Source organism: Microcoleus sp. AT9b-C3, assembly GCF_036705485.1.
GTDB lineage: Bacteria > Cyanobacteriota > Cyanobacteriia > Cyanobacteriales > Microcoleaceae > Microcoleus.
Genome location: NZ_JAUBUR010000018.1, coordinates 79,540 through 137,210 on the forward strand (window position 1 = coordinate 79,540; position 57,671 = coordinate 137,210).

Annotated in this window: 52 protein-coding genes and 1 pseudogene (2 of these 53 only partly in view); 23 read left to right on the forward strand and 30 right to left on the reverse strand. The window is 46.0% G+C overall.

The window, feature by feature from the left end; all coding sequences use genetic code 11:
- The 3 genes in view from QUB77_RS17370 to QUB77_RS17380 are tightly spaced (at most 13 nt apart) and all read right to left on the reverse strand, a layout consistent with a single transcriptional unit that may run on beyond the window.
- Positions 1 to 120: the start of a helicase-related protein gene (locus QUB77_RS17370; protein WP_333175224.1), read on the reverse strand. 3,552 nt of this gene lie to the left of the window's left edge; the window shows 120 of its 3,672 coding nt (coding positions 1-120); it begins with the start codon at positions 118 to 120; its stop codon lies off the left edge, out of view.
- Positions 110 to 3,148: a hypothetical protein gene (locus tag QUB77_RS17375; RefSeq protein WP_333175221.1), complete on the reverse strand. Its 3,039-nt coding sequence runs from the start codon at positions 3,146 to 3,148 to the stop codon at positions 110 to 112. Before QUB77_RS17375 ends, QUB77_RS17370 begins: the two co-directional genes overlap by 11 nt.
- 13 nt (positions 3,149 to 3,161) lie before the next feature.
- The gene (locus tag QUB77_RS17380; RefSeq protein WP_333175219.1) at positions 3,162 to 3,431 is read right to left on the reverse strand and encodes a YciI family protein; all 270 of its coding nucleotides are present in this window, start codon (positions 3,429 to 3,431) and stop codon (positions 3,162 to 3,164) included.
- 165 nt (positions 3,432 to 3,596) lie between these two features.
- Here QUB77_RS17380 and QUB77_RS17385 point away from each other — a divergent pair, with 165 nt between their 5' ends.
- Entirely contained in the window at positions 3,597 to 4,169 is a 573-nt protein-coding gene (locus QUB77_RS17385) for a Uma2 family endonuclease (protein WP_333175217.1), read from the forward strand.
- 258 nt (positions 4,170 to 4,427) lie between these two features.
- Here the strand turns inward: QUB77_RS17385 and pheT are convergent, their stop codons facing one another.
- Complete coding sequence (pheT, locus tag QUB77_RS17390) at positions 4,428 to 6,872, reverse strand: phenylalanine--tRNA ligase subunit beta (protein ID WP_333175215.1); 2,445 nt, start codon at positions 6,870 to 6,872, stop codon at positions 4,428 to 4,430.
- A 533-nt stretch (positions 6,873 to 7,405) separates the two neighbouring features.
- On the opposite strand from pheT, the gene QUB77_RS17395 reads away from it, so the two are divergent.
- From QUB77_RS17395 to QUB77_RS17410, 4 genes are all read left to right on the forward strand, one after another.
- Positions 7,406 to 9,037 carry a serine/threonine-protein kinase gene (locus QUB77_RS17395; protein ID WP_333175212.1) on the forward strand — a complete coding sequence of 544 codons (1,632 nt, stop codon included), beginning with the start codon at positions 7,406 to 7,408 and terminating at the stop codon, positions 9,035 to 9,037.
- Positions 9,038 to 9,229: 192 nt separating this feature from the next.
- Positions 9,230 to 12,319, forward strand: coding sequence for an MASE1 domain-containing protein (locus QUB77_RS17400; protein WP_333175210.1), 3,090 nt, complete (start codon positions 9,230 to 9,232; stop codon positions 12,317 to 12,319).
- Between the two features lie 27 nt (positions 12,320 to 12,346).
- The gene (locus QUB77_RS17405) at positions 12,347 to 14,155 is read left to right on the forward strand and encodes a PAS domain-containing sensor histidine kinase (protein WP_333175208.1); all 1,809 of its coding nucleotides are present in this window, start codon (positions 12,347 to 12,349) and stop codon (positions 14,153 to 14,155) included.
- Between the two features lie 313 nt (positions 14,156 to 14,468).
- Complete coding sequence (locus QUB77_RS17410; protein ID WP_333175205.1) at positions 14,469 to 14,966, forward strand: hypothetical protein; 498 nt, start codon at positions 14,469 to 14,471, stop codon at positions 14,964 to 14,966.
- A 154-nt stretch (positions 14,967 to 15,120) separates the two neighbouring features.
- Here the strand turns inward: QUB77_RS17410 and QUB77_RS17415 are convergent, their stop codons facing one another.
- Positions 15,121 to 15,609 (reverse strand): WbuC family cupin fold metalloprotein, encoded by a 489-nt coding sequence (locus tag QUB77_RS17415; protein WP_333175203.1) that lies wholly within the window; start codon positions 15,607 to 15,609, stop codon positions 15,121 to 15,123.
- A 76-nt stretch (positions 15,610 to 15,685) separates the two neighbouring features.
- Here QUB77_RS17415 and QUB77_RS17420 point away from each other — a divergent pair, with 76 nt between their 5' ends.
- The gene (locus tag QUB77_RS17420) at positions 15,686 to 16,909 is read left to right on the forward strand and encodes a tetratricopeptide repeat protein (protein ID WP_333175201.1); all 1,224 of its coding nucleotides are present in this window, start codon (positions 15,686 to 15,688) and stop codon (positions 16,907 to 16,909) included.
- 138 nt (positions 16,910 to 17,047) lie between these two features.
- On the opposite strand, the gene QUB77_RS17425 is transcribed toward QUB77_RS17420, so the two are convergent.
- A complete protein-coding gene (locus QUB77_RS17425; RefSeq protein WP_333095127.1) occupies positions 17,048 to 17,920 on the reverse strand; it encodes an S-methyl-5'-thioadenosine phosphorylase in 873 nt (290 codons plus the stop codon).
- A gap of 209 nt (positions 17,921 to 18,129) precedes the next feature.
- On the opposite strand from QUB77_RS17425, the gene QUB77_RS17430 reads away from it, so the two are divergent.
- Positions 18,130 to 18,336, forward strand: coding sequence for a hypothetical protein (locus QUB77_RS17430; RefSeq protein WP_333175198.1), 207 nt, complete (start codon positions 18,130 to 18,132; stop codon positions 18,334 to 18,336).
- A gap of 148 nt (positions 18,337 to 18,484) precedes the next feature.
- Here the strand turns inward: QUB77_RS17430 and QUB77_RS17435 are convergent, their stop codons facing one another.
- From QUB77_RS17435 to QUB77_RS17455, 5 genes are all read right to left on the reverse strand, one after another.
- Positions 18,485 to 19,324, reverse strand: coding sequence for a Tab2/Atab2 family RNA-binding protein (locus QUB77_RS17435; RefSeq protein ID WP_333175194.1), 840 nt, complete (start codon positions 19,322 to 19,324; stop codon positions 18,485 to 18,487).
- A 392-nt stretch (positions 19,325 to 19,716) separates the two neighbouring features.
- Positions 19,717 to 20,937 (reverse strand): adenylate/guanylate cyclase domain-containing protein, encoded by a 1,221-nt coding sequence (locus tag QUB77_RS17440; RefSeq protein WP_333323302.1) that lies wholly within the window; start codon positions 20,935 to 20,937, stop codon positions 19,717 to 19,719.
- A gap of 6 nt (positions 20,938 to 20,943) precedes the next feature.
- Positions 20,944 to 21,486: a peroxidase-related enzyme gene (locus QUB77_RS17445; protein ID WP_333064782.1), complete on the reverse strand. Its 543-nt coding sequence runs from the start codon at positions 21,484 to 21,486 to the stop codon at positions 20,944 to 20,946.
- 96 nt (positions 21,487 to 21,582) lie between these two features.
- Positions 21,583 to 21,792 (reverse strand): hypothetical protein, encoded by a 210-nt coding sequence (locus QUB77_RS17450; RefSeq protein WP_333175189.1) that lies wholly within the window; start codon positions 21,790 to 21,792, stop codon positions 21,583 to 21,585.
- A 28-nt stretch (positions 21,793 to 21,820) separates the two neighbouring features.
- Complete coding sequence (locus tag QUB77_RS17455) at positions 21,821 to 22,051, reverse strand: hypothetical protein (protein ID WP_333175187.1); 231 nt, start codon at positions 22,049 to 22,051, stop codon at positions 21,821 to 21,823.
- 16 nt (positions 22,052 to 22,067) lie between these two features.
- On the opposite strand from QUB77_RS17455, the gene QUB77_RS17460 reads away from it, so the two are divergent.
- A complete protein-coding gene (locus QUB77_RS17460) occupies positions 22,068 to 23,345 on the forward strand; it encodes a valine--pyruvate transaminase (RefSeq protein ID WP_333175184.1) in 1,278 nt (425 codons plus the stop codon).
- A 186-nt stretch (positions 23,346 to 23,531) separates the two neighbouring features.
- Entirely contained in the window at positions 23,532 to 24,092 is a 561-nt protein-coding gene (locus QUB77_RS17465; RefSeq protein WP_333175182.1) for a Uma2 family endonuclease, read from the forward strand.
- Positions 24,093 to 24,140: 48 nt separating this feature from the next.
- Here QUB77_RS17465 and QUB77_RS17470 read toward each other — a convergent pair whose 3' ends face one another.
- Entirely contained in the window at positions 24,141 to 26,312 is a 2,172-nt protein-coding gene (locus tag QUB77_RS17470; RefSeq protein WP_333175179.1) for a caspase family protein, read from the reverse strand.
- Positions 26,313 to 26,521: 209 nt separating this feature from the next.
- Positions 26,522 to 27,703 carry a sulfate adenylyltransferase gene (gene sat / locus QUB77_RS17475; protein WP_333175176.1) on the reverse strand — a complete coding sequence of 394 codons (1,182 nt, stop codon included), beginning with the start codon at positions 27,701 to 27,703 and terminating at the stop codon, positions 26,522 to 26,524.
- Positions 27,704 to 27,984: 281 nt separating this feature from the next.
- On the opposite strand from sat, the pseudogene QUB77_RS17480 reads away from it, so the two are divergent.
- Positions 27,985 to 28,584, forward strand: a pseudogene (locus tag QUB77_RS17480) (FkbM family methyltransferase); the annotation flags it as partial.
- 230 nt (positions 28,585 to 28,814) lie between these two features.
- Here QUB77_RS17480 and QUB77_RS17485 read toward each other — a convergent pair.
- From QUB77_RS17485 to QUB77_RS17505, 5 genes are all read right to left on the reverse strand, one after another.
- Positions 28,815 to 29,933: a glycosyltransferase gene (locus QUB77_RS17485; RefSeq protein ID WP_333175173.1), complete on the reverse strand. Its 1,119-nt coding sequence runs from the start codon at positions 29,931 to 29,933 to the stop codon at positions 28,815 to 28,817.
- 71 nt (positions 29,934 to 30,004) lie between these two features.
- Positions 30,005 to 30,529 (reverse strand): DUF6745 domain-containing protein, encoded by a 525-nt coding sequence (locus QUB77_RS17490; protein ID WP_333175170.1) that lies wholly within the window; start codon positions 30,527 to 30,529, stop codon positions 30,005 to 30,007.
- An 18-nt stretch (positions 30,530 to 30,547) separates the two neighbouring features.
- The gene (locus QUB77_RS17495; protein WP_333175168.1) at positions 30,548 to 31,096 is read right to left on the reverse strand and encodes a hypothetical protein; all 549 of its coding nucleotides are present in this window, start codon (positions 31,094 to 31,096) and stop codon (positions 30,548 to 30,550) included.
- A gap of 126 nt (positions 31,097 to 31,222) precedes the next feature.
- On the reverse strand, positions 31,223 to 31,822 hold the full coding sequence (locus QUB77_RS17500; RefSeq protein ID WP_333175166.1) for a hypothetical protein: 600 nt from the start codon (positions 31,820 to 31,822) through the stop codon (positions 31,223 to 31,225).
- A 319-nt stretch (positions 31,823 to 32,141) separates the two neighbouring features.
- Complete coding sequence (locus QUB77_RS17505; RefSeq protein WP_333175163.1) at positions 32,142 to 33,614, reverse strand: site-2 protease family protein; 1,473 nt, start codon at positions 33,612 to 33,614, stop codon at positions 32,142 to 32,144.
- Between the two features lie 33 nt (positions 33,615 to 33,647).
- On the opposite strand from QUB77_RS17505, the gene QUB77_RS17510 reads away from it, so the two are divergent.
- From QUB77_RS17510 to QUB77_RS17525, 4 genes are all read left to right on the forward strand, one after another.
- Positions 33,648 to 34,322, forward strand: coding sequence for an MBL fold metallo-hydrolase (locus tag QUB77_RS17510; protein WP_333175161.1), 675 nt, complete (start codon positions 33,648 to 33,650; stop codon positions 34,320 to 34,322).
- 241 nt (positions 34,323 to 34,563) lie between these two features.
- Positions 34,564 to 35,124 (forward strand): sugar O-acetyltransferase, encoded by a 561-nt coding sequence (locus tag QUB77_RS17515; RefSeq protein ID WP_333175158.1) that lies wholly within the window; start codon positions 34,564 to 34,566, stop codon positions 35,122 to 35,124.
- A 189-nt stretch (positions 35,125 to 35,313) separates the two neighbouring features.
- Positions 35,314 to 35,778 (forward strand): hypothetical protein, encoded by a 465-nt coding sequence (locus QUB77_RS17520; protein WP_333175155.1) that lies wholly within the window; start codon positions 35,314 to 35,316, stop codon positions 35,776 to 35,778.
- A 752-nt stretch (positions 35,779 to 36,530) separates the two neighbouring features.
- Positions 36,531 to 38,891, forward strand: coding sequence for a cache domain-containing protein (locus QUB77_RS17525; protein ID WP_333295999.1), 2,361 nt, complete (start codon positions 36,531 to 36,533; stop codon positions 38,889 to 38,891).
- Between the two features lie 497 nt (positions 38,892 to 39,388).
- Here QUB77_RS17525 and QUB77_RS17530 read toward each other — a convergent pair whose 3' ends face one another.
- Positions 39,389 to 39,988: a cytochrome b/b6 domain-containing protein gene (locus QUB77_RS17530; RefSeq protein WP_333175150.1), complete on the reverse strand. Its 600-nt coding sequence runs from the start codon at positions 39,986 to 39,988 to the stop codon at positions 39,389 to 39,391.
- Between the two features lie 197 nt (positions 39,989 to 40,185).
- Here QUB77_RS17530 and QUB77_RS17535 point away from each other — a divergent pair, with 197 nt between their 5' ends.
- On the forward strand, positions 40,186 to 40,767 hold the full coding sequence (locus tag QUB77_RS17535) for a manganese efflux pump MntP family protein (RefSeq protein WP_333175148.1): 582 nt from the start codon (positions 40,186 to 40,188) through the stop codon (positions 40,765 to 40,767).
- A 120-nt stretch (positions 40,768 to 40,887) separates the two neighbouring features.
- Positions 40,888 to 41,442: a glutathione S-transferase family protein gene (locus QUB77_RS17540; RefSeq protein WP_333175146.1), complete on the forward strand. Its 555-nt coding sequence runs from the start codon at positions 40,888 to 40,890 to the stop codon at positions 41,440 to 41,442.
- 150 nt (positions 41,443 to 41,592) lie between these two features.
- Here QUB77_RS17540 and QUB77_RS17545 read toward each other — a convergent pair whose 3' ends face one another.
- The 3 genes from QUB77_RS17545 to QUB77_RS17555 all read right to left on the reverse strand — a co-directional run bounded on the left by QUB77_RS17545 (position 41,593) and on the right by QUB77_RS17555 (position 44,012).
- Positions 41,593 to 41,730, reverse strand: a complete 138-nt coding sequence (locus QUB77_RS17545) for a photosystem II reaction center protein K (RefSeq protein ID WP_006634808.1) — start codon at positions 41,728 to 41,730, stop codon at positions 41,593 to 41,595.
- 60 nt (positions 41,731 to 41,790) lie between these two features.
- Positions 41,791 to 42,921 carry a tRNA guanosine(34) transglycosylase Tgt gene (gene tgt / locus QUB77_RS17550; protein ID WP_333175143.1) on the reverse strand — a complete coding sequence of 377 codons (1,131 nt, stop codon included), beginning with the start codon at positions 42,919 to 42,921 and terminating at the stop codon, positions 41,791 to 41,793.
- Positions 42,922 to 43,562: 641 nt separating this feature from the next.
- Entirely contained in the window at positions 43,563 to 44,012 is a 450-nt protein-coding gene (locus QUB77_RS17555; RefSeq protein WP_333175140.1) for a hypothetical protein, read from the reverse strand.
- A 259-nt stretch (positions 44,013 to 44,271) separates the two neighbouring features.
- On the opposite strand from QUB77_RS17555, the gene cobS reads away from it, so the two are divergent.
- Both cobS and QUB77_RS17565 read left to right on the forward strand, forming a co-directional pair.
- Positions 44,272 to 45,069 (forward strand): adenosylcobinamide-GDP ribazoletransferase, encoded by a 798-nt coding sequence (gene cobS / locus QUB77_RS17560; protein WP_333175137.1) that lies wholly within the window; start codon positions 44,272 to 44,274, stop codon positions 45,067 to 45,069.
- 169 nt (positions 45,070 to 45,238) lie between these two features.
- The gene (locus QUB77_RS17565) at positions 45,239 to 45,538 is read left to right on the forward strand and encodes a hypothetical protein (protein WP_333175135.1); all 300 of its coding nucleotides are present in this window, start codon (positions 45,239 to 45,241) and stop codon (positions 45,536 to 45,538) included.
- A gap of 142 nt (positions 45,539 to 45,680) precedes the next feature.
- On the opposite strand, the gene QUB77_RS17570 is transcribed toward QUB77_RS17565, so the two are convergent.
- Positions 45,681 to 47,432, reverse strand: coding sequence for a hypothetical protein (locus QUB77_RS17570; protein WP_333175132.1), 1,752 nt, complete (start codon positions 47,430 to 47,432; stop codon positions 45,681 to 45,683).
- Between the two features lie 374 nt (positions 47,433 to 47,806).
- Here QUB77_RS17570 and QUB77_RS17575 point away from each other — a divergent pair, with 374 nt between their 5' ends.
- The 3 genes from QUB77_RS17575 to QUB77_RS17585 all read left to right on the forward strand — a co-directional run bounded on the left by QUB77_RS17575 (position 47,807) and on the right by QUB77_RS17585 (position 48,707).
- On the forward strand, positions 47,807 to 48,037 hold the full coding sequence (locus QUB77_RS17575; RefSeq protein WP_333175129.1) for a hypothetical protein: 231 nt from the start codon (positions 47,807 to 47,809) through the stop codon (positions 48,035 to 48,037).
- A gap of 50 nt (positions 48,038 to 48,087) precedes the next feature.
- The gene (locus QUB77_RS17580; RefSeq protein WP_333175127.1) at positions 48,088 to 48,300 is read left to right on the forward strand and encodes a hypothetical protein; all 213 of its coding nucleotides are present in this window, start codon (positions 48,088 to 48,090) and stop codon (positions 48,298 to 48,300) included.
- A 275-nt stretch (positions 48,301 to 48,575) separates the two neighbouring features.
- The gene (locus QUB77_RS17585; RefSeq protein ID WP_333296002.1) at positions 48,576 to 48,707 is read left to right on the forward strand and encodes a hypothetical protein; all 132 of its coding nucleotides are present in this window, start codon (positions 48,576 to 48,578) and stop codon (positions 48,705 to 48,707) included.
- Between the two features lie 172 nt (positions 48,708 to 48,879).
- On the opposite strand, the gene QUB77_RS17590 is transcribed toward QUB77_RS17585, so the two are convergent.
- The 4 genes from QUB77_RS17590 to QUB77_RS17605 form a co-directional block, all read right to left on the reverse strand.
- Positions 48,880 to 49,281 carry an MgtC/SapB family protein gene (locus tag QUB77_RS17590; RefSeq protein WP_333175125.1) on the reverse strand — a complete coding sequence of 134 codons (402 nt, stop codon included), beginning with the start codon at positions 49,279 to 49,281 and terminating at the stop codon, positions 48,880 to 48,882.
- A gap of 103 nt (positions 49,282 to 49,384) precedes the next feature.
- Positions 49,385 to 50,041 carry a hypothetical protein gene (locus QUB77_RS17595; RefSeq protein ID WP_333175123.1) on the reverse strand — a complete coding sequence of 219 codons (657 nt, stop codon included), beginning with the start codon at positions 50,039 to 50,041 and terminating at the stop codon, positions 49,385 to 49,387.
- 281 nt (positions 50,042 to 50,322) lie between these two features.
- Positions 50,323 to 51,288: a BadF/BadG/BcrA/BcrD ATPase family protein gene (locus QUB77_RS17600; RefSeq protein ID WP_333175120.1), complete on the reverse strand. Its 966-nt coding sequence runs from the start codon at positions 51,286 to 51,288 to the stop codon at positions 50,323 to 50,325.
- A gap of 72 nt (positions 51,289 to 51,360) precedes the next feature.
- Positions 51,361 to 51,720, reverse strand: coding sequence for a zinc ribbon domain-containing protein (locus QUB77_RS17605; RefSeq protein WP_333175118.1), 360 nt, complete (start codon positions 51,718 to 51,720; stop codon positions 51,361 to 51,363).
- 216 nt (positions 51,721 to 51,936) lie between these two features.
- Between QUB77_RS17605 and QUB77_RS17610 the strand changes: the two genes are divergently transcribed.
- Together QUB77_RS17610 and QUB77_RS17615 are read left to right on the forward strand one after the other, a co-directional pair.
- Complete coding sequence (locus QUB77_RS17610; RefSeq protein WP_006634797.1) at positions 51,937 to 52,263, forward strand: phasin family protein; 327 nt, start codon at positions 51,937 to 51,939, stop codon at positions 52,261 to 52,263.
- 299 nt (positions 52,264 to 52,562) lie between these two features.
- Positions 52,563 to 53,150: an FKBP-type peptidyl-prolyl cis-trans isomerase gene (locus QUB77_RS17615; RefSeq protein WP_333175116.1), complete on the forward strand. Its 588-nt coding sequence runs from the start codon at positions 52,563 to 52,565 to the stop codon at positions 53,148 to 53,150.
- Between the two features lie 94 nt (positions 53,151 to 53,244).
- On the opposite strand, the gene QUB77_RS17620 is transcribed toward QUB77_RS17615, so the two are convergent.
- From QUB77_RS17620 to QUB77_RS17630, 3 genes are all read right to left on the reverse strand, one after another.
- Positions 53,245 to 55,857, reverse strand: coding sequence for a replicative DNA helicase (locus QUB77_RS17620; RefSeq protein ID WP_333175114.1), 2,613 nt, complete (start codon positions 55,855 to 55,857; stop codon positions 53,245 to 53,247).
- A gap of 168 nt (positions 55,858 to 56,025) precedes the next feature.
- A complete protein-coding gene (rplI, locus tag QUB77_RS17625; RefSeq protein ID WP_333175112.1) occupies positions 56,026 to 56,484 on the reverse strand; it encodes a 50S ribosomal protein L9 in 459 nt (152 codons plus the stop codon).
- Between the two features lie 246 nt (positions 56,485 to 56,730).
- Positions 56,731 to 57,671: the 3' portion of a PAS domain-containing protein gene (locus tag QUB77_RS17630; protein ID WP_333175110.1), read on the reverse strand. Its footprint extends 4,165 nt past the window's final position; 941 of the gene's 5,106 nt are visible here — the last part of the coding sequence; its start codon lies beyond the right edge, outside the window; the stop codon is at positions 56,731 to 56,733.

Below are 57,671 nucleotides of genomic sequence, written 5' to 3' on the forward strand. Positions count from 1 at the left end.
CTGCAAATCGAGACGGTAGGAATCTCCGAAATTGTGAGCTATATTTTCACGCTGAATATACGCCAGAATCCCGATATTGAATCCCACCTCAAACAGCCGTCCAAAATCTTCACCAATCATGATTAATACCTCCATCATCCACATTCAAGACTTCTCTTACTTTATTCAAAAATGCCAGGGAATTAAAATCCGCACTACCGCCAGCATGACTAAATACAGACAAAGCACCCACCGATTCATCACCAATAATCCGCTCGTAGGGGTCAAGTTTTAAACTAATATTGTGACAAGCTTCATACCGAGAAAAGTGGAATATGGTTAAATAGTGCAATATAGTATTTTTAATTGCACCATCATAAATTAAGCCTTGATGAAGGTCTTGGTCATCCAGAATACCTGCGTATATATGCAACAGCGTGGAGTAGGAAATCACGCCGTTATAAAAGTTCTTTTCCTCCTTAATTTTAATTCCGTTAAACAAGTTGAAAAACATCACAGCTTGCTGACTGGTATTGGCAGACAAGCTTTCCAGCTCCATTATATCTTGAATGTAAAAAGATTTTCCCTTATCGCCGAGGAAACTGCGGACATAGTATTTATCAAAGAAGATGGGATAAATTTTGATATCCCGCCGCTCTCCTTTCAAAGTTCGGAGCAATTTCTTTGACATGAAAGATAGTTCTTCATCTTCCTCAGTCTGAGTAATATGCAGCGTACTCATGTAAGGTGCTTGCGAAATATATGCAAAATTCCGATATCCTTGCTGATAAAGCTGACTCATTGCATCTTCAAGGATTAACGGCTCAGAATAAAGACGGCTGACACTGTAATTCTCGGAAAGAGTTTTCAGCATTTCGACTTGAATTGTACTGTCATCTAGGCGATTGATTCCGACAATTTCTCCGATTAAGCTGGCTTGTCTTTGGAAGCGGTTTTGATTGCTTCTTTTCGCATCACTATCCCGGCTGGAAACGACAATAATTGCTAACTTGTCCAACTCAGGGGCTAGCTGTACATTATCATTGAAGCGAAACTTTTTAGGAAGTATTGAATACAGGGAACTCAAACCGTTACGAATTGTGTAACCATTGGGCGTTTTTCTAATCCGAAAGCCTTGAGAACTTGAGCGTTGTTTTTCACTCAAAATATGAGACAATGTTTTGGAAAGGTTAGCCATGAACTCTTCTGACGGTGAACGATGTTTCTTGTCGCCTTCGTGAAGCCTCACCATCGGAATAAACAAGTTGTCCGCAGTGTTTTCGAGCAATATCTTCAGACAGATATAGGACAGCAGCAACATGGTAAACTTATAGACAAAAGCCGCCGCCGGTTGTAAACCTTTATCACCGCCATCTAGTCGTCTATCGTCATAGGGAAACACAACTAATTTGGTCTGAAAATGTTTTTCGTAGATTGCTCTAGAGCGCTCGGCTTTAGGTGCAGAAAGTACAGGCAAAACATCGACACCTTTGATATTGTATTCCATGCTGAAATTTTGGCGTTCATCAGTAGGAAAATACCGGACATCTTCGATGGCGATATTGACTGGTAGCTGACAAATAGATTTTTCATCGACACTAGGTTCTTTGACGGTAATATAATGAAGCGTTTGCTTGTAATTTCGCTCCATAATCTCATTGAAAAATTTACCATTAGTCAAAATATTGTCAATATCTTCTACCAGACCTATTTTGAGGTTTACGTGTCGCGTTTCTGTGCGGCTTGGTAAAATTGTCTGACGTTCCAGAAAGCCTCTAAGCATTTTTCTCAGATGCCTAATTTTATGTTTTATATTAAACTGATTAAGCCCTTTAAGAAAGTTGCGAAAAAGCTCTTTTTTTTCCTCATCGTTAGAACCTTGCAAAACAGGCAATACTCTTTGTTCAAATATGGCTCTAGGCTGATGATTGAGTTCAGATTCCGGGTCGTAATTTGGTGCTAGCGGGTCATTGCGGGAAGCAAGCACAAAATAGTAGAGCAATGCTATTTTTAACAGTTTGCGGACGAAGGTTTCGGGATGATAATCCTCATCAAATTCTGCTTGATGTTCTTCACTGTCGGGATTGAGCAGGTTCAGATAATACTCAAATACATCTTTTCCACCGCGCGCTTGAACTGAGTTATCAAATTTGATTTTGAGGCCAAAGATAAACTTACGCTCGTTACGAGAATTGTCCGTACTTTCTCCCAAGTAACCTGATACAATGGGAATAATTGGCAGTGCATCTAAAAATTCGGATCGGGCAAATATCTCTCGATAATTAACTTGAACACCAGCATAATTAACTTCGTACTCGCCATCGGATTTAGTTGGGTCGTTGATGTATTCTTCTATCAATCTGATGCGGCGAATCAAGTCTTCTAAATAGATGATGCCTAAAGTATCTGTGCTGCTAGCGCGGATGTGTTCTAGCAGGTATTCCAAGTAGGTTATTTTAGCTTCTTTTTGAATTTTGCCGAGAGTTTCTTTGTCTACGAGTCGGATTAATTTGTGAAAATCCGAGTCAGGATTTTTAACCATCTCATCAAGACGGTGGTTAAGGTCTTCTTTCTCACTGCTAGTCTCGGCATTTTCATTGATATAATTTTGTAAACCCTGCTTGAGTTCTTGTTCAAAAATATCCGTATTTCGGACGGTAACGGTCAATTTGTGCAATTTTAAAGCTGCATGGCTTCCAGTACCTCGGCTTTCCAAAGTTAGCCTTTCTTTTTCTAAAGAAGGGTGGCGGATGCCAAAATCGTATTTAAAGCCTAACTCTTGGCCGCTTCCCCGAAAAGAGGGTGAATCTAAGGGACTAATCAAACTAGCGACAAATCTTTCAATCGAGGTATTTTGAGGAAGTTTAAATTCTAGTTGCTGCCGCAAACACTGTTGAATCTGCCTAATTTGACTACCAAAATTTTCTTCAATTTCCGGCGGAAAATTAACAGTAGCAGAATGTGCTTGACGTTCCAAAGAACCCAAGGGTTGCCGCACTTGCTTGTTGGAAACATCCGCCGCAATGGTGTCAATATCAATTAGCAAGCGGCGGTTGTCACCGGATACGCTAAATGGGTTTTTTCCCTGTAAAACCTCTAAAATCTTGTCCAGCAAATCGCCATAGTCCACTGGAACTAAATCGCTGTCATCCAATCTTAAGATGTTCACCCTGTTAACCCCTTTAAAAAGCTTGAATCCACTCTTTCACATCGTACTCAGTCCAAACCCCATTTACCCAATAAGGATCGGCTTCCACCAATTGTCGCACCTGCGCCTCATCTTCTGCTTCGTAAATTGCAAAGACTTTTGTTAAATCTTTGGTTGGCCCGATCGTACTTAATACTCCCGATTCCTTCTGCTTAGCCAATCCCGCTAAATGAGCGTCCCGAAACGGAGCACGTTTTTCGATGACATCTTCGCAGTAACTTCCCCACATCACATATTTGGTCACAGTTTTGAGCCTTCGATGAATTTGTTTAAAAGTTATTGTACAATAGGATTAACAGGATTTAACGAAAATTTTAAGGATTAAAATTGATTGACCGCAGAGGGCGCAGAGGTCGCTGAGGAAGAGAGGGGAAGAAGAGAGAGGTTTGTTAAAAAAGAGGAGGTAACTATGACTTTATTGGATATTCGGCGGCTGAATGTTTATGAATATCACCGGATGGGGGAAGCTGGTATTATTGAGGGAGATGAACGGGTGGAATTATTGGCCGGACAGATAGTAAATAAGGCTGCGAAAACTCCCCCACATTGTGCAGTGGTGAAACGTACAATGCAACTACTGCAAAAATATTTGGGAAGTTTGGTATTGCTGAGTATACATGATGCTGTTCGACTCGATGATTACTCTGAACCCGAACCTGATATTGCTGTGGTTATACCAGATCCACTTTACTATGAAGACCACCATCCAATTCCTTCAGAAATTTATCTGATTATTGAAGTTGCGGATACTACGCTGAGAACGGATTGCGGGATTAAAGCGAAAATTTATGCTGAGTCGGGAATTACTGATTATTGGGTTTTGGATGTGAATAATCGGCAACTCCACGTTTTTCGAGAACCGAGTCAAGAGGGTTATCAAAGTCGGGTGATTCTTGCGGATGGTGATAGTATTTCTCTTTTGCGGTTTCCTGATTGTTCTTTTTTTGTGCGGGAGATGTTGCGACCATTGGTGTCACTTTAACGCTTTTTTCCTGACTCCGCCAGGGGTTGAAACCCCTGCCTCAAAGCTGAAGTCCTCTTGCAGAGGACTGAAGAGTTCATTAGTTAGCAATTCTGCACTTTAGACGGTTTTATTGCAATAATTTGAGATTCTTCCCTTTGCTCAAAATGGCAAATTTACCTGGTAATCCGTAAGTTTTGTTAGTCCTCTTGAGAGGACTTTAGCTATCAGCCAGGGAATTCATTCCCTGGCGGTTTCCATTGGTGAGTAGCGGCCTCTTTAGCTTCTCAAACTAACGCCGAATTTCTCTACTAAAACATCGCGGACTTTTTGTTGGGCTGGTTCGACATCGGTTTCGCTCAAAGTTCGATCGCCCGCGCGGTAAACTAACCGAAAAGCCAAACTCCGCTGTCCCGCCGGCACGTTGTCGCCCCGATATTCGTCGAACAGTTCCACCGAATCCAGCAAACTACCCGCCGCCTTTTTCATCGCACTCTGCATATCTACAACCGGAACTTCAACCGGTGCGAAAAATGCAATGTCTCTGTCAGAAGCGGGGAAACTCGAATAACCCGCGAATTTGCGAGTTAAGTTGTTCGATCGCCCTAATTCACCCAACAGCACCGCTAAATCTAATTGAAACACGTAAACCTGCTCAGGCAAATCCTTTTCTTGCTGCAATTGTGGGTGCAACTGTCCAAAAACCCCTAAATGTTTGCCGTTTAACGATAACGCAGCCGTGCGGCCAGGATGCAAGCGTGTATTCGAGGAATCGCTTTGATATTCCACCGACAAACCCAACTCCTGAAACGCGCTTTCCAAGATACCTTTTGCTTCAAACCAACTCAAAGGTCGATCGCGCCCGGACTGCTGCCATTTCCACACAGTCGGATCGCCGCCGATAATCCCCGCAACTGCATCGGCTTCCTTCATTGCATCCCCATCTTTCCAGAAAATGCGGCCGACTTCAAAACCGTTTAGCGCCCCATTTCCCTGTTCCAAATTGTACTGGAAAGCATCAATCAAACCCGACAGCATTTCTGTCCGCAAAGCCGAATACTCCACAAACAGCGGATTCGCCAGTACAACCTGATTTTCTCCCTCAGTTTTCACCAAAGAATAGTGCATCAACTCCGTCAAACCGGCCGCCCGAAAAGCCGATCGCACATTCCGAATTGCCGCATATTCAGGTGACAGATAACCAGGTTCCGTTTTGCTAGGCAAAGTATCGCAGAAATTGTCATAACCGTGGAGTCTTGCCACTTCTTCAATTAAATCAATTTCCCTTTCTAAATCGCGGTAGCGGTATGGAGGAACAGTCACATTCCAAACCCGCTCTTTTTCCGTTGGAACAACTTCGCATCCCAAGGCGGTGAGAATATTTTTTACCTCTTCCGGTTCCAGATATTTAGAACCACCGATTTCTCCTCTTTTCAACTGCCCCAAAACCAGATTTACTCGGTCTAAACGCAATTCTAGCGATCGCGAAAAACTCAAATCCTCGCCCGAACTCGCCGTTTTCTGCACCGTCGCAGTGCCTCCAGCCAACTCCAAAATTAGGGCGACAGCGCGGTTGCAGGCCGTCGTCAAAGCCGCCTGATTCACCCCCCGTTCGTAGCGGATTGATGCCTCGCTACGCAGGCCTTGAGCGCGCGCAGAACGGCGAATCGTTGCCTGGTCAAAAATCGCTGCTTCCAAAACTAAATTTTGCGTTCCTTCGTGAACTTCTGTATCTTCGCCGCCCATTACCCCAGCTAAGGCAACAGGCTTGTCGCTAGCAGTAATTAACAGATTTTGAGCTTGCAAATTGCGGTTTTGTCCGTCCAAAGTTTTGAAGGATTCCCCTGTTTTGGCAAAGCGGACGCCGATGCTGATATCTTGAGTACCCGTGAAAGATTGCAGGCGATCGCGATCGAAAGCGTGCAGCGGTTGTCCCCATTCCAGCAAAATGTAATTAGTTACGTCCACCACATTATTAATTGGCCGCACTCCCGCCGCCTGCAACCGCTGCTGCAACCAAGCTGGAGAAGCAGCAATTTTCACACCTTCAATTGCCGTGCCGATGTAAATCGGGCAGCCCTGCGGTTCGGATATTTCTACTGCCAAACCAGGACTTTCTTTGCCCTCAATCGCCACATCATTAGCTTCGGGAATTCTCAAACTTGCCCCAGTCAGCGCCGCCACTTCCCGCGCTACACCCACCATGCTCAAAGCGTCAGCCCGGTTGGCAGTTGCTGTCAAATCTAAAATCACGTCATCTAAACCCAAAAGTGGGCGAATATCGCTGCCCAATTCGGGATTTTCTAACTCAAAAATGTGAATACCGGCTGACTCTTTAGCCAGTCCCAATTCTGCCAGAGAGCAAATCATTCCTTCGGAAGGAACGCCCCGCAATTTAGCAGGTTTAATCTTTAAATCAATAGTCGGCAGAAAAGTTCCGACAACAGCGACAGGCACGTAAATATCCGCCCTCGCGTTGGGTGCGCCGCAAACAATATTCAAAGCTTCTGGTTTGCCCACATCGACTTGACAAACTCTCAATTTATCTGCATTCGGATGCTGTTCGCAGGCGATGATTTTGCCCAAAACTACGCCGTTTGCCCACGGGCGGCGGTCTTCGATATCTTCGACTTCAAACCCTGCCATTGTCAGGGTTTCGGCTAATTCTTCCGGGGATATGCTCACATCCACCAATTCCCGCAGCCAGTTTAGAGAAATACGCATAATTTTGTCAGTAGTTAGTTGTCAGCGATCGGTAGTTATTAGTCATTAGTCGGCGCCGACGGGCTACGACTTTTGAGTCCCAGAATTTATTCGGGAAAGCTTTTCATAGCATACTAATTCAAATTTGTCAAGACTGTTATGGTACACATCCGCAAAAAGGAGGAATATGCCCAAAGGTCGATGTCTACAGGGGGATGAGTAGCATTCTCATTCCGAGAATGAGGTATGCTAGATACATCTAACAACGCAAAAAGCACTTAAGTTTAGAAAGACTTTACACAAAAAAGCACAACTTTAGCAAGTCTTTAAACTATCTTCAAGGATAATCAACCGAAAAAACTCACAGCAGCGAGATAATCAAAATAGGGAAAAGATATCGGCCTAAAAGACTTAGGTGCAATTCCAATTCGCAATCGAAGGCACAGCCTGCCGACAACTGATAGATTAGTATGTCTACCAGAAGCAGGAACAGGCAATTTGTGCAGTCGAGCGACGCTGACAAGATCAGAACAACATAGGCAAACTCAATCAATATGAGCTACTGCGTAAATCCGGGCTGTCCCCATCCTCAAAATCCTGCTGACTCTATTCTTCAGTGTCAGACTTGCGGTGCGCGGTTATTGCTGCGCGCTCGCTACCGAGTCATTGAACCGTTAGGGCAAGGAGGTTTTGGAGCTACATTTCTGGCAAAAGACATCTCATTGCCCGGTCAACCGAGTTGTGTAGTCAAGCAACTGCGACCCAGTAGTTCGTCGCCGCGAGTTTTAGAAATGGCGCGGGAATTATTTAAGCGAGAGGCAAAAACCCTCGGCCAACTGGGCGACCACCCGCAAGTACCGAGGCTGCTAGACTATTTTGAAACGGAACAGCAATTCTACTTAGTTCAAGAGTATGTTAAAGGCTCGACTTTGAAACAAGAAGTCAAGCACTCAGGCCGTTTCAACGAATCGGATGTTAAAAATTTTCTATTAGAAATTCTGCCAGTAGTGCAATATATCCACAGCCAAGGAGTAATTCACCGAGACATCAAACCCGCAAATATTATTCGCCGAATTCAAGACGGCCACTTAGTTCTGATTGACTTCGGAGCGGTAAAAGACCAAGTTAGCCAAACAATATTATTAGACCCCGCCGACCAAAGCGCCAACACGAAATTTTCAGTTGGCACATTTAGTTTTGCCCCCCCGGAACAAATGGCGCTGCGGCCGATATTTGCCAGTGACATCTACGCGGTGGGCATGACTTGCTTGTACTTGCTGACAGGAAAATCGCCCAAGGATTTAGATTTTGATGGAGTAACCGGCGAAATTGTTTGGCAGCCACACGTTCAGGTGAGTCCAAATTTTGCGCGAATTCTCGAAAAAATGCTGAAGCCGATGGTGGGGCACCGCTTCCAATCGGCAGCAGATGTCCTCAGAGCTCTCTCTGGCCAATTTGAAGACCCAAGTCTGATGGATGGCTTGGCAACTCAATTCAACGGCTCTTCTCGTACAGTTGAAGAACCGACAATATTTAATGACGAGGGTTCTTCGTGGTCACCGCCGAGGAGCAAAATCAATGAAGATTTACGATCGAACCACACCCGCATTGGTAGAACTTCCTTCAGCCAATCCGGGAACACGGGGATGCAGCCGAGAGTTTCCCGAACTCTGGCTGAGTCCGGCAGAACTTTGGGAACCGTTGGACCTTCTAGCGGCAATTTAGCAGCCTCAAAGCTATCGAAAGTTGCTCCTAAGTGGGATACCAACAGCTTGCGAGCGGCATATTTTAAAGGCAAGCGCGATTTTGCTGACTGCGAACTGTCTGGCCTGCAACTGCAAAAATTGCAGTTAGCGGGAAGTAATTTTTATCAGGCTAGGTTGGTGAAAGCAAATTTGCAAGCAGCAGATTTGTCGGGGGCAAATTTGGGTCACGCGAGGTTAATTCAGGCGAATTTGCGAGATGCTAATTTGACTGAGGCTTATTGCAGCACTGCCAATTTTGAAGGCGCGGATTTCCGAGGTGCTGACTTGACGGGGGCTTATTTGACTAAGGCGAATTTGCGGGGAGCAAATTTGTGCGGGGCGAATCTTACCAACGCTACAGTTTCTGAGGAACAACTGGCAATGGCAAAGACCAATTGGCTTACTGTTAAGCCGGATGGCAAGCGGATTTTTGGACTTTAAGAAGTCAGTAGTCAGTAGTCAGTAGTCAGTAGTCATTAGTCATTAGTCATTAGTCATTAGTCAGTGGGTAGCTGCTACGAATAAAAAAAGTCAACTGTCAACTGTCAACTGTCAACTTCCCACTCCCCCAGTCAGGTGAGTCGTCAGGAGGAAGCCCGATCGCCCCAAAGCCGCCTAAATTAACAACTAGGAATGGAGGATTCGATCGCACTAAACATGAAACTGCTCAACCCCCGCACTCGAACGCTTCTGTACACCGGCATCCTGGCGCTGGCCTACTTTGTTACCGGAAAACTCGCAGCGTCGATGCTGGGACTGGTGAAAGCCGAACCCTCCCCCGTGTGGCCGCCCGCCGGTATTGCTCTAGCGGCACTGCTACTGCAAGGGCGACGGATGTGGCCGGGAATTGTCCTCGGTTCCGTGCTGTTAAACTCTACCGGCGGTATACCCTCGGCTGTCATTGTCACATCGGCCTTTAGCGTTACCCTGCAAGCGCTCGCTGGAGAGGCTTTGCTGAGGGAGAGCGGATTTTCTACCAAACTCGATCGATTGCGAGATGTTCTGGCTTTAGTAGCGGGCGCTGTCATCGGGTCTACTTTGGTCGGTTCTATCCTCGGCAACTTGGGAACGTGCATTTTTGGTTGGGATCAGTGGAGCAATTTCTCTCGCAACTGGTGGACTACATGGCTCGGAGACGGCATGGGAATTTTGATTGTGACTCCTGTGCTGCTGACTTTAAACCACGCCGTTAATAATTTTAAATTTCCACTAAAACCCCGCATTATTTCAAATTTTATCGCACTTTTTAACAGGCAGAATAATCAATTACCACTTACCACTTACCAATTATTAACTACTAAGTATAGAGACAGAATTTCTGCAAGTGAAAACCGCTATAATCTTCTATTTTTAATTATTAATTATTCAGAAATAGCACTCTGGCTGACTCTCTTGCTGAGCGTTAGCTGGCTGTTTTTTTGCTCAAAAACACAAGCGGCGATCGCTCAGTATCCGCTGGAGTATCTGCCTTTTCCTCTGATAGTTTGGGCTGCCCTGCGGTTTCAACCGGCGGGAGCGATTTTTGCTTATTCGATCGTCTCTTACATCGCGATTTGGGGAGCGGTGCAGGGAGGTGGCCCGTTTTTGGCCAAAAGCGATAATCTCAAACAGGCGGTTTTATTTTTACAAGCTTTTACCGGTACGATCGCCCTTGTGGCTCTGATGTTGGCCGCCGCCGTAGCAGAACGCCAGCAAGCGCTGGTGGAGGTGCGTCGCACGGCGGCCATGCTGCGCGATCGCGAAGCTAGTTTAGCCAACGCTCAGCGCATCGCTCAGTTGGGCAATTGGGATTTAAATTGTGCCGCCCTCACAGCAACTGACAACTGCCAAGAATCCGCCGAACATCGTATATCCCATATCGAATTGCGGTGGTCAAACGAACTTTACCGCCTCTTGGGTTTTGCTCCGGGAACTGTCAAACCGACACCATCCGTTTTTTTGCAAGCCGTACATCCAGAAGACCGAGAATTGGTGGCGCGATCGCAGCGCCAAGCTATGTTTGAGCGTACACCATATTGCATTAACTACCGAATTGTGCTACCAGACGGCTCCGAACGCACTGTCTGCGAACAGTCGGCCATTCAGTCAGGGGCGATCGCCGCCACAGTCCAAGACGTTACCGAACGCCACCGCGCGGAAACTGCTTTGCGGGCGTCCTCCGATCGCGATCGCTTGCTCTCCGAAATCGCCCTGCGAATTCGCAACTCCCTCGACCTCGAAGAAATTCTCAACACTACTGTTGCCGAAGTCCGGCAATTTTTCAAGGCAGACCGCGCTTTCATCGGTATTGTGGACGCGGACGGGGTAAATCTTCCTAACCCGGTATACGGTAAGGTTGTGGCCGAGTCTGTGGATGCCCAATGCCGTTCTCTTTTGGGGTGGGTACTCGCTGACGAGAATCACCTCGAAAACCAGAAAACTTTTTATGCTAACAACCGCGTCCGATCTATCTCCGATACTGCTAGCGTTCAACTGGGCGTTCCAATTGCCCAATTGTACAGCGACTATCAAATTAGAGCGACGTTAAATGTGCCGATCGTCCTGGGGGATGAATTGTTCGGGATCTTGGCCGTCAACCAGTGCTCCGGGCCGCGCCAGTGGCAGGAATTTGAAATAGATTTGTTGGAAAAACTCGCTACCCAAGTGGCGATCGCTCTCCAGCAAGCTCAACTTTTGCAGCAGGTAAAAGCTCTCAATGCCAACTTGGAATCTCAAGTGCAGGAACGCACCCGCCAACTACAGCAAAAAATGCACGAGTTGCAAGAAAGCAACCGCCTCAAAGACCTATTTTTGCACGCAGTTTCTCACAATCTCCGCACTCCTGTTATGGGAATGTTAATACTGCTGAAAAATTTACTCAACAAATCGGCGTCTGATTCTCTACAAGATGTTCCGGTTTCTCGATCGATTTTGCAGCGCATCGTTCAAGCCAGCGAACACCAGTTGACTATGGTTAATTCCCTGCTCGACGCTCACGCTAGCGAGGTTAAAGGTATTGTTCTCAATACTGTACCGCTACATTTGCCGTCTTTAGCTTCAGCCATTGTTGCCGATTTAGAACCGATGCTGACCAAAAACCAAGCAACTTTGACTCAGGAAATCCCGGCGGATTTGCCACAAGTCAATGCCGATCGCCAACACTTGCAGCGGGTGCTAGAAAATCTGTTGACTAATGCTATTAAACACAATCCTCCGGGAGTCAATATAACTTTTAAAGCCGAGGTAATTGAAGTTGAAACAGTGCTAAGTTATGAAGAAAATTTACAGCCTTTAACATCGCCCAATAATCCGCTTGCCCGCTGTATCGCTAACCGGATATCTGCTGCGGGCGATCGTCCTAGGATCGGCGAGACAACCCAGAAAAATCAGGAAACCCTGGCCAAATTCAACCTCGACGGCAGTTGCAAAATGCCCCGCTATCAGGGCCAAATTGGCAATATCGGCAGCAAATTGCCCGGAGTCACCGTAAAAATGGTTCGCTGTACTGTAACAGATAATGGAGTGGGAATCAGTGCCAAACAGCGGGAATCTCTATTTGAACTTTACGTTCACGACCCTAATAGCCGACAATTAACAGGGCTGGGTTTGGGACTGTACCTCTCCAAGCAAATTATCAAAGCTCACGGCGGCGAAATTGGCGTCGAAAGCACTCCCGGCGGTGGTTCGACTTTCTGGTTTTCGCTACCTGTTGTCAACTCGGACGATCGATCTTTGTCAATATAAAATATAAAATCTAAAATCTAAAATGCTATGAACTATTTGGGCAATGCAAAATCCGTTCAGGCGTTAACGGTTTACGAGGTGTGGCGCGATCGCTTCCTCCGAGAGCGGCTGCGCCCTGCAGTCGGAATTGCAATCTTTTTTGCCTTCACAATAACGGTCTATTTTCTAGGCGAAAGATTCTTCGCTCGCCAGGAGTTTAAAAGTGTTTATTTGTACACGAGCGCTGCTGTAGAACTGGGTTTGTTGACCTGTTTTGTGTTGCAAAAAACCTCCTTCGGACAGCGCTATCCCGGTTTGCTATTTTTGGCTTTTTCGTGGTCGCTGACGGTGGTTGTACAGCTTGGGCTAGCTGTCGCACAAGCCGGGGAATTACCAATTTTTACCTGGATTTTAGCGTTTCTGATCCAAGCTACGTTGATGCCCGTCCGCTGGCGCCTCCACCTGATTTCTCAACTCGGCGTTTTGTGTTGCCACGTCGGGATAAATTTGCTTTTAAATCTAAGTTTTGCTAAGTATACTCCTTTTAAGTTGACCGGGTTGTACTTATATTTGTTTTGGATTTGTTTGATTTGCGATTTGTCGGTTTATTGGTACGAATGTCTGCAACGGAAAGAGTTTAGTACCAGGCGCGAGTTGGAATCTGCTTACCAGCAGTTGGAGGCGGCGGAGGCGAAGTACCGCAGCATTTTTGAGAATGCCGACGAGGGAATTTTTCAAAGCACTCCCGATGGGCGTTATATTACTGCAAATCCAGCTTTGGCGCGGATTTACGGCTGCGATTCCCCGGAAGAAGTGACGACCAAGTTTACTGATATTGAGCGACAGTTGTATGTCGATCCGGCTCGCAGAAATGAGTTTTTGCGATCGATCGAGGAAAGCGGCACAGTATCGGATTTTGAATCTAAAATTTACCGCTCAGACGGCAGTATTGTCTGGATTTCTGAGAAGGCGCGGGCGGTACGGGACAGCAGCGGCGCCGTGCTTTATTATGAGGGTTTAATTGAGGATATCACGCAGCGCAAACAGGCACAAGAATCGCTGCGGCTGTTTATCCACGCTCTTTCTCACGACTTGCGAAACCCGGTGGCGGGAATGTTAATGGTGCTGAAAAATTGGCAGACGAAACCTGGGGATTCGATCGCAATTCCCCGTTCAATTTTGGAGCGGATGATTCAAGGTAGCGAGCAGCAATTGCGCTTGATCAATTCGCTGTTGGAAGTTCACGCCGGGGAATTGCGCGGTTTGGTTCTGCACTGCGAATCGGTTGATTTGAGGGCGGTAGTTGAAGCGGCTGCGACAGATTTGGAGCCTTTAATGAATGAGGGGAAAGCTACTTTTAAAAATTTGGTGCCGGATGATTTGCCAGCCGTGAAGGCTGACAAGACTCAGTTATGGCGCGTCTTATCTAATTTAATTGCTAATGCTTTGAAACACAATATGCCGGGACTAAATTTAACAGTTTCGGCTCAAGTAATCAAGGCAGATAAATTAATTATAAATCAAAGCACAGCAAAACAAGACATCGACAAATTACCGCTTACCAATCCACAATCCCCAATTACCAATTTCCAATCCCCAATCCCCAATTCCCCAAGTGGGATGATTTACTGTACCGTTGAAGATGACGGGGTGGGAATATTGCCGGAACAGTGCGAACATCTTTTTGACCTTTACGTTAGGGGCGATCGATCCCGACACTCGGTTGGTTTGGGTTTGGGTCTCTATCTTTGTCGGCAAATTATTGGTGCTCACGGCGGCCAAATTGGGGTAATTAGCACTCCCGGTGCAGGCGCAAGTTTTTGGTTTACTTTGCCGCTAGCTGAGAATTTCAGGTGATTTTTTTGTATTTTTAATTACATTTAATCTAGCAATCTTGCCAGATATTTAGAACGTTATTAATTGCTGAAACCCTTGCGACATATGCTCTTCCTTCTGCCTGCGGCTATACTTTTGTTGTGCCGTCGCAGGCGCTTTTTGAGTGGCTCAAGCCAAATCTGTCGAGCGGACTATTTCGAGCGGACTATTGATATTAATTTAAAAGCGTGGTATACTTTCCAAAAGTTTTTAAAGGAAAAATAAATTTTCGATATTCACATTTTCTTTAGAAACATCATTTAATCTAGAAAATCTCTAAAACTAGATAAAAAATATGCAATTTATGTTTATCGAGCAAAGCTCAGGAAATACAGCTAAAGACAATGCAGCTAAGTACGACTCAGCTAAATATAACGAGCGGTCGTTCTCAACTTTAATGCGGGCGCTCCGTCTTTCCCAAGGTTACTTTTCTTTCGTTTTAGTCAACTGCAACTCGCTAACTTTGCGACAGCAAATAGTCGATCGGCTGCAAGTAAATTGTCCCGTGAAGCCCCGACAAATGTTTTTGCCCAAATCGGCGACAACTCTCTACACGACAATCGCAGAAGAAATAGACGGCGAAAAGCCTGCAGCTTTAATGATCCTCGGTTTGGAATCAGTGGAGCCGATCGATAGATTGCTCGTTTCTACCAATCTATTATGCAGCGAATTCAGCAAAACATTTTCGTTTCCCCTCGTCTTTTGGGTGACTGATGAGCTCCTGAGAAAAATCATTCGCACCGCCCCGGATTTATACAATCGGATGACAACTATTAGATTCATCAGTAATTAGTAATCACTCGATTTTAGATTTTAGATTTTAGATTTTAGATTTTTAACAGTCAACAGTCAACAGTCAACAGTTAACAGTTAACAGTCAACAGTCAACAGTCAACAGCCAACAGTCAACAGTCAACAGTCAACAGCCAACAGTCAACAGTCATTACTCAAGTGTTAAATTCCGCTTCCCAAATCAACACTAATTCTCGCGCCGCAGTTCCCTCAGCAGGAAAACTTGCCAAAAAGTCTTTATCCGCCCCCACGTCGTAAGGCCCTTCCTTAAACTCCAAAATCACAGTATCCTGTGTCAAAGCTACTAACGTGTGAATAGTGCCCTCTGGCAGTTCGACAGCGCGAGTCGGGCCGGCCGCGCTGACTCGCAAGCAGCGCAGGATTTGACCGTTTTCGTTCAAAATAACAATACCGACTTCGCCTTGAATCACCACAAAAAACTCAAAACCGTTAACTGCAGGCGGGCGGAGGTGTTGGTGAGGGCGGACGTAAGTGCCCGGTTGCAACACGTTGACAAACCGCTGCACTTTTTCAGACAAATCGTGGAAATTGTAGTTTTGTCGCTGGCGGGGACTGCGGCGGGAGGAAGCGGCAACTTCGTCTAGCAATTCTTGCGTCAGCAATTTGATCGGAGGAGACTGCACAACAGATATCCTGTATTTAATAGTTTATGAACAAATGGGCTAGTCTGGGATCATCGTTATCAGCATCTCTTGACACATGGAAATCGCAACTCAGGTGCGTATCACTAAGGCAATGCGTTTGTCAAGTATCTTTAGAAAAAGTATTAGCCCGATCGCCCTTTCGACTATTCTAGTCTGCGCCAGTAGCGTTTCTGCCTCGGAACCGAGGGCGGCACTGTTGGTTCAGCAGGAATTCCCACAGCAGCAACTTAAAGAAGAAATTCGCGATCGAGTTCAAGAAGAAGTTGACATTGCTTTTGGGCGCACGGCGGTACTGCTGAACGGGCTGATAATTGCCCTAACTTTGTTTCCGACAGCAGCCGGAGTCGGGGTTTGGTTTCTGTTGAGCAAATTGTCCAAGCAGACAACAATTGCGCGCCAAGAAATTGAAAGTCTCCATTACGATACAATCTCTCAATTAAAACTATTAATTTCGGACGCTGAAACTATCTTAGGCGAAATTCAACAGCAAAGTCACCCGGCAGAGGCAGAAACAGACTTGTTATTCCCCGATGCCCAAATTCAAGAATTTGCTCCGGTTAACTATGGCAATTACCAACAGTTATTGACGGCCGGCGACTATGCTAAACAGGGAGATGCTTGTTTCTTTGAAAACCGTTATCAAGATGCGATCGCAGCTTACGATCAGGCCCTGCAAATTCAGCCGGATTTAGCCGATACTTGGAATAACCGAGGAGTAGTGCTCACGAGAATGCAGCGGTATCCAGAGGCGATCGCTTCTTACGAACAAGCTACTACAATTCGTCCGAATTATCCCGATGCTTGGAACAATCGAGGCGTGGTATTGTTGGAGTTGCAGAAGTACCAGGAGGCGATCGGCTGTTACGAACAGGCAATTCAAGCCAAACCCGATTATGCCGATGCTTGGAACAACCGAGGCGTTGCTTTTTCCAAAATGCAGGAGTACGAACAAGCAGTAATTTCTTACAATCAAGCCCTACAAATTAAAAATGATTATACTGACGCTTGGAACAATCGAGGCGTTGCACTCTCCAAATTGCAACAATACGAAGCTGCGATTGATTCTTATGAAAATGCGGCGAAACTTCGACCTGACTTTTACAGAATTTGGTACAATAAAGCCCGATGTTATGCGCTACAAGGTAAAATTGAATTAGCAATTGAAAATTTAAAGCGCGCCCTCAATCTCAATCCGAATTTGTGTAAAGAGTTGGCAAAAAGTGAAGCTGATTTAGAGAAGATTCGCGAATACGATGCGTTCAAGCAGTTGATTAATTGATCGGAACTATGTAGTAGGATGCGCAATGGGCACATTACCCATCGCGAATCACGCACAACCTCATGATGTAGGGTGCGCATTGCGCACCTTACCCCTCGGTCATCACGCACCACCTCATGATTGCCGCTTAAATTGCAACTACAAATATTTCTGCAACAACAAACCCATTTTCTCCTTAGTTGCGGCCGGCACTTGATCCAGCCGTGTCAGAATTGCATATTTCAAAGCTGAATGCGACTCGGAAACGGGGGGATTTTCTGTTAACCTCCGTACTGTTTCTTGAATGACTTTTTGAGCATTCTCTGCATTGCGGTGCAAGTTTGCTATTACCATTTCTACTGTTACGCTGTCGTGATCCTCGTGCCAGCAGTCGTAGTCTGTGACTAATGCTAAAGTTGCGTAGGCAATTTCTGCTTCTCTCGCTAATTTTGCTTCCGGCAAATTAGTCATCCCGATGACTGTCGCCCCCCAACTGCGGTAAAGGTGGGATTCTGCTTTTGTGGAAAATGCGGGGCCTTCCATGCAGACGTAAGTGCCGCCCCGGTGCAGGGTAACGTCGGAGAGGTTCAAGGATTCGATCGCACTTGCTAACACTTTAGCCAATTCGCCGCAAACCGGATCGCCGAATGTGATGTGACCGACTATTCCTTCTCCGAAAAAGGTAGAAACTCGATTTTTTGTACGATCGATAAACTGATCGGGCACTACCATATCTAAAGGTTTCGCCTCAGCTTTCAGGGAACCAACCGCCGACGCTGAGATTAAATACTCAACTCCCAAACTCTTCATTGCATAAATATTTGCGCGATACGGCACTTCGGAGGGCAAAAAAGTGTGGTTGCGGCCGTGTCTAGCCAGAAATGCTACTGGCGTACCGTCCAATGTTCCCACAATTGCGGCATCCGATGGCGCTCCAAAAGGTGTATCAATTTTCACCTCTTCAATATCTTTGAGGGCCTCCATTTTATACAAACCGCTGCCGCCGATAATTCCTATTTTTGCTTGTGCCATTTTTACCCTCTGGTGGAGTTTTACCACAGTGATTCTATCGGGCCATCGTTAAGTTGGGGTAAAGATAATTGAAGATTTGGTGACAGCAGTCACCCTACATACACTATTTTGTCACCTAGGATGTGTGATGTGAATCACTAAGTACCTTCACAAAATCTTTAAAAATAAAGGTACATAGTTCTGTTAATTATTTTTAGCGTGTTAAGACCATGACAGTCAGCTCTGCTAACCTCTCCAAAATCTCGATCGAGGCGATCGTCGAGCGCATTTTTGCTTTTCGCCAAATTACCCCCCTTGACAGACGGCTGCTGAAATCAGCCATGCTAGCCCAGAAAGGTCTTAACGAAAAAGACCAGTGTCACATCAACCGAGTTTGTCAGGGCATCCAAAACGGATTGATTTTAGTTGTAGAATAAATTTGCAGCACTATCTCTTGCTAACTCAAGAAGCTATTTTAAAATTTATGCTTGAGTCTGTATCGGCGGGAACTGAGTTCGGGCGGTGTTTTACTATTTTTAGGTGCGCGAACCCTCGACATCACAAATAATATTATTTACATCTTAATTATCGCTCAAAATTTAACAGCCAAAAGCCTGTATAAGTCATGCCACTATCATCGGGCTGCACTAATAAAAAATGTAATCCTTTACTTAATTGCTTCCGCTGTTGGTAAATTTGGGCCGCGGCTTTCACCTCGCTATCTTCAAAAGTAGCCACAACCCACCTATCTACTAACCCAGCTTCCAATATCAATCCGTCTGGTTCTCCAGCAATATAATTCAAAGCAAAAGGTTTGGCATCCTGAAGCCATCTAGCCAATCGCATAGACTGGCGTCCGCCGTCAATCACAACTCCCGGTACGGGTACTGTTGAGGCCAAGCCCAAATTCAGCGGTAACAGCAATTCTGGCATTACCAAAATTGGCAGGGGACGGCCTTGGAAAGCCTCTTCAATGTCGCCGGCGGGTAGGGAAGCAAAACGCCAGCCATCGCCCCAAAGGTTTTCGGGTAAGGGTACGGGCGGCGGCGAGTCGAGGGCGATCGCGCTGTAAGTTTCACCTGTATAATTAGGCATACTCGAATATTCTTTGGCGCGTTGTTGCAGCAGCAATTTCAGAGCCGCAGTGCGCCGAGTCGCTTCTACCTTGACACCCAAAACTTTGCCCGCAGCTTCGATTAAGCCGAGAGACTGAGGCCTAAATACTTGAATCAATTCAGGCAAATTTTGGGTTTGAGCTTGCTGCTGCAACTGCGAAGCTAGCCAATTAGAATTTGCGTCCCCCTGACGGCAAACAGCGCTAAATTGAAAACTGCCTTCGGAGTCGCAAATTAAGAGTTCCCAGAGTGGTTTGCCAGTTTCGTCTTGGATAGGACGGCGGTAAAAATCGGCTTGCCAAATACGCATAAATAATTAAAAGATAAAATATACAACTCGATCATTTTAATATAGTTTGGCGCACTGCGATACAATACCGAACTATGAAAAAAGAACTTCGAGCGATATATTCTCAGTTCATAGTTGAGTTTTATTTGCATATCTAACACCAGTTAAAACAAAACTGCAACTGTAAGCCAGTGAGCCAAACCGTCGTAAGCTGCTACGCATCTAAACTAAATTATATTTTTGGGCGGGCGGGACGCCCACCCACAAGAATTTACTCGAATTTAATTGTCAAATTTAGATGCGCCTCAGCTTAGTAATCAGTAATTCCCAATTCTAAAATCTAAAATCTAAAATCTAAAATAGAATAACGGCTCGCTTAGCCATCCTCCCTTAGCAATTAGCCATTCCCAAATTTATTTAAGATGGCGAACCAAATACATATCCAATTCGCCCTTATTTTTAGCATAAATTTTTCCTCGGTATTCGCATTCAAAAAAATCTCTAACTAATTCAAAGGTTGCATGAGAGATATTGATATTTCCAGGTACGCCGGAAGATTCCATCCGAGATGCAGTATTAACTGTATCTCCCCAGACATCATAGGAAAACTTTTTATTGCCAATTACCCCAGCAAGTATTGGGCCTGAATGAATGCCAATTCGGATATCCCAATAAGGGATATTTTGTTGAGCTTTCTGTATTTTTCGCAGAGCCATGAACTGTCGAATTTCTATCGCACCAAGTACAGCGTCAAAGGCGTGTGTTGGGCGAGGCGTAGGAATTCCCGCCGCGCACATATAGCTGTCGCCAATAGTCTTCAACTTTTCCATAGAGTATTTATCCATCACGCGATCGAAATAAGAAAAACAATAGTCTAGTTCGTCAACTAACTCTCGCGGCTTCATTTTTTCAGATAACTGAGTAAAGCCTTTAAAGTCAGTAAATAAAACCGATACGTTATCATAATAAAGTGGTTCCACTTTGCCGTTATTTTTGAGTTCCTCGGCAATTTCAACCGGGAGTACGTTCAACAGTAGCTGATCGGATTTGTGCTTTTCGGCATCGAGATCGGAATAGAGCCTATTTATCTCTTTAAAACGTTCAGCATTGCGGATGGCTGAGGATAGTTGTAAAGCCAAAAGATAGCCAATCCGCAAGTCTTCTTGAGTGTAAGCTCTCGACTTTGTTGTGGCAAAATTAATTGTCCCTAAAACCTTACCTTCGCTTTCCAAAGGAAGGATAATTTGCGAAGCGTAGGGGGATAAAATAGCAGTAGCACCCGCTTCTTGAATTAATTGAGGTTGACGTGTTGTGAAAGCCTTGTGAATAGGGCCACCCTCTGGGAGGGCTGCAATATCTACAGGGATATGCCGACCAAATAAGGTCATGCAAGTGTTAGTGCTGTGCAGGCAAACGCTACAGTGTTCAAAGTCTAACAACCATTTGGCTTGCTTGCCTAGTACCCGCAAAATCTGGTTGAGATCGAGGGTGCGGTTAATGGCAGTGGCAACTTCGTTGACAGCGGAAATGCGGATGGAAAGCGCTTGAGCTTCTGCTAACAAACGGCGGGCTGTCAACAGAAGTTCTTCTCGATCTTGATCTTCTAGCCGATCGCCCATAATAGGGGTATACAATATAGATTACAAAGCATCTATTTCGAGGGCTATAGAATCGGTATATCGGTTGACAAAGCTAAACAAATCTGCTGTCGCAATAATCTCAAATATTTCTGAATCATCAAGTCCTAAATCCCGCAGGTTTTGGTAATCAGTTTCTGTCATTTCCAGGGGTTTTGTAGCCGCCAGCAAGCCAAAGGTAATTACGGCTTTATCACGTTTTGGCAAAGGGCAGTTGGCAAAGTCAGAAACTAGGGTTCGCAGTAGTTCTTCGCTCATCCCCAAGGCTGACAATCCGTGCAGGTGAACTTGGAGAGCGTACTCGCTATTATTTGATTGGGAAATAGCGACGCCGACCATTTCTTTAAGCGTGCGGGGTAAGTCTCCTTGCAGGATTGTTCCCCGGAATTTTTTCCAATTTGCTTCTAATATGTCAGGGTTGATTGCCATTGACTTGAACAGGTTGGGGACGATGCCAAACCCCAAGTCTGTCAAGATTTCTTCGTACACTGCTTTGGCTTTAGGATCGGTAAGTTGCTCGTATTCTATAAGTGGAAAGTGTGTCATTTTTGTGTTGAATTTTACGGCAGTTAATTGGGGTGGGAATTTACGTCTTTGTTATGTAATGCCCCTCAAAGGGCGACCTTACGACCTATCTTGGCTTTAGTCGGATTGATGATAAAATGCACCGCTGTCAGTAAACCGCGAATCATGAAAATGAGCTAGCAACAAATCTGATTCTTGAGGCTGGATTAAACCTGTAATTATAGCAGTAACAGGAACCCATAAAATTCTGTTGCGCTCTGGTTTTACGGCTAATTTTAGATTTTTCCAATGGTTGTTGTCAAGTATCGGCAATTCATCTGGCCCCACGGCGTGAAATCTTACAACAACTATTGAATTAGAGATTGCTGTTCTGTTCGCTAATTTTTAGGCTAAAAACACTGTTCGATCGAACTCCACAAATCGCCACAATCTTATACTCCGGCGGGGGCACAGGGGAAAAAACAAAATGCTGTGCGATCGAGTTTATTGCATTAATCAGACGCTCGATCGACAACCTATGCCTCAGCCAAGCTACGCTAACGCCTGCGACTGGAGTTATCATGGGTAAACTGTAAACTTCTATCATTGTCGCTGCATTTGCTATGAACCCTGCCCTGACTCAATTTGGCGCTCAGATGTCCCACCTTACGGGAGTTCGGGCAATTATGAAAGATATTATTGAAACTCTCAGAGCCGGCAGCGGGCAGGAGTTTATCAATTTGAGCGCGGGAAATCCGGTGATTTTGCCGGAAGTCGAGCAGTTGTGGCGCGACTGCACTGCGGAACTTTTGGCGGGCCCGGAATACGGCGAGGTGGTTTGTCGCTACGGTTCGAGTCAAGGCTATCAGCCTTTGATTGATGCGGTGCGGACGGATTTTAACCAGCGTTACGGACTGAATTTGACCGATCGCAATATTCTAATTACTCCCGGAAGTCAATCGATTTACTTCTACGCAGCCAACGCTTTCGGCGGCTACACTACCAGCAAACAGCTTAAAAATATTGTTTTACCGCTGAGCCCAGACTACACGGGTTACGGCGGCGTTAGCTTGATTCCCGAAGCGGTAGTCGCCTGCAAACCTACCCTCGATATTGATGCAGCCGCCCACAGGTTCAAATACCGCCCGGATTTCAGCCAACTGTCGATCGACCAAACCACCGGTTGCGTCATTTTTTCCCGTCCCTGCAACCCCACCGGCAACGTTCTCACAGACGACGAAGTTAAGAAAATTGCCGATTTAGCGGCCGCTTTCGACGCGCCGGTGTTCGTGGATTCCGCCTACGGCCCTCCCTTCCCGTCCTTGAATTTTACCGAAATGACGCCGATTTTTGGCGGCAATATCGTGCACTGTATGAGTTTGTCGAAAGCCGGATTACCGGGTGAAAGAATCGGAATTGCGATCGGCGATGAAAAACTAATTCAAGTATTAGAATGTTTTCAGACCAATACGTGCATTCATTCGCCGAGATACGGACAGGCGATCGCAACTCGTGCCATTACGTCCGGCGCTCTTGCCGACATCTCCATCAACGTAATTCGCCCGTACTATCAAAGTAAATTTGCGATCGTAGAAACCACTCTAGAACAAGCAATGCCGAAGGATTTGCCGTGGTTCTTGCACCGGGGCGAAGGAGCAATTTTCGCGTGGTTGTGGCTGAAAGATTTGCCAATGACTGATTGGGAACTGTATCAAGAGTTGAAAAAAGTCGGCGTAATTGTCGTGCCAGGAAGTTCTTTCTTCCCTGGTTTGCGGGAAGATTGGCAGCACAAACATGAGTGTTTACGCATTAGTTTGACTGCAACAAATGATGAGATTGAAACTGCAATGAAACGCTTAGCTCAAATGGTTGAAAAGCTTTATCAGTCAGTTGACAGTTGACTGTTGACTGTTAACATTCGCAATACTTCGGGTACGCGGTTCCTGAGCGACTCGTGCTGAGCGTAGCCGGAGTAAGTCGAAGGGCTGTACAAGTTACCAATTACCAATTACCCATGACCGCTGAACATGACTTCTTCCTTGGCCGATCGACTACAATTTAAAAAATAATTAGCAGCGCGGTGGGTTATGGCAGTGCAATTACTCAAAAGGTTGTTGACAGTAGAAGAATATCATTTAATGGGCAAAGCTGGTATTCTTTCCGAGGGCGATCGGGTAGAACTGATAGAAGGAGAACTTATCCAAATGGCAGCAATTGGAACTCGTCATGCTTCCTGTGTAAGACGATTCATCGGACTTTTCAGCGAAATTCCCAGTAACCGGGCTTTTCTGGATGTGCAAAACCCCATCCAGTTGAGCGAGCGCACCGAACCTCAACCTGATGTAGTATTGCTGCAACCCCGGGCTGATTACTATTCAACAGCACATCCAGTACCCTCAGAAGTTTTGCTGTTGGTAGAAGTATCCGATAGCACGGTTGATTACGATCGAGATGTGAAAGTTCTTATTTACGCTCGATCGCTCATTCCTGAAGTCTGGCTAGTAGATATAGAGGCACAATGTTTAGAAGTTTACCGCCAGCCGACTCCTAATGGTTACAGTTTAATCCAAAAATTTTGGCGAGGTCAACAAGTTGCGTCGCTCGCCTTTCCTGATTTGGAAGTGAATATCGATTTCGTACTCGGATAGATTCGGATTAGAGGTTATAGAAAACATTCCCAATTACCCATTCGCAAATTAAACCACCCGATAAACAAAACTCAGAGTTGCCCAAACATTCACATCCAAAGCCCAATCGTCCGTCGATATTCCCACTTTCTGCACCCCCGGAATGCTAGCGGCGTGCAAATCTTCGAGTACCGCCCGCGCCACATTTAAAGGATTCAACAACACTCGAATTGGCAGGGCATCCCTCGTTTGCTGCATTTCGGCTTCTATGGCAGCCAGAGTTTGAGCGAAGGGACTCTCACTAAATATAATCATAATTTCTGCAAGTCCGATCGGCCCAGATACCGCCCACCCCATCGCCCCAGCCGCCGGCACGGTCACATTCTCCCCAGGAGCGATCGCCCGCGACATTCCTCCCACAGCATCTTTGCCTTCAGTGCCGAGCACGGACAGCCGTCCCGCGCTGTCCGTGCAAAACACCGCAAAGTAAACCGGGCGCTCGCTGTCGTTATACAATCTGTACCGAACTCGGCTGCCTTCTGGCAAACTTAGTATATGAGCGCTTGCGGATTTCTCACTTTCCCCGCTCAGCGGTTGCAGCCGATAATCACCGCCGGCCCGCACCGGCTCTCGCTGCGCCACAGCCCGCGCTTGCGGTGCGAGAGTTGCCAACTCCGCCCGCACCTTCAGGCGCGAAGACCCCTCATTGGCTGTCAGCCGTAGCAATTTCCCCGCGTGCAGCGCTTTCAACTGCAGAGTCAAGCGCTGCACCGCCACCTTGACTGCTTCTCCCCCGTCGCCCTGAGTATCGGGAATCAGCATTTGAGCCAAAGAAAACAAACCGTAACGGCTTTGAGACAAAGCAGGCTCGTGAGGCGAGACTGTTTCGGCTAAAGTTGTTTCCGGGACTCTGCCGAACCGACAGTCAGCCAATTGCTCGCTGCCTACCGCCGAAACTTGCGGCACAGTCGCAAAGGCGCTAGTAGCGTCCACCCGCTCGATGCGTTCCAAACCCGAGTCCAAAGCTACTGTCAAACCGATGTTTCGCGGCAATACCCGAATTTCTTCCCTCACCACTTCGCCGACTGTTAATTCGCCGAAAGTTCGATCGAACCCGTCTAAAACTTGGGCTTTAGCAGAGAGGCCCGTGCGTCCCCGCAGCAAAAGCCTCGCGCCCTCCGAGGAATCCACAGCAAACACAGAACCCGCGCCGCACTCCAAAACCCCCGGCGACAACCCGCCCAGCCACAACTGCACAGTTTTGCCTCCATCTTCCACCGCCGTCACAGCGCCGTCAGATGCAGGCGAATTCAAGATTAAATTTGAAAAATTCACCGCCGGCGCGGTTGTTAAATCGTGATTGAGAATTTGCGGTTGCTGCGATAACCCCGCGATTTGCTCGACTTTACCCGCCGCCCGACTGAAACTGACGCTGAAGCTGCTAGCGGGAGTTGCCCACCACAAAGTTTGGGTGAGGGCGTAGGTAAACAAACCTGCGGTAAATCCGTTCCACTCTTGTTCGGCGGCGAGTTGGGAATTCGCACCCGCGGCCAGTATGGTGGCCGCAGGACGGAGAGTTGTGCGTGAGTGCAGGTCTTGAGCGAACGTTAATTCTCCGAGGCTTGGCTCGCCGATGGTGGGGCGGGGGCGGGAGCGAATGCGAAAGTTGCCGTTTGTGGGGAAACCCCGATAGGGGTAGCTGGTGTCGAGGATGGCGATCGCATTTTCTGTCGCGAGCGATCGCATCAACAGCAACAGCGTTTCCTCTAAAATATCGTTCACCGCCCGGTTTGCTAACAACGGCAAAACATCATCCGCCGGCACCAAACTGTTGTGCATTTTTCCGGGAGACTCGGCCAAGCTGACTCGACTCCCGCAGCCGCTAAAGTGAAAAACTACCACGTCACCGGGTTTTGCTTGTTGAGTCAAGTGAGTTACAAAAGCCGTCTCGATATTCTCCCTCGTAGCTTTAGCGTCAGTCAAAGTCAAAATGTCTGACGGCACAAACCCAAACCGATATATCAGCAATTCCCGCTGCAATTCCACATCCGTGACGCAGCCGTGCAGGGGTGAGTCTGGATATTTGTCAACGCCCACCAACAAAGCCAATTTGCGGGCTGTCGGCTGGGCTAAGGCTTGGAGGTAGCGATCGCCCAACCGCAGCCACAAAGCATCGCTGATGCCGATGGCGGCCAGCACCCGGCCAGCTTGCTGCAAAAATTCCCGCCGCTTGAGTCCCATTTTTAAATAGCTTTGAATTTTAAGTTTTGAATTTTCAGTTAAATTCCCCTCAATAATTTTAGGGAATTTTATTAGGGTGTGAGTGTGTACTATTAAGATATTTTTTTTTACTTTTAACTTTTGAGCTTTAAGTTTAAAACTGTAAAATTTAAACTCAAAACTCAAAATTCAAAACTCTTCAGAATGTCGCCCACACCAAAGTTGGAGATTTAAATCTCGTAACTAAAAATATTCATTGCCTTGGCTAATTCTGCGGCAACTTCCGGCCGGGAAAACTGGGGCGGCGGCAATTTTCCAGCGCGCAGCATTTCCCGAACTTTGGTTCCCGACAAATGCACCCGTTGTTCGGGAGTGCTGGGGCTTGTTTTAGTTGTAGCCATTTGTTCTGTCAGCGTGCAATAGAAAGCGTGCTCGAATTTCATCGGCACAATTCCCAATTCTCCCGGCTCAAATTCATCAAAAATATGTTGGGCATCGTAAGTGCCGTAATAATCGCCAACTCCAGCATGATCGCGCCCCACGATAAAGTGAGTGCAGCCGTAGTTTTTGCGGATTAAAGCATGAAAAATTGCTTCTCGCGGTCCGGCGTAGCGCATCGCCGCCGGATTAATTGCCAAAATTACGCGATCTTTTGGATAGTATTTTTCTAGCAGAATTTCGTAGCAGCGCATCCGCACATCAGCCGGGATGTCGTCTTCTTTTGTCGTCCCGACTAGCGGGTGCAAGAACAAGCCGTCTACTGTTTCTAAGGCACATTTTTGGATATATTCGTGGGCCCGGTGAATGGGGTTTCGGGTTTGGAAACCGACTATGGTTTTCCATCCTTTTTCTGTGAACAGCATTCTCGATTTCGCCGGGTCAATTTGGTATTGGGGAAAGCGGACATCTAGTTCGCGTTCCAGCAGCCAAACATCGCCTGCGAGGTTAACGGGCCCGGATTGGTCTACTACCTGGACACCCGGGTGTTTGAGGTCGTCGGTGCGGTAGACGTTGAGGGCTTCTTCTTCTTTACTGTAGTGATATTTTTCTGCAAGTTCCAAGATGCCGGCAAACTCGCCCGCTGGGGTGTCGAGGCGCACTAAAGTTCCTGCTTTCAGGGGGGCGGCGACTTCTTCTGTTACTGAGAGGGTGATGGGAACCGACCACGGAAGGCCGTTGGAGAGGCGCATTTGTTTAACGACCGATCGATAATCAGCTTCGTTCATGAACCCTTTGAGGGGACTCAGGGCGCCGATGGCGATCATTTGCAGGTCAGAGATCGATCGATCCGACAACTGGACTCGCGGCAGAGACTCTGCTTTGTCGAAAAATTCTTGTCTTTGGTCTAGTGTGGCAATGCGGTTGACCAGGGTGCCGCCGTGAGGGGCAATGCGGTCTGAATGCTGGCTCATGTCGATTTGAAGTTGTGGGTTTTAGCTGCCAGAGTATATCCTACCAAAGTATTGTTACAATTAATTAATTAATTTTCCTCACTAAGTCGGCACACATGGTTTTTAATGTTGGTATTAACCATAATTTATTCCGCCACTCATGACACTTTATAATTTATTAGTCAAATCTATCGATTTCTGGCAAAAGCATTCAGGATTGAGCAATCTCATAACTCATACTATTTATTCTAAAATCCTAGGCTCTGACTCTTGAGTTATCAATTTAGGTAGACGCCAATGTCGGTCAATTTAGCGAAGCGATAACTCGCGAATTCAATTGTACCTGTTACGCCATAGAAGCCGTTCCTTCTGTGTATTCTCAACTCCCAGAGAATGGCTTACTTAAAAAGTTTAATTATGCTATATCCGACCGGAACGAGCCATTAAATATATATATTTCAGATAATAGAGAATGTAACAGTATTAGTCAGGAAGCTGCTAGTGCCTACGGCCTTCAGGGAGAGATATCAGTGGATGGTATCACTTTAGAAACTTTTCTGAACAAACAGAGAATCGAGTTAGTTGATTTGTTGAAGATAGATATTGAAGGTGCTGAAGAAGCCGTTTTTAACTCAACTAGGGATGCCACGCTCTGCACTGTTAAGCAGCTCACTGTAGAGTTTCACGATTTTGTGCCAGGTTCTATTAGCACTGAGGAAGTTAACAAAATTACCAACCGGTTAAAAAGATTGGGTTTTATCTGCATCCCCTTTCCATACCTGTTCCCTGACATGGATATCTGTGACTTCTTATTTATCAATACGAATCGATGTAAAATTCCGTATAAAGACTGGCTGGGTTTTCAAATGATTAAGTTGCTTCTAACAATAGAAAAAACTTAATCATCTCTAGTCAGTTCCGCTGGAAAGCGCGAACAAAGTATTGCCCATTAGCGCGGTAAATAAATCGACGGCAAAGTCGATCGTGATCCCCTTTAAATCTATCACTTTTATTTGTCTACAATCTGCTCTGGCATGGCAATCAAGCAATTTAGTCCCGGGTTCCCCAGATTCATTCCTTCGCAGACTCAGGACAGGAGTAATTCTCCAATCCCAAATCCCAAATTCCCAATCTAAAATCGGCTGACCATTTTTTCATGAATCATCTTCATCTGTGACAATTCTTCTAGCAGTCCCTGCGGTAGAGGAATTTTCACAGCTTCCAGCATACTTTGAATCCGATGCCTCCAATCGTGACGGGCTAAACTCTCCACATAGTTGCGTTTGTAGATAGAATTAAGCCTCACCTCGTCCTGTAAAAGTTCATTAATCAATTCAACACTTTTTTGCGGGTCATCGGGCAACTCAATAGTAGCATCTTCCCAATTCATCAACTCATCCATTAGAGGTGTAGTTGGACGCTTCCCAACTACCGCACCGCCAGTCGCAGTACCATAAAACCAACGCAGTGTAATAAACGAGTAAGGAAACTTACGCATACCAGGATAGGGATAGAGCGTGTCAAATGCCAAGGTGAGTTTGCTATGTCTGAGAATGTGAAATAGCAGCCGAGTATCTGGCTCGTCTCTACGCATTTCGTAAGGCAATTTAGGAAATTCCTCTGCCTTCCTGGGCGTAGATTTATAGTAAATTTGTTCGGAACCAAGTTGATTGAATTTATTGAAAAACACAGTGTCATACTGTGAGGGTATCCGCCCGAAGCTTGCTAAATCTATTGAACGCTTGAGTTGACACGAACCCTGAGCGAGAACATCAGCAGCAAAAGGGATCAGCGATACTGGTATACCAAAACGTTTTTTCAGTTCATCTATAATTTCAGGAAGTGCAACGAATAAATGATCTAAATGATAGACATTTTTTGAATAAATTTCCGGTGCCCAAGAATCGAAAATATAAGCGATGACAACATCAAAACGCTCCCTCCACTTAGGTATACTTGAGAGTAGTTCCAGATATGCTCCTGATATACCAATCATCAGTAAAACATTGGGTTTGTCCGACAATTGAGGTAAAAGTGGTAAATTATATAAACCTGTAGTAGACTTAACAGCTTTACGGACTATTCGACTGGCTAGCGGATAAAGTGTGGATGACCACTGGATTACATCGCGGGCAGATGGTACCAAAAGTTGTGCGTTGCAGGTTCGTACAACAATATTTTCTAATTCATAAACTGGGTCCCAGGATACATTTGAGACTAAAGCCCGTGAAGAGAGTACAAAAATATTCATAGCTAGTTCATTATTTGAGTAGATTATCCGAGCTATTGTACTGAATCAATAAAAGAGTAGAGTAGATAGGTTCACGTTTGCACTGCATAATTTCCTGGATGGATTCCCCAATTTACCCAGCTAATCGCTTCTTTAGCCGTTAGCGAAGCCCTCGAAGAGGATCGCACTTTTGGCGGCACTCGCAAGGCATGAAGGTGTCCCGTACTCGGACAACTCATATTTAACAAATAAATTGGCTCTCTGTCAATATTATTCTCAATTTTTAACAAAGTATATTCTTGCCAAGTATCCAATTCTGTTGCTTGCAATTCTTGACAAATTCTCGGATAGCCGATCGCCTGAATCAAAACTCGCCGCACTTCGGCATTATGTTCTGTTAACAGCCATGAAGCTTGCCAAGACTGTGGCGGAACTTGACCGATTATTTCCGGTAGTCGGACGCCACGATAAGAGTCTACACTGAACTGGTCAGCAAATTCAACGGCTGGTTGACATAAAGCGTGGAGCAAATATTCGCTGTCAAAATGAAGTTGGATCGGGCGATCGCACACAAAGCACTTTTTCTCAAACGGGTAAATCCAGCCGCAGTTTTCCACTAAAGATTTAAAGGCTGACTATAAAGGGCGATCGTACTCTAAATTTAACACTGAAATGCAAACATCCACCCAACTGCCGTGACAAGCGGACAATTCTGAAACTATGTAGTTATTGTTGTAAAATTGGCGGTTCAGGATGCTGTCACAACCGCTCTCTAATTCGCCGATAAATCTGTTGAGAATTTCATCTTTAATTTGACCGTGCAATTGACCCATCAATTGGTCGAACAGCGGGTTGTAAAGTTTGCTGTAAAGTTGGTTTTCCAGTTCGCTGCCGAGTTGATCCCTCAATTGATTGTACAATTCATTGTAAATTTTGTTGCGAATTTCCCGGCCCAACTCGCTGCCAAAATCGCCTTCCCTGAGCGGTTTAAAAGCTTGCAAAGCAGCGTCAGGGCTGTCACAGAAAATAATTTTTGGTTCAGGAAAGCCGATGATGTTGTAGGCGGTGTTGATGGCGGCTGTAGCTTGCGGGCGATCGATCGGTTTTATCGAAAGTCCAATTTGTCGCCACTTCTCGCGATAAATCGGAATTAGCGCTATTTGTTCAGGAGTAATTGAGATCATTTGTCCAGCTAGATTATTTAATTGGCGATCAAACTTTTTCGCTCTCGCCTCCGGTCAAAAAATCTCAGTAAGTTTGTAATTACAAGGGATTTTTACCTACAAACCTATTTTATTATATTCGTCAAATTATTGGTATAAATTAACGATTGTTTGCAAAACCCCTAAAATCATAGGAACATTATCGAGACAATAAACATCAACATCAATAATTAAATTATTTCCTTCTAATTTAAGAAACCGCCAGACAACGCCAGTAGTTACGCAGCCATATATTGCAGGTATGGAATTGTGTTCGCGTTCGTTAAATAGCTGAGCAGCTACCATTTGTGCTGCACACTGTGGCAGACAAGATTCTATTTCTGGGCCTTTCGTTTGTCTCAAGGCCAAAACCGGAACTTTAATTTCAAAATCCAACGGCACGGAAGAGAGTAGAAAGTCGCATTCCCCATTCAATCCCAGCTCAGCATCTACATCAAATGACCAACCAGAAAAAAGAGAAAATTGTCTGTTGTTCCTTTCTCTCAATTCTAACATAATAGGAGAAATAATCCGTTCCGAACGTTCTTTGGCAGTTGTAACAGCAGTGTGAGAACTAATTTCGATGGTTCTCCAAAACCATTCGGAGGGTTCTAAAGGCTTAACCTTCGCACTCAAAATAGGACTGAGTGACGGTTCCAATCCAAATCGCTCTTTTAATTGTTGGAAAGTAAAGGATTTGTAAGACATATTTCTCTAATCAGTCGGTGAAAATAAAGATTACTTCGAGATAGAAAGCGAGTGGATAAATTCTAAATACGATTGTATAAAAACTTCCACGAAAGAAACCTGGTTTCTGCGAAAAATCTTGGTTTGGTAGCGAAGTTTCTAGGAAGAAACCCGGTTTCCATCGCGTAAGTCCTAATATAGCAACCCTTGCAGAATTGGTAAACCTCTCTTTTCTTCCTTCTTTCCTCTTCTTTCTCTCGCCCGATCACTCAATCCTTCTTCCCTCTTTCTTGCTGCTTCTTTCTTCTATCCGTTACAAAATCCGTTGCCGAACTTCCTTCTAAACATTTAACCACTCAAGGAGTACCCTGGGCGCCGGTAACAAAATCATTAACAAAAGCCCGATCGCCAGCAACCCCAAAAAATCCCGGCGATTATCCAATTCACTGACATCATTCAGGGCTGGTTCGTCGTTTAGTGGCGTCAAAAACAAAATAATCGCCCACAGCAGCAAACCCTGTTCCAAAAAAGAAAGCAGCAACATACAAAGTCTAGCAACTTGCCCGATCGCCATACTCGCTCGCTGGCCGAACATCGCGTGTACGATGTGCCCGCCGTCGAGTTGTCCCACCGGCATCAAATTAAACGCCGTCACGATCAAACCCAAATAACCCGCCACCGCTACCGGATGCAAATCGATCGCAGTTTCCGCATTCAAACCACCGCCCAAGGTTAACTTGCTCAAGAGAGTCATCAGCAGCGAAAAATTGGGTTTGAAAGAGTCAAAATTTAACATTCCCGACTTGTCAGACAGCGGTACAATAGTCGAATGATTCAAACCCCAAATTAATAATGGCACTGTCGCCACTAAACCCGCAAGGGGGCCGGCAATGCTAACATCAAATAAAGCTCGGCGGTGGGGAATTGGGCTCCGTATTTGAATAAAGGCGCCAAAAGTTCCCAAGAAAAAAGGAATCGGGATAAAATAAGGCAGAGTCGTGCGAATTTTGTAGAATCTGGCAGCTAAATAGTGGCCGGATTCGTGAATTGCTAAAATTGTAATTAGAGCCAGCGAGTAAGCCAAACCCTGGAGCAACATTGATGGGTTGGACTGCAAAGCTTGTTCAGTAACTCCGGCAAGTCGCGTCCCGACAAGCGTAGTCGTAAACACCGTGATCAGCAGCAAAGCTAATGCGAAAAATGGCCGAGTTACAGATTCGGTTTTGACAGGAGTTTCTTCTGATTGGTGGCTGGGATTGGGAACAATAGCAAAAAAAGGTTGACCGCTCAAGCTGTTTTGAAATACTACTAAAAAGCGATCGCCAAAAAGCCTCTCCACATTCTCCCGAATTGCCTGATAAGCCGCCTCCGGGTTCGTCCGCAACTGTCCGCGACAAATTACAGCCTGCGGCCGAAATTCCAAATCTCGCAGAAAGTAAATTGACCAAGGAAAACAATCGCGCAAACTCGCTTCTTCTTCTGCATCTATAGGGCGCAAAGGCGGTTTTGGCTTTACAGGTTCAGTCTCCGAGTCTGCTACCTGCTCAGCAGTTTCGGCGGTAATTTTCTTGCGCCCCAACTGTACCAAAAACCAATACAAAAAAGGGCAAACCAGAAAAGGTATAATTACCAACTCAGGCGGTACAGTTTTGCTGGTACCGTAAACTAAAATCCAACCACTCCAAATCAGCGCCGGCGCCATCATTACCAGCCACAGCAGCCATATCGGAGTCCGGGTGATGCGGCTGGTGCCGTTCTGCAACAAGTAGTACGATATCAGCCCCAATACGAACAACCATAGTAAAAAGAACATAATATTTATCCCATTCCCTTCTGAAATACTTCCTTGAAACAACAGAGTTTAGTCTCCAAACAACCCAGGCCCGTGCTCGACAATATCCTTGCTTTCCCGCCTAACCGGGAAACTCTGGGTGCAACAGCCTATTTCATTGTAGAAAACCAAACTAACATCCTGGTGGATTGTCCCGCTTGGGATGAGATTAACCAAACTTTTTTGCGGGAACACGGCGGCGTGCGACTGCTGTTTCTCACCCACCGCGGCGCTATCGCCAAGGCGCGGGAGATTCAGGAAGCCACGGGGTGCGAGATCCTGATTCAAGAGCAGGAAGCTTATTTACTGCCGGGTTTGAAGGTGACGGTTTTTGAGCGAGAATTTGTTGTGAGCGATAGAATCAAAGCATTTTGGACTCCTGGCCATTCTCCTGGTTCCTCTTGCCTTTATCATAGTGGCAGCGGTGGAGTGCTGTTTTCGGGTAGGCACTTGCTCCCCAACCGAGAAGCCGCCCCAGTACCGCTGTTGACGGCAAAAACTTTTCACTGGCCCAGGCAAATTAACAGCGTGAAGTCAATTATCGATCGATTTTCGCCAGAAACTTTACAGTATATTTGTCCCGGTGCAAATACTGGTTTTTTGCGGGGAAAAGGAGCGATCGATCGAGCTTTTGAGCAATTAGCCAATCTGGATTTAGCTGTTTGTTTGCAGTCAAAACCTGAACCCTAAATTTATGCTGCAACATCAAAAAATGATCTGACGCGCTAATTATAGCGGTAAGGTGCGCAATGCGCACCCTACATTATTCTTCAGTAAGGTGCGCAGTGCGCACCCTTATAGCGGTAAGGTGCGCAATGCGCACCCTACATTATTCTTCAGTAAGGTGCGCAGTGCGCACCCTAGATTATTCTTCAGTCTCAAGCGAGAGGGACGAAAGTTTGTATAGTGGCGCTTGCAACCGCCTATTCTTATGGAAAAAACCGAAAAACAAAAAATGCTCGCCGGCGAATTGTATTTAGCTGCTGATGAGCAATTAATTGTAGAGCGCCAGCGAGCCCGCCGCCTCGCCAGAACTTACAATTCTACCCGCGAAGACGAACCAGACAAACGGTTAGAAATTCTTGCAGAATTGTTCGGTGCAGTTGGGCCAAAAGTTGAGATCGAGCCACCTTTCTACTGCGACTATGGCAGCAATATTTATGCTGGAAACGGGTTGTACATGAATTTTGGTTGCGTGATTCTCGACTGCAATCGAGTTAACATTGGCGAAAATTTACTGTGCGGCCCCAACGTACAAATTTACACCGCTCTTCACCCCACAGACCCGGAAATTAGACTTTCTGGCCAAGAACTCGCGGCTGAAATTAATATTGGCAATAATGTTTGGATTGGCGGCGGCAGTATTATTTGTCCAGGAGTCACTATTGGCGACAATAGCACGATCGGCGCAGGCAGTGTTGTTGTCAAAGATATTCCCGCAAACGTCGTGGCGGCGGGGAATCCTTGCCGAATCATCCGGCATCTACCTTGATGTGGTACGATCGACACACTCGTGCGATCGGCTCCTTGGAGCTTAACCCAAAAATTTTAGGTATTAGAACGGCCGGTTTGAGATTTTTTAGGTAAAATTCCCGAAAAAAACCGTGGAAAAAATCTCAAATCTCAAATCTAAAATCGCTTAATTTCTCGTTCCCAGTTTCCACACTACCAAGCTTTTCTTATGACGACTGCAACAGTTTATCCCAACGCTCCTGATCTCTGCACCGACGACTACATAGCAGTCGGTGTAGCTACCTGCTTCATTAAAGAAGAAGGCGAAGTTTTTGAAGTGCAAGTAATCGAAGCTATTCCCTCAGCAGCTTTAGAAGCAATTTTGAAGGGAATTCCCACATCTTATTTAATGATTTGCGGGACGACTTTGGGAGCCTTGCTAGACGGCGAAACACCCAAAATGTTGCCAGAATTCCCGACATCCGCTCAGTTTAGCGAAGAATTTGCCTTTCGGGCGATCGCTGCTGCCCGCACTTACAAAATCCGCCCCCAAGCTCAACTTCACATTCCCTTGGGAACAGTTCGCAACGACTTTACTTACTCCTTAGAACGTAAAAGAGTGCTCAACTCCGAGCGCGTCATTCGCACTGAAGACAATGTGAAACAGCACGAACACACTCACAAGGTTCTGTAAACCAATCCTGCAACTGGGGCAATTTAGCAGTGCCTCAGCCAGCGGATGCACCGAAAATAGTTTTGATTGTTGAGATGTAAATTAAAGATTTAATAAGTTTTTCGTTCATTAATGAAGGAAAAACTTTTAATATTTCGTTATTAAGGAATACTGCGGACTGTTCGGACTGTTTTTGATTACCAACCGTAAAATAAGAGTTTCAAGGCGATTGCGTACTGGAAATACCCACCGAAACTCAAGGGTTTCAGACTACCTACGAACTAAAAACTGTCTGGACTATTGATTAAGACACACACCAAACATCTCAACCTAAAAAGTCTACTACTCACATCACCTAAATAACATCAATTATTAACGACTGTAAAAAAGAATTAAGTAGTTGATGATTTTTTTTAAGTGTTCAAAAATGTGGTATGATATTATTCCTGTTTAACAAAGTGATATCAAATCGGTAGCCTCGGAATTAATATTACCCACCGCTTTCGACACGGCAGTGCCGTGTCCCTACAATTAATCAGGGTATGGAAACGGCACTGCCGTGTCCTTTATATCATAAGGAGTGCAACCGGAAACGATAGGAGCCGCTCGGCGGGAAAAAATTAAAAAATCCCCGCAATTATTGAATGCTAGTAGTTTAAGACTACTGGCAGGCGGGCGAGTATATCGTAGGTGAGCTAAGGATTTCAATCTCACAAATTGGTCAAACCATGCGAAGCTTTGCGAGAGTAAAGTGGTGGAAATTAACTCGAATATTGCCAGCAGAATTAAAGGGCAAATACCATCTTGGGTACCAAACTGCGCTCTTAATTTTGGGGGTAACAATTCTGGCAGCTAGCATCACTGTTTGTATTAGCTATCAAAGCGTTCGCCGCTTGATTATCACCAAAAGCGAGCGAAATGCTTTATTAGAAGTTAGGGATCGCGCCAACAATATCGATCGCTGGCTCGGCACTAGAAAGGCTGAGATCGAAATCCTCGCCCACACTCCTCCCGTTCGTTCGATGAATTGGTCAGTGGCAGGGCCTTATTTAAAATCGGAAGTAAATCGACTGCAAGAATTCCAGCACTTGGCATTAATTGATCCCGACGGTTCTTATTTCACCACAAAAGTCGGCAGAGCGTTGATTAATGTGAGCGACCGCCAATACTTTAAAAAGGCAATGGCTGGGGAAGTCTATGTTTCAGATCCTACCATTTCTCGGACGATCAAAGGACAAAGTATTGTTCCCATTTCGGCTCCGGTGTGGTCGAATTCGGCAAATTCTATTGATAAAACAGCACAAAAGCCGATCGGAGTAATGAACGGCGTCATTAGCATTGACCGCATTGCCCAAGTAGTAAGAAAGTTGGAATATGGCCCCGGAACTTACGCTTTTGTTCTCAATTCTCAAGGAGTGCCGATTGTGCATCCCGACGCTCGGTTAATCGGAAATATCGACAAGCCGGCTCCCAGTCTTTTAGAGTCCGCAGATGCTAATTTGGCGAATGTAGCCCGGGAGATGGTTTATCAAAAAAGGGGCATTGTGCTGACTCAAATCAACGACGCCAGAGTTTATGTGGCCTATCTTCCTTTAGAACAAGCTGAATGGTCGATCGCCCTCGTAATTCCCCGCGACAATCTCGAAAAAGAAATTTTTCCTTTCAAGATACTAGCAGTAACCGTCGGCATACTTGCCGCCGCAGCTATTCTCGCAGCAATTGTGGCGCTCAAGCTGTTTGCCCTAAATTGCATTCGCAGTCGCACAGAAGGCCTTCTCCACCGCTTGACCGGCCGCATTCGCGCTTGCTTGCACCTCGATCGCATCCTCCAAACTACAGTAGACGAACTCGGTACTTTACTGAAGCTCGATCGAGCAATTTTCGCATGGTACGATCCCCGACAAGATACTTTAAAATTTGGCTGGGAATATTGCCGGGAAGGTTTGCCGGGGCGCTTGGGAATCTTTGGTGTTCCAGGAGGGCCCTCTGGAGATTTAGCTGCACGGCTTCACCGCTGCGAAACGATTCTGCTACATAACACCGCCGCCCCTGATGCCACAGCGTCTCAGGAACACGCCCATATCGAACTCACAAATAGTCACTACGCAGCAATACCCGTACTAACTCAGAATCATCGCCTTGGATATCTGTTGGCCTGTGCAAATCGGCGGTTTGCAACTCCCGACGAGGTGGAAGTTTTGGAAGCAATTGCCGACTCGCTGGCGATCGCAATTTCCCAATCCCAACTCCACGGGCAAATTCAAGAAGAACTCAAACTTTTGGAAGAAGTATTAGCCAAACTCAGAATCACCGAAGAGCATTTAGTACAAAGTGAAAAAATTACAATGGTGGGTCAACTCGCCGCCGAAGTTGCCCAGGAAATTAATAACCCGATTAACTTTATTTACGGCCGCCTGATTCACCTCAACGATTATATCAAAGATTTGCTCCATATAATTCGCCTCTATCGAGAACAATATCCCGAACCTGTGCCGCGAATTGCAAAAAGAATAGAGCGTTGCGACCTAGATTTTATCAGCCAAGAGTTGCCGCAAATCCTCAAGTTTTTGAAAATAGGAGCCGATGGCATTCGCCAAATAGTCCTGGCTTTGAGGAAATTTTCACTTCCTGACGAAGCCAACAAAGAACACGCCAACGTTAATGAGAGCATCGACAATATTTTGCTGTTGCTGGCTCACAGACTGGAGCAAAAAATATTAGTAGTCAAGGAGTACCACAATCTGCCGCCAATTTTGTGTTATCCCGGTCAACTGAGCCAGGTATTCGCGAGTCTCATTATCAATGCTATAGATGCAGTTAAAACGATTGAAAACTCGGCTCAACTTATTACAATCAAAACCGATATTGTCGAGGAATATACAGGCAGATTTATTGTTGTATCGATCGCCCACAATGGATCTATAATTCCGCCGGAAATTCAACCCAGAATGTTTGACCAGTTTTCCCCTACTAAATCCTTTAAAAATTTTACAGGGTTGGATCTGTCGGTGTGCTATAAAATTATTGTAGAATTGCACGGCGGCAGCCTGACAGTTGCATCTCCGGTTCAACCTAAAATTAAATCTAAAACTGGGGGCGGTGCTGAGTTTACGGTAAAATTGCCGATCGTTTGATCTCGCATCTTGCCGCCAGGGAAACCCGTCATATCAAATCTGTTAGCATCGGAATTATTCCTATCTCTCTTCTCTTTATCTGCGTGAATCAGCGTCAATCCCTTGTCATCTGCGGTGAAGAAATTCTCTTTTTTGACCGCAGATACAGGCAGATTAACACAGATTAACGCAGATGAATTAGATGGATTTCGGTTGATTGCACCATCTGTGATTGTTGACTGTTGACTGGATTTTACGTCTGACGATGGTACCGGAATTGATATCACAAATCTTGCCAGCAAGCGGCGCGAAAATCTTAATGTGGCTTCACAGTCCAGACTTTAGTCCTCATCAAACGGAAGGCTGAAGTCCTCACTACAAACCTCACGATCATTTGTTAACCCAAATTGCTATGATAGGATTAGGGAAATAATAAAGGTGCAACCACAGCCAACAACCAGCCTCCCATTACCAAGACTTCCACAACAATTAATAAAATATTTCTGTTCATTTTCAAATTAAGAGCGATCGACCAAAGAGCGAATTTTCTTCCACCAAGCAGCCGGCGAATCTTCCGGGCGATATGCGGCATCAAACATCGACAAAATTAGTGGAACCCCCCCCACCTTCGCACTCATCAACAAGTGCATTGCCAGACAAAATACCAATACCACCCAACCAGAAGCGTGTAAATAATACCAAACCTGCGTCAATTCCCCAGCGGGCAGCCATTCTTCCTTAACCATACTGCCAGAAGCGATCGCCCAAGTCAGTGCCAGCAACATCAACGTATTCACAATCCGGTGCAAACTGTACCACCAAATCGGTTTTCCCAACTGCGTTAGTTTCCCAAAAGAATCCGGCTGCACCAAGCGTTTTTGACCGGCGTGGAAACTGTACAATGCAAAAGCCGGCATTATTCCTAACAGCAACATCTTGCCAAAAGTTCCGTGAATCCCGATAATATCTGCAATCTGAGGTACGGAGACTTTACCAAACCGCCCATCGTAGGTGTTGTAAACCAGAAATGCGCTCAAAATTGCTAAAAGGGCGATCGCAGCGTTAACCCCATGCAGTAATCTGAGCAGCAATGGCTGGTAGGGTCTAGATTGCGGCATAGTCGATTCTGCTACTTGATAAATAATCTTTTACACAATACAGCTAAGCTCTGATTTTTTCAACCCTCGTCAATTGTGAAATAAATGTGATTCAAAAATGAATAGATTATGATAAAAACGCAATTGTATCAAAATTTAGTGTAAACTAAAACGGTCAAGAGAAATATTTTATTTATCACACATAACACTTTACAAAAATGGATGCAGCCACTACCATATTACTTTCCTTGGGACTAGCAGCAGATGCTTTTGCGGTTGCTGTTTCTAGCGGTTTAGCAATCAAACACATGAAGGTCAATAAAGCTTTAAAAATTGCCTTATTTTTCGGAGGTTTTCAAGCTTTAATGCCCGTAGTGGGATGGTTGATCGGTCTTAGTTTTAGTTTTTTGATAACACCGATCGACCATTGGATAGCTTTTGGGCTTTTGAGTTTCATTGGCGGGAGAATGATTTATGAATCGCTGCAAAGCGAAGAATGCGAGAAAAAGTTCAATCCCTTAGATACGGGGACTTTGATAACGCTGTCGGTGGCGACGAGTATCGATGCCCTAGCAGTTGGCCTCGGATTTGCTGTCCTGAAAGATTCTATTGCTCCTGCGGTGACTGCGATCGGATTTATTACTTTCTTTTTAGCCTTTGCAGGCGTGTTTATCGGACACAAGTGCGGCAACTTGTTTGCTAATAAAATTGAGATATTGGGCGGAGCAATTTTGATTTTTATTGGCAGCAGAATCTTGTTTCTGCACTTGACAGAGGTGCCATTAGTTATGGGTAATTAGTAATGAGTCAGTAGTTATTAGTCGAATAGTGACATCAAAGTCTCTGGTGGCTGCAATTACCAATTACCAACTCCCAAAAAATGCTATAACAGCAATATTGCGTTAAAGGATAAAAATTTTGTGCTGAAACTTTACGGCGGAGCCCGCAGCAGGGCCTCAATTGTCAAGTGGTATCTAGAAGAAATAGGAGTTCCCTACGAATTCGTCATGCTGGATATGCAAGCAGGGGCACACTTGCAGCCAGAGTATCTCGAAATTAACCCGATCGGCAAAGTACCGGCAATTGTTGACGGAGATTTCAAACTTTGGGAATCCGGCGCAATTCTGCTGTATTTAGCTCAAAAATATGGTAAAATCCCCGCGACTTTGCAGCAGCAAGCTGAAATCGTGCAGTGGGTCATGTTTGCTAACGCCACCTTGGGGCCGGGAATATTTGTCGAAGCAAGTCGCGATCGCGAAACTCCCAAGTTGTTAAAACCGTTAAATGAAATCTTCGAGAAACAGCCGTTTTTAATGGGTGATGAATTTGGCGTCGCCGACGCAGCAGTCGGATCAATGTTGGCCTACATTCCGATGATGCTAAAACTAGACCTCAGTGCTTATCCGGCTGTTGTAGATTACATCAAGCGGATCTCAGAAAGACCGGCTTTCAAAAGTGCGATCGGCGGTAGCTGAAGGAAGGCACTACACGGATTTTGACACGGATACACGGATGAATTATTGAGGGTGAGTCAGGAGTCAGGAGTCAGAGGGCTGAGGAATAAAACTTAACATCTAAAAGCAGGGGCAATTCTGGAATTGCCCCTGCTTTTATTAAAATCAAACTTATCTAAATCCGACAGCCGCCTGCCAAACAAAAGCCAGCAGCAAGAAAAACACGGGAATGACCGGCAAAACATTAACCAAAGGCTCAAAAATCGAATAAGCTTCGGGCAGTTTTGCTAAGAGTAATGCAGCTTCCATGAATCAACCTACCTATCCAACACAATTTTCATAATTGTCGCATATCTTTACCCAAGGCAATCACGATCGATCGACTCTCGGTGCAAGCCAGTAGGCAAACTCTTCAGTAAATCGATCGGCCAAAATCGCCTCCCGCATCCTTCCCGTAAAGCGAATCAACTCCGTCACATTGTGAATCGCTAGCAAAGTATACCCCAGCACTTCGTTAGCCCGCGCCAAATGAGCCAAATAAGCCCGACTGAATTTTTGGCAGGTATAACAAGGACAAGACTCATCCAGCGGAGCAAAATCCTCCCGGAACCGAGCATTTTTCAAACTCCAGCGTTCCCCACCCACAAAAGCCGTCCCGTGGCGGGCCAGCCGAGTCGGAATCACGCAGTCAAACATATCTACGCCACTCGCCACCGCCAACGCCATTTCCCGATAAGTCCCAATCCCCATCAAATAACGCGGTTTATTTGCCGGCAACAGAGGCGCAGTCACCTTCACAATCTCTGCGATCAAATCCCCCGATTCCCCGACACTAACGCCGCCGATGGCATAGCCTGGTAAATCTAAATCTACCAACTGGTTCGCCGCGCGCGATCGCAAATCGGGGAAAACGCCCCCCTGGACGATTCCAAACAAAGCTTGATCCGGGCGCGAGTGAGCTTGAATGCAGCGTTGCAGCCAGCGGTAAGTGCGATTTGTGGCAGCCTCCACCTCTTCCCGCGTAGCGGGGTAAGGGGGACACTCGTCAAAGGCCATAATCACATCAGCGCCCAACTCATTCTGAATTTCGATCGATCGTTCCGGCGTCAAATTAATCATGCGGCCATCGCGGGGAGAGCGAAAAGTCACCCCATCATCAGTAATCTTCCGCATTTGGCTCAAGCTAAACACCTGAAAGCCACCCGAATCCGTCAGCATCGGGCCAGGCCAAGCCATAAATTTGTGCAATCCACCCGCGCCTGCGACAATCGCTTCCCCCGGCTGCAAGTGCAAGTGATAAGTATTTGCCAAAACCATTTGAGAACCCGCCGCCTCAAGATGTGCCGGGGTCAAAGTTTTGACATTAGCTAGCGTCCCCACTGGCATAAATTTAGGCGTTTCCACAACACCGTGGGGAGTTGTAAAAACCCCTGCACGGGCTTGGGTATGGCTGCAATTAGCCTGACATTTAAAAGTAAATCTCGCGTTGTCTTCAGTCATTAGTCCCCGACGATCGTTAACCGCTACTCGGCTGTCCGTGTTATTTGAGATGTTGCACCATTCTCAATGACTTGTTTAGGAACAGGCTTTTCGGCCTGTTCCACAAGAAAATGCACTCTTTGTGGAACAGGCCGAAAAGCCTGTTAAGCGAGAATGGTGCAAGATGTGAGTGTTATCTAATCTATTGTTGTTGACATCGCGACAAAAAACTCATTGCCCCGCCCAAAAACGGATACAAGTTTCCGACAATCGTCGTGGAGGGCAAAAAATTTTAGACCTTAGTTCTAACTCCCAGATTCAATGCTGCCAGTAAATCTAAAATCTAAAATCTAAAATCTAAAATCTAAAATCGACTAGACCCCACCCAAAAACGGATACAAGTTTCCGACAATCGTCGTGGAGGGCAAAAAATTTTAGACCTTAGTTCTAACTCCCAGATTCAATGCTGCCAGTAAATCTAAAATCTAAAATCTAAAATCTAAAATCTAAAATCGACTAGACCCCACCCAAAAACGGAGACAAGTTTCCGACAATCGTCGTGGAGGGCAAAAAATTTTAGACCTTAGTTCTAACTCCCAGATTCAATGCTGCAAGTAAATCTAAAATCTAAAATCTAAAATCTAAAATCGACTGACTGACGATTAAAACGGGGAATCATCGTCGTCCAATTGCAGATCCCAGTTGCCTGAGAGTACCTGATCGACAACCGCATCCAAAGCCGCAGCATTTAAATTCCGGGCGAATTGCTCTTGCAAAGGATTGGAGAGGGGAATTAACCGCAACTGCCGTCCATCTTGAATCAGGTCAAAATAAGCACCATCGACCGGGGACTGTTTAAGTTCCAGGTAATCAAAACTATACACGTTCAAATAAAGGGCATGATTGGCAATCAGGGTAGAACGGTGGGGGTTGGCGAAGACTTCGAGTACATAACCTTCCCCTTCGCTATAAATCTGGCCATCTTGTATGTGAACGTAGCGAACACGTCCTAAATCAAACAGCAATCTTTTGATATCGCGCTTGTTGACGACAATCCCTGTATCGATGATGCAAGGAGCAACTACCCTGTTATTCAATTGATCGTGACTCATGTAGTAAAAGCCTCTGTTGTAGTATTTTCCCGTCTTGAACATCAGGGAGTTAGCTAGAATTCTTGGTACGGGAAACGCGGATCTTGAGTTTAGTCATTTTAGATAGGGAGCTTTGGGATCGCTGCCGACAGAGGTTTTCCGGGGAAAAGAGCCGGCGACAGGAGGAATGCTCGATCCAAAAAACTAGGGTGTTACAGTCCAATTCTGGCACACACTAATCGATTGACAACTGCATACCAGATGAAAAATTTTCTATCTTATGGTGCATGATAAATGGGTTCGCTCTACGATCGACTTTTTCCGGAATCAAGGCGCTGCCATCGCAGCCGCAGTCGCTTTTTATACTTGTTTGCCCGTACCAGTGTCTTGGACTTTGGAGTTTCGGGGCATTGCCCGCTTGGCACCGGCGATCGGGCTTTTGATTGGGGGGATGCTGGGACTGGGGGATGTTGGGCTGCAGTTGTTGGGAATGCCTGCTCTGACTCGATCGGCCTTGGTGGTAGTCTCGGGCATCGCCGTGACTGGCGGGCTGCACTTAGACGGGGCAATGGACGCGGCGGACGGGCTGGCTGTACCCGACCCGGTACGCAGGCTGGAAGTCATGCGGGACAGCGTTACAGGGGCCTTTGGGGCGATGGCTGCGATCGCGATCGTGCTGCTGAAAACTGCTGCTCTCTCGGACTTGAATAACTATCGGTGGCTGGCTTTGATGGGTGTCGCGGGTTGGGGGAGGTGGGCCCAACTGGTGGCGATCGCCCGCTATCCCTATCTCCGGGCCGAGGGTAAGGGAGCTTTTCACAAGGAATCGATTTATTCTCCTTTTGATTTTATACCGGGAGTGCTGTTGCTGCTGAGTTTGAGCGTGGTGCAAGTTGTCTTGGAGGGCGATCGGTGGCTGTTGGCGGTGGGGATGGCTTTGGGGGGAAGTGCGATCGGAATTTTTGCCGGAGCCTGGTTTAACCACCGTTTGGGCGGCCACACGGGCGATACTTACGGTGCTGTCGTGGAGTGGACGGAGGCTTTATTGCTGTGTCTTTTAGCGGCCTTGGAAGGGTAAGTTATGCCATGTTGCCATAGTTTTAGTGAAGACTTTAGTCCTCAATTTACCAAATAACGACGGTTCTAGCAGGTGGAAATCCGCACTCAATACCAATGGTTTTCATCCTGTCTGCCTTCAAATGTCACCCTAGATTAGATACAGCAAACCTCAAACTTTAAAGAAAGCTATGGGATACTTTATTGCTGCGATCGTCCTCGGAATGTTAATTTGGGCCCTGTTCGAGATTGTCCAAACAATCCGCAATTGGGAAACGAATCCCGAAGAGACCACCAGCAAAATTCAAGCTGAAATGATCCAAGAAACATATCGCGGTCAATTTGGTGGCGATGCGCTGGAGGGAGGGGGTCAGGCTGTCGGAAACGCACTCCACGCCGGCCACTGCGCCGCCGAAGTTGCAGCTTGCGAATCTGCTCCAAGTGCGATCGGTCATGCTCTCGAAAGCTTATCGCACCTGCTGCACCATTAGCACAAAATTGACCGTATTTTCATACTAAAAAAACCGGGCTTTTTCACCTCGACCCCTGGCTGTCTAGGCATATTTTGGTAAAAAAACCCGGTTTTAAATCAATGGAAAATGCCACTGCCAATTTTCCATTAATTATCAATTTTTACGCTTTCGGCTCAACCCAAACCGTCATCCCCTCAACCCTCAAACCTTTGCCGCGAGTGCCGCAATATTGACCGTTAGCAGTAACAGGAGTATCGCCCACATTCTGGATGTGAGCCGTATAAAATACGTCGTATTTATCAGCTTGCGACCCTGTCAGGCGCGCGGCAAATCCCTCAATGCGCTTGGCTTTGCCCCGGAAACCGGCCAACTCCCCTTCTGAGATCCAAGCAGTATCGCCAACTCCTTCAACGTGAGCCATGTACTGCAAATTTAAACCGGCAACGGGAGGCTCGATTTTAATTTGAAATCCTTCGACGCGGCGGCCTTGAGCTTTAGTACCCGCATATTCTCGATCGCTAAAAGTTCGATCGCCAATTCCTTGAATATGCGCCAACACTTTTAAACCCACAGGCGCCACTGTTTGGGAACTCGCAGACTGCGCGATCCAAACTTTGATGCCCTCGATTCTCAAAGCTTTGCCGCGAGTGCCGCAATATTCGCCGTTGGAGGACACGTCGGTGTCGCCGATATTCTGAATGTGAGCGCTATAAAATACGTCGTATTTATCAGCTTGCGGCCCGCTCAACCGCACCGCAAATCCTTCAATTCGTTTCGCTTGACCCCGAAAACCCGCCAATTCTCCCTCGCTGAGCCAAGGAGTATCGCCAACACCTTCGACGTGAGCCATGTACTCGACATTTAAGCCGGGAATGGGCGGATCGATATTAATTTGAAATCCTTCGACGCGCCGCCCTTGACCCTTAGAACCCGCGTATTCTTGAGAACCGAAAGTTCGATCGCCAATTCCCTGAATGTGCACCAAAACTTTGATTCCCAAACCGCCCTCTACTGCCACCGCTGGTTGAAGGTTCCGGGGTGCCCCAAAAACAATGTTCCCCGAACCGGTTGTCGGGAGAGACTTAGGTACTTCCACGCTGGGAACAATAATTACCTCGTGCATGGGGGCAGAAGGTGCAGGGGATTCCAAAATCTGGATCGGTGGCGCAACTGTAACTTGTTTCGGTGCCACATTTCCTGACGGGATGACAATCACTTCTGGCAAAGGTTCGGCGCTGATTTTTTGTTCGGGCGCTGCTTTAAATGCGGGTTCGATTTTTGCAGGTGCTGCTTTTACCATCTCAGCAATGGTTAATTTGCCTCTGGAAATGGCTACGGCTATTTGTTTGCCAAAAGCGGCGCTGACTGTTTCTTCGAGAATGACCCACTGTTCGTCATCTAATTTGTCTTGCTGTTCCACCAGGGCGAGCACTGCTGAAACTGGGTGTTTGCCGCTGACTAAGGATTCTGCGTCGGAATGCAGTTGAGTTGGGGTTGATTCGGAAATCGCGCGTTGCAGTTCGCGGGCTCTGGCATGAACTGATTGTAAGGGTGCGAAGTCGCTTTGTTCGCGGTGGGCGATCGCCAATACTCGATCGATCACTTTCAATGCTGCATCGCGAATTTCTGCTTTACCTTCAGAAGCTGCGGCAGTCTCGACTAAGTTTTGAATGTCTTTGAGGGAAGCAATTTCCCCCGGTGCGATACCGGATTTGTTGAGTTCGAGAGCTTGTTTTTGGACTGCGGCAAAGTTGCGGCTGTAGGTGGCTACTTCTTGCAGCAAGCTGTCAGAGGGAGGAAGACCGGAGTCTTGCAGTTGTTTTGCTGCCATTAACAGGCGATCGGCCAAATTAGCATAAGTTTCCGATAGTCGGGCTATTTGTTGTAGCAAATCTTTATGAGCTAGTTCCATATGTCTTGCAGTAAATATTTAACTTGCTGATTATAGACGTTGAGCGTCTTCTGAAGGTACAAGGCAGTAGTCATCAGTTATTAGTCGCAGGGAAGAATAAAAATGCTCTCCCTCTCCGACTCATCCACTCGGACACTCTCCGACTCCCCCACCCAGACACCCGGACACTCTCCGACTCCCCACTCTCCGACTCATCCTCTGGCATCCCCCGCGTGATTGCCGTCACAACCGTGCAAATACTTAGTCACACTCTCCGACTCCGGCTGTCACGAGTGCCCCGTAACAATGTCACACATATCGAGCAATAGCCGTCACTGCTGATTCTGTGAAAACAGTTGATACTGAGGCTTGAACCAATAAAACCCCGAAGTGTTATGGTACTAATTCGCGATCTCGCCCAGCAAGCTCTGGCTCTAGGCTATCTAACCCTTGAAGCCGAAAATCAACTGCGGCGGATGTTAACTACCACCCAGTATGAATTGGAAGACTTAAATGCTTTTATGGCTTTGCAACTAGCAGCTATGTCCGGAGGAGTGAAACAAGAGTCTCGCGAGCTGAAAAAATTTGAAAGCTTTGGTGAGACGGCTTCCGAAACTTCCTGTTAGTAATTAGTTGGCTTTTGATTAGTTAAAATTTAGTAAGGGACATTTCTACCGTGCAGGTTCGTGAGGTTGTAAAACAAGCTATTGCCGCTGGATATCTGAGTTTGGAAGCAGAAAATGAAATGCAGAAGATTTTTTCCTCAGCCAAGTGTGACTTGGAAGATTTGAATGCTTTTATGAGCTTGCAGTTAGCTGCGATGGCGGGTCGGGTGAGGCAAGAGTCTTTGGAAGTGATAAAAGTGCAAAATTTTCAGGATATAAATTAATCAGTTTTATTCAGTTTGGTGGAGAGAAAATATTAATTTTTAGAGTAAAAAAATCATATAATAATTGAATCTTGCTATTTTTTATGCTAAAAAAATTAATAAAAGAAATATTGCTATGTGGGTTCGATCGGTATTGATAGAAATCCACTCAAATTTAAATAAATATTTAAGTATCTAATGGAGACTCAAGTCCTCAAAGGTCAGGCTTGGATGACCAGACGTGTCAAGGTGTAGTCAAAGTGTTTGCTCCGTAAAAGTTGAGCATTATTCTTGAGATGTTATTTATTGTTAATTATCTATCAAATGGAGAAGATTTATCGATCGTCCCACGCAGAGATTTCAAGCGTTTGAGCGACTATTTCACCACCTTGACAGGTGGAGCTTGGATGAGTGCCAACAATTTATGATAAGTGATTAACTGGACTTGGTATGAAATAGTTAATATTATGTAGCCTCAAGCGACCGCAATCAAATTGGTTCGTAGTGACGAGGGAAGTCCTCATAAAACTCCCTCGGGCTTCCGTCGTCACTACAAACTTTATAACGGTTATTTTACCAGACCTTATATAAGGACTGAGACTATTTCCTACGACTCCGACGCTCTAACTCTTTAATTACTCTCAGAACAAACAGCGACATTAAAGCGCCAATTAATGCCAGTTGCCACAACCCGCATCCTGCCGCAGTTCCTAAAGCTGCTGATATCCAAATAGCGGCAGCAGAGGTAAGCCCGTGAACTTCCGGTTTGCGTCTTTCCTGCTGAGAGTCCCGCAGGATTTCTCCGCCTCCCAAAAACCCAATCCCGGCAGCAATGCCTTGAATTACGCGCGCTACAGCATCTCCTCCGTTTTCATTTTTACCCATTGCCAGCGGCATTAAAACAAACAGTGCAGAACCCATACTAACTAGCATATGAGTTCTCAATCCCGCTGGTTTGTTTCTGAGTTGGCGCTCCCATCCAATAATTCCGCCAACAAACATGGCTAGGCACAACCTTAATAGTATGCCTAGCCAATTATCGGGAGACCACAAGTTAGCGATCGACAATGTTTTACTGCAAATAATTAATCCGAAGATTCCAATATTAGCGGAGTACGATGTCCGATCGCAATCTCACTGCCAAATCTTGTTCCGGGCGAATCACGAGTACGTCAACGCTGCGCCGCCCCAACAATACTCCCGCTAAAGCGCCGATCCCAGCGCCTCCCAATACTTCTTCAGTCGCGATGGCTTTGTCGCCCGTAATGCCTGCTAGTGCTGCTGCTGCTGCTGCACCCAAGGCTGCACCTTGCGCTACTGAACCTGTACCAGCACCTTTTTGAACTCTTTCGGTTCTGGTAATAACTCCCGAATAGCCGTCAATCCGATAGCGTTGGCGGCGGCTGATAATTAACTCTTTGGCAACAAATTGAGTACCGATTTGATTGCCTCTTCTGACAGGTTGCAGTGCCCCGACAATCTGGCTGCCTTCGGGGATTAAAACTCTGCCTTCAGGTGTGCGGATGTCTCGCGCCACTGTTAAAGTTAAAGGTGCAGTTTCTTCGCGGGTGACAACTATTTTGTCTTTTTCATAGCTAACTGGAATTACACTGCCCGACGGAATTCGGATGCTATCAAATTGTGAAATTCGTTGTTGGGCTTCTGCGGGAGTAGCTACCACCAGCGGGGCGCTGGTTCCCACTGTAATGCCCAATGCGAGGATTGCTGCTGTTGCTGAACGCCATTTCTGAGAAGTAATCATATAAATTGTCTCCTTGTTGCGGTTTTTGTTTACTTAGGAACGCAATACTGCTAAATTTGTTTCTTGTTTCGCATTCATCTGATGTTTTGATTATGGCAGGCTGGAATTCTACAAGTTGGGAAGATAAGGTAGATAATCGAAAATTTTAAAATTTGGAAAGATCGAGAAAATGGGCAAGATGGGGAAGATAAGGAGGATAAAGGAGAAATTTCCATTCATCCTCCCCGTTAGCCTCTAATTAGTTAAGGTGAGATTCCAGCACGAAGGCTGGGCTCACCAGGTTAATTGTTGAGAGCGTTTAAAGCTAACAATCCAGCACCGAAAGCTGGTTCGTATCGGGGCGAAATTACCTTAGCCTTTGGGGCGATCGCACTTATGGCCGCTTCAAACCGACCTCGGCAATTTGCCTCGCCGCCCCACACACCTCCTACGATCACAATTTCAAATTCTTCTGTTTGGTTAAATAGCCCTGAAATGGCTATTTTTGTTGCATAGGTTAATTCTGCCACAGCATTATTGATAATGCAGTCAGCGACGCGATCGCCCTCTGCTGCTGCTCCTTCGACAATCGGCGCTAAAGCTGCAATTTCTTTGACTCCCCAACCGCGCCCGTAAACGACTTCTACCAATTCTTCTAGGTTATTGAGGCCTAAATGCTTTTGAAATTTTTCCGCAAGCACGGTAAAATCTTCGCGTCCGTCATAGAACTTCAAAGCAGCTTGCAAACCCTGAAGGGCGATGTTATATCCGCTGCCTTCATCGCCTAAAATATACCCCCAACCGCCGACTCGTTTAGTTTTCCCGTGACGGTTTTGCCCGAAAACAATCGAACCGGTTCCTGAAATAACGGCGATACCCACAGGATGGCCTGTACCGCCAGCAAGTGCGATCGCGCAGTCGCTGGAAATTACTATATTCCTGGGCAGGAACGATCGGGTTACTGGTAAAGTATTGGTCAACTGCAAGTTCTGCACTACAAATTGCACTATTTCACGATCTTTTGGACGCCCGACGCCTGCTAGTCCCAGACCAATTGCTTCTATGTTGAGATTGCCTACAGCCTCGACCTGAGCGGACAGAACTGCTCGTTCGATCGCCAATTGAATCGATTGTTTGGCTGTCTCAATTCCCAGGGTTTGATAATTTGACGGCCCTGCTTCACCCCGTCCTAAAACAAGGTGGTTGTCATCCATTAAAAGGCAGATAGTTTTAGTGCCGCCGCCGTCGATGCCGAATACGTAGCTCATGAATAATTTAGAGAATAATAGAGCAACCCAGATTAACAGAGATATCTCTATTCTACGCTTTGTACAATCCGATTAAATCGACAGAGCAATGCTAATAATAATTAAACCTAATAATGCTAACCAAACCAGATGACCCTGACACCAATTTTTGATTGATTGCAGCCCGTTGCCGCTGCTGATATAACGGCTCGTCTGTGGCACAAGTGGCTCAGCTCGATCGTGATAAAGCGTGCATTCTTTGGCCAAGGGACGCTGCGGGTAGTTGCAAGTGTCGTCTTCGTGATAACTACAGGTAACGCACAGAAATTCTTCGGGTTTTGATCGATAAAGAGGGATACCCGGATGACCGAAAGCTTTGAGGGGGATTTTGCAGTGCGGACAGGCGAGGGCTTGGGCGTCTACAGGTTGGTGACAGCGGGGGCAATCAGGCATAGACAGCAGGGTTATGGGGTAATGTGGTGGGTAGGCTCATTAGCGGGTTTTCCGAACGCCGAGAATGCGCGATCGGCTCGCCATCAGGCGGCTGGATGCTCCAAAATAGAAAGGTAGGTGTGCGCTGATGTAACTTTAAGTTTACAGATGGTTTCGCAGCGACAGCAGGCGACCTGAGCCGATCGGGCATGAAAGGGCAAACATTAGGAAAAATCTATGGATAACAATAGCAACTTACTCAAACAACTGGTAATGCTGGGCATTGGTACTACCTCTCTCGTAGCCGAGAAATTGCAGGAAGCTAGCGAGCAATGGGTCAAAGATGGCAAAATCAATCCTGAGCAAGCCAAAACCTTTGTCGATGACATGACTGAGCACCTCAAGTCTGAGCAGGGCAATTGGGATACGCAGTTGCAGCGGCAATTGCGGAATATTCTCCAAGATATGGGAGTTCCCCGACAGTCCGAAATGGATGAGTTGCGGGGAAGGCTCGATCGTTTGGAACGTCAGATGCGGGATTTAGAAAACCGTAACTGGCGCTGAGTTCGATCCTCTTCGTTGGCGCAGCCCCCGTAGGGGCGGGCTTCGCTAACGCCCGCGAGGAGTTCGCTGCTATCTTGTGATAAAATTGTCACCCAAAGGCAGAAGGCTAAAAAAGGCACTTATGTAGAAGCCACTTATGTAGAATTACAAACATTCTGACTTCATACTTTTGCCTTTAAAATTATCTGGAACCTGCCGTTTTTTGGTGGAAAAGTTCAGATAACATTTGGTAGTTTTTGTTGTACTAGATGTCTTAGATATCTGAGATATCGCGGTTAAAAGTATCAGGAGGATTAATTTTGCGAGGAGTTCTAGTCAGCTTGGGAGTAATGCTGGTTTGCTTTGTGTTTTTGATAGTCGCTCAAATGGGCGGTTCTGGGTCCCAAGCAGTTGCAGCCGAATTGAACAATCTTTTACCAGAGACTGCTATTGAGAAGTTGTCAGGGCAGTCTGTGAATGAAAATAGCTTGCTAGTAGCTGATGCTACTTTACCGGAGGTACCAGCTACTATCGCTGGCAATAACATGACTGATAATACTGAGAAAACTGTCACCACAGATTCAGGTCTGAAATATGTTGAATTGAAAAAGGGTGATGGGGCGACTCCAAAAACCGGGCAGAAGGTGGTGGTGCACTACACTGGAACTTTGGAGGATGGCACGAAGTTTGACAGTTCGCGCGATCGCAATTCTCCTTTTGAGTTCAAAATTGGCGTGGGTCAAGTAATTAAGGGTTGGGATGAAGGTGTCGGTACGATGAAAGTTGGAGACCGCCGCCAGTTGATTATTCCCCCTGAACTCGGTTACGGTGCTCGCGGTGCCGGCGGGGTGATTCCTCCTAATGCTACGCTGATTTTTGATGTGGAATTGTTGAGAATCGCTGGCTAGGTAGCTCAATCTAATTCAACGTAAAACTTTTACGGTGTTTAGAAACCCGGTTTTTTTATTAAGAAACCGGGTTTCTGTGTATGTCCTGGTTGATTTACGATCGCTTCGGAGATGCCAGATTGCGAAAGCAGGTATATTGGGCGTCAAATAATAGTTTGATGATTCCTGTGGGGCCGTTCCTGTGTTTGGTAATAATTACTTCTGCAATTCCGCGATCGGGCGAATCAGGGTTATAGTATTCATCGCGGTAGAGCATAATTACTAAATCCGCGTCTTGTTCAATGGAGTTATGAACTATGATGTCATTAGCGACAAAATTATGCAGCGCAGGCACTGTTAAATCGTAAACCTCAGCTTCGCCATCAACTTCTATTGAGGCGATTTCATCCCAGTAAATATCGCTCTTAGATAAAAGGGCAAGTTCATCAGATTTAACAATTGTAGCTAATCTGAATGCTCGTTCCCGACCAAGGTTGTGTTTGTAAAGGGTTGTACCACAATATAAGTTGCCAAGCTGTGCTTGCATCTGGCGTGTAGTTAAACCAAATTGCTGCATAGCAGGAACAGCATACATTTTCCACACATCACGCGGTATGACATCTCTATTAGTATTGCTAGAACGAATTTCAATGTATTCTGCAATTTCTGTCAGAGCTTGCTGTTTGTAGTTACCTACTGCACCAATCAAATGAATAAACTTATCTAAATCAGGTCTTCCAGTAACCCAAACTTGATGTTGATCTCGCCCTTTCCCTAGCTGGGGGCTTAAAAATAAGCGGGCATTGATACCAAGTCTGAGTAAGAGTGACTGAACATCTCTTGCCAATTTTTCACTACTGGAAGCATAGTAAACACTAGGGTAATGACATTTACCCTTACCTGTTTTTATGCAACCATCAGTACACCAAAGATGGCGTAAAAATAAAGCTATTGCTTCTTGAGGCTGCTCAAATATTTGATTGGGGACAAACTTCTGGTGAGAACGCAGACCAAACACACCTAAAGCATCTAGCCATTCAGTTACAGGATTCCTCACATTATGTGTGAGATGATAGGTGGCAGGAAGATAAACTTGATACCAATCACGTTCTTTACAAATACGAGGTATGATTCGCTCTCCAAAGACTTCTATGGCAAGATTTGCAACTGTATTGGCTAAATCTTCCTCTCTAGTAGTGTATTGAATAACGTGTCGAGGTAGAGTACATCCGTCTCCAATCATGTGTCCTAGCAAGGCTATTTCGGCATTATCCATCGATTGGATTAAGGAACTTGATACGTATCTAGGTAGGGCAATGCGATCGCCTATTTTTAACTCGTCCAATCGCCGCCAGCCGTGAATGGTTAAGAACTTATGATTGCCAGTGGCTCTAATTGCCCGTCCCAAACGAGTTTGCAGTCGTAGTACAGGCTTAACACCTGTAGCAAAGGCATTGCTAACCACAGCTTTTTCTAACTGCATGGTGGCTTCATTGAGCGCCCACACTGTGAAGCCAGATTTTCCTACTAATTCACGAATTGGTACGCGCACACCAGTATCTGCTAGCATTACCAAACTATCACCTGTTAAGCAGCCGCTTTCGCGTAAATCAGACATCATGGGCCGCTTGTTTGTCCTCGCTTCCACACCGCGACTCAACTGAGATAAGGCAATAATCGGCACGTTGAGTTCGCGGGCTAAACCTTTAAGACTTCTGGTAATTCGAGATAGTTCTTGCACGCGGTTGTCGCTGGTACCTTCCATTAATTGCAGGTAATCTAGCAAGACTAATCCTAGGGTTCCGCCTTGTTCTGCTTGGAGGCGGCGGACTTTCGATCGTATTTCTGTGACGGTAATATTGGGAGTATCGTCAATAAATAGTGGCAGTTCTGATAAATTGCCAATGGCTGTACTGATTGGTTCCCATTCGTTTTGACTGATTCTACCCGATCGCAACCTGTTACTTTCTATTTTGGCTTCACTGGACAGGATACGCTGCACTAGCTGTTCTTTCGACATTTCTAAGCTGAAAACGGCAACCGGCAATTTTTGCTGTCCAGCGGCGATGTGGTGGGCGATGTTGGTACAAAAGGCCGTTTTGCCCATCGCCGGCCTAGCTGCAACGATGATTAAATCCGATCGCTGAAAGCCTCCTGTCATAGCATCTAAGTCGTAAAAACCGCAGGGAATGCCGGGAAGTGTCAGGCCTTCATTGCGATTTTCTAGGTCTTGAAATGTTTGGTTTAATGTTTCGCCGATCGACACTAAATCCTGTTGCGGGCGTTCTTGAGTTATGCTGAAAATTTCTTGTTCGGCGCGGTCTAAGACTGTTTCTAGTGGTGTTGCCGTCTCGTAACCTAATTGTACTATGTTGTTGCCCGCTTCGATTAATTTGCGGCGCTGATATTTGTCTTCAACTAAAACTGCATATTGGTCGATGTTGACTGCGGAAACTGTGCGATCGACTAATTGTGCTAATTTAGTGAGTCCTCCTACTTGCTCTAACTGGTTGCGGTCGGTTAGTGCAGTTGTTACCGTCATTAAATCGGTAGGTTGACCCTGTAAAAATAGGCCTAATGCCGATCGATAAATGACTTGATGAGCGGTGATGGCAAAAAACTCCGGTCGCAGCAGTTCGGCAATTCGGGAAATAGCTTCGGGGTCTATTAAAATCCCGCCCAAAATTGCTTCTTCTGCCTCTATATTTGTCGGCATCAAATCGCTCATTAGTCCATAGTTCTCACTCAATAGTCATTAGTTATTAGTCGTTGTTAGTCATTAGACATCTCCAATAATTGTGGAACAGGCATCTTGCCTGTTCAAAACTTGCTTTTATGGAGATGTCTATTAGTTATTAGTCCGCACAACTAATGACTGATGACTGATGACTGTTAATTACATCGGAACAACTTGAATATCAACTTCGGCGGTAACTTCTGCGTGTAGTTTGATTTCAGCTTTGTATGTACCAGTTTGGCGAATTTCGGGCAGAGTGATGCCGCGCCGATCGACTTCTTGACTGGTAGAGTTGAAAATCAGTTCTGCTACTTCTTGGTTGGTGACAGTACCAAAAATCGCGTCAGCTTCGCCAACTTGCTTGGAGATGATGAAAGGCCCAGCCGATTCGAGGGCGGTTTTGCGGACTTCAGCTTGCTGCTTGAGCTCTAGCTGGCGCAGTCTTTCTTCTTCACGGCGGCGCTCTGCTTGCTTCAGAATGCCAGGAGTGGCTCTAAATCCCATTCCTTGGGGTACTAGGTAGTTGCGGGCGTAGCCTGGGGCTACTTCTACTACGTCGCCAGCTTTGCCGAGTTTGCTGACATCTTTATTTAAAACTAATTGGACGCGCTTGGCCATGATCGTGGGTTGTGGGGTTTTAACTGCAACTTTTTATAATAGCGAAGTTTGAGGGGCGATCGCAAGGAAGTTCGGCAACGGATTTGGTAACGGATGTAATGGATTTGAGATTCGAGGTTCGAGATTCGAGGTTCGAGGAAAGAAACAGGGATAATATTTTTAACGGGCAAATTCAGTTTGAAATTACGCCAAACGGGGGTAATGTAAGGAGCAAAATCAACAGCAGTGCAATGTCTTACCGAGCACTCAGGCTTTATTTTCAAGGCGCTGGCCGAAGATCGATCGCGCTACAGTAGCAACTAACTGGGTGGGATTGATCGGCTTGGCTAAGTGTTTGTCAAATCCGGCTTGCAAAACTTGGCGCTCGTTGGCTTCTCCAGCATAGGCCGTTAAGGCGATCGCCAACAACTGCCGATACTCAGGCGCAAGCTGAGTGCGGATGCGCTCGATCAACATATACCCGTCCATCTGGGGCATTCCAATGTCGCTGACGAGCAAATCCGGCGCACTTTGTTCGATCGACTCTAGCGCCTCAGCAGCAGATGCCAGAGAAATCACCTCGGCACCCGCTTCCTCAAGCACAAAAGCGACAAAATCTCGCGAGTCGAGTTCATCATCTACCACCAAAATTCTCAATCCAGCTAGCGGAAAGGATGAGAGAGTCGGACTAGCAGCCCCATGACGTTCTTCCTCCTCCTGCCTTCTAGAATCATCATTTAATAGCGGTAATCTCACCGTAAACGTCGCTCCTTGACCAACTCCTGCGCTTTCTGCAAACACCGTTCCGCCGTGAAGTTCGATCAGTTGGCGGACGATCGCCAATCCCAATCCCAAGCCGCCAAATTTGCGAGTTGTAGCGCCATCTTCTTGTCGGAAATGGTCAAAAACATAAGGCAAGAAATCAGGAATAATACCTTTACCCGTGTCTATGACTTGAATTTGAGCTTGGTGTTCGACTTGCCCTAATCGAACTTCTACTCGACCGCCTTCGGGCGTAAATTTTACCGCATTTGATAACAAATTCCACACAATTTGTTGCAAGCGACTTGTATCGCCGACTACTTGCCCGACATCGGGATTTAAGATTGTTTGAATTTGAATTTTTTTAGCTTCGGCGGCTAATTGCACGGTTTCCACAGCAGACGGAATAATGGTTGCCAGATTCATCGGAGCCACATTCAATCTGA

What these genes read in the sequence shown, in the direction of transcription:
- QUB77_RS17385 (WP_333175217.1), top strand. Translation starts at nt 3,597, where the DNA reads ATGACTTTATTGGATATTCGGCGGCTGAATGTTTATGAATATCACCGG.
- pheT (WP_333175215.1), bottom strand. Translation starts at nt 6,872, where the DNA reads ATGCGTATTTCTCTAAACTGGCTGCGGGAATTGGTGGATGTGAGCATA.
- QUB77_RS17395 (WP_333175212.1), top strand. Translation starts at nt 7,406, where the DNA reads ATGAGCTACTGCGTAAATCCGGGCTGTCCCCATCCTCAAAATCCTGCT.
- QUB77_RS17400 (WP_333175210.1), top strand. Translation starts at nt 9,230, where the DNA reads ATGGAGGATTCGATCGCACTAAACATGAAACTGCTCAACCCCCGCACT.
- QUB77_RS17405 (WP_333175208.1), top strand. Translation starts at nt 12,347, where the DNA reads ATGAACTATTTGGGCAATGCAAAATCCGTTCAGGCGTTAACGGTTTAC.
- QUB77_RS17410 (WP_333175205.1), top strand. Translation starts at nt 14,469, where the DNA reads ATGCAATTTATGTTTATCGAGCAAAGCTCAGGAAATACAGCTAAAGAC.
- QUB77_RS17420 (WP_333175201.1), top strand. Translation starts at nt 15,686, where the DNA reads ATGGAAATCGCAACTCAGGTGCGTATCACTAAGGCAATGCGTTTGTCA.
- QUB77_RS17425 (WP_333095127.1), bottom strand. Translation starts at nt 17,920, where the DNA reads ATGGCACAAGCAAAAATAGGAATTATCGGCGGCAGCGGTTTGTATAAA.
- QUB77_RS17430 (WP_333175198.1), top strand. Translation starts at nt 18,130, where the DNA reads ATGACAGTCAGCTCTGCTAACCTCTCCAAAATCTCGATCGAGGCGATC.
- QUB77_RS17435 (WP_333175194.1), bottom strand. Translation starts at nt 19,324, where the DNA reads ATGCGTATTTGGCAAGCCGATTTTTACCGCCGTCCTATCCAAGACGAA.
- QUB77_RS17445 (WP_333064782.1), bottom strand. Translation starts at nt 21,486, where the DNA reads ATGACACACTTTCCACTTATAGAATACGAGCAACTTACCGATCCTAAA.
- QUB77_RS17455 (WP_333175187.1), bottom strand. Translation starts at nt 22,051, where the DNA reads ATGATAGAAGTTTACAGTTTACCCATGATAACTCCAGTCGCAGGCGTT.
- QUB77_RS17460 (WP_333175184.1), top strand. Translation starts at nt 22,068, where the DNA reads ATGAACCCTGCCCTGACTCAATTTGGCGCTCAGATGTCCCACCTTACG.
- QUB77_RS17465 (WP_333175182.1), top strand. Translation starts at nt 23,532, where the DNA reads ATGGCAGTGCAATTACTCAAAAGGTTGTTGACAGTAGAAGAATATCAT.
- QUB77_RS17470 (WP_333175179.1), bottom strand. Translation starts at nt 26,312, where the DNA reads ATGGGACTCAAGCGGCGGGAATTTTTGCAGCAAGCTGGCCGGGTGCTG.
- sat (WP_333175176.1), bottom strand. Translation starts at nt 27,703, where the DNA reads ATGAGCCAGCATTCAGACCGCATTGCCCCTCACGGCGGCACCCTGGTC.
- QUB77_RS17485 (WP_333175173.1), bottom strand. Translation starts at nt 29,933, where the DNA reads ATGAATATTTTTGTACTCTCTTCACGGGCTTTAGTCTCAAATGTATCC.
- QUB77_RS17495 (WP_333175168.1), bottom strand. Translation starts at nt 31,096, where the DNA reads ATGATCTCAATTACTCCTGAACAAATAGCGCTAATTCCGATTTATCGC.
- QUB77_RS17500 (WP_333175166.1), bottom strand. Translation starts at nt 31,822, where the DNA reads ATGTCTTACAAATCCTTTACTTTCCAACAATTAAAAGAGCGATTTGGA.
- QUB77_RS17505 (WP_333175163.1), bottom strand. Translation starts at nt 33,614, where the DNA reads ATGTTCTTTTTACTATGGTTGTTCGTATTGGGGCTGATATCGTACTAC.
- QUB77_RS17515 (WP_333175158.1), top strand. Translation starts at nt 34,564, where the DNA reads ATGGAAAAAACCGAAAAACAAAAAATGCTCGCCGGCGAATTGTATTTA.
- QUB77_RS17520 (WP_333175155.1), top strand. Translation starts at nt 35,314, where the DNA reads ATGACGACTGCAACAGTTTATCCCAACGCTCCTGATCTCTGCACCGAC.
- QUB77_RS17530 (WP_333175150.1), bottom strand. Translation starts at nt 39,988, where the DNA reads ATGCCGCAATCTAGACCCTACCAGCCATTGCTGCTCAGATTACTGCAT.
- QUB77_RS17535 (WP_333175148.1), top strand. Translation starts at nt 40,186, where the DNA reads ATGGATGCAGCCACTACCATATTACTTTCCTTGGGACTAGCAGCAGAT.
- QUB77_RS17545 (WP_006634808.1), bottom strand. Translation starts at nt 41,730, where the DNA reads ATGGAAGCTGCATTACTCTTAGCAAAACTGCCCGAAGCTTATTCGATT.
- tgt (WP_333175143.1), bottom strand. Translation starts at nt 42,921, where the DNA reads ATGACTGAAGACAACGCGAGATTTACTTTTAAATGTCAGGCTAATTGC.
- QUB77_RS17555 (WP_333175140.1), bottom strand. Translation starts at nt 44,012, where the DNA reads ATGAGTCACGATCAATTGAATAACAGGGTAGTTGCTCCTTGCATCATC.
- cobS (WP_333175137.1), top strand. Translation starts at nt 44,272, where the DNA reads ATGGTGCATGATAAATGGGTTCGCTCTACGATCGACTTTTTCCGGAAT.
- QUB77_RS17565 (WP_333175135.1), top strand. Translation starts at nt 45,239, where the DNA reads ATGGGATACTTTATTGCTGCGATCGTCCTCGGAATGTTAATTTGGGCC.
- QUB77_RS17570 (WP_333175132.1), bottom strand. Translation starts at nt 47,432, where the DNA reads ATGGAACTAGCTCATAAAGATTTGCTACAACAAATAGCCCGACTATCG.
- QUB77_RS17575 (WP_333175129.1), top strand. Translation starts at nt 47,807, where the DNA reads ATGGTACTAATTCGCGATCTCGCCCAGCAAGCTCTGGCTCTAGGCTAT.
- QUB77_RS17585 (WP_333296002.1), top strand. Translation starts at nt 48,576, where the DNA reads ATGTTATTTATTGTTAATTATCTATCAAATGGAGAAGATTTATCGATC.
- QUB77_RS17590 (WP_333175125.1), bottom strand. Translation starts at nt 49,281, where the DNA reads ATGTTTGTTGGCGGAATTATTGGATGGGAGCGCCAACTCAGAAACAAA.
- QUB77_RS17595 (WP_333175123.1), bottom strand. Translation starts at nt 50,041, where the DNA reads ATGATTACTTCTCAGAAATGGCGTTCAGCAACAGCAGCAATCCTCGCA.
- QUB77_RS17600 (WP_333175120.1), bottom strand. Translation starts at nt 51,288, where the DNA reads ATGAGCTACGTATTCGGCATCGACGGCGGCGGCACTAAAACTATCTGC.
- QUB77_RS17605 (WP_333175118.1), bottom strand. Translation starts at nt 51,720, where the DNA reads ATGCCTGATTGCCCCCGCTGTCACCAACCTGTAGACGCCCAAGCCCTC.
- QUB77_RS17610 (WP_006634797.1), top strand. Translation starts at nt 51,937, where the DNA reads ATGGATAACAATAGCAACTTACTCAAACAACTGGTAATGCTGGGCATT.
- QUB77_RS17620 (WP_333175114.1), bottom strand. Translation starts at nt 55,857, where the DNA reads ATGAGCGATTTGATGCCGACAAATATAGAGGCAGAAGAAGCAATTTTG.
- rplI (WP_333175112.1), bottom strand. Translation starts at nt 56,484, where the DNA reads ATGGCCAAGCGCGTCCAATTAGTTTTAAATAAAGATGTCAGCAAACTC.